Genomic DNA, 54,745 nt, shown 5'->3' with positions numbered 1-54,745 from the left:
TTCTCGCCAGGTGGCTTGGAGGCCGGCCGAGAGGTTGCTGTTGCGGTGGAGGATCGGGAGGGGCCAGTCGGTGGGGCTGACCTTGTCCCAGGAGGCGAGCAGCGTCGTGACGGCCTGGGTGAGGTGGGTGCGGAGGTCGGCGGCGGAGCGGTCGGCGCCGGCCTCGATGGCTGCTTCGCGGGCCGGGCGGCCGCCGTCGTACACCTCGATGAGCCGGCCGGCGAGAGCCTCGTCGACCTGACGGGTCATCGCCTCGGAGAAGTTCGCGATGTGCGTGATGACGTGACCGCGGGACCATCCGGGGAGGTTCGAATCGCCGCGTGCGGTCGCGTCGTCCAGGTCCGCGACGAGCGCGAGCAGTTGCTCGGCGGTGGCGCGTACTTCGTTCAGGGCCACAACAGCTCCTTTGTCCAGTGGTCTTCCAGCCGGTACCGCAGGCGGGTGTGCCGGCGATCCGGGTCGGCCTGCCAGAACTCGACCTCTTCCGCACGCAACGTGTACAGCGTCCAGTTCGGCGCAACCAGGCCGGGGTCGGCGGCGATCCGCTCAGCCTGCTCCTTCACCGCCACGTCGATATCGGCGGGATCCGCGAGTACGGCGCTCTGCCGCCCGACCAGCGCCTCCGCGCGCGCTGCCTCCGGCCTGCGCAGGAAGTCGTCCGCCGACTCACCCGCCTCCGCGGCCGCGACCGTGCCGAGGATGCGGACCTGCCGTCCCAGCGGGATCCAGTAGAACGTGAGAGCGGCGTACGGCGAGGTTGCCAGCTCGTCGCCCTTGCGGCTGGTCGACGTCGACGCGAACTGCCAGCCGTCATCGGTCACGTTCTTGAGGATCAGGACGCGTCCGTTCGGCCGGCCGTCGGCGCGGACCGTGGACAGGGTCATCGCGCACGGCTCGGGCGCCTGCGCGTCGATCGCGGTCAGCAGCCAGTCGACGAACAGCTCGTGCGGCGTCTCGGGAGCAAGTGCGGGATCCCAGGCGGGTGGGGTGCCGGTCAGCGTCGGTACGGCGCGCAGCCGGGTGCGGAGGTCGGTCACGCTTCGAGACCCTAGGCGATGTATTCACATGGCAGCAACGGAATATCCCATTAGAATCGCCGGATGAGCACGCTGGCCTTCGCCCTCGCCGCGACCATCAAGCACGACGGTCACGGCGGCATCGCGGACCTCCTCGCGACACCTGCGGAGGCGGCCACGTGGTTGGAACAACACCAGAAGCAACTCATCGAGATCCTCGGCCAACCCCTGGCCAACCAAGCCCGGCACCCCGCGCCGCTGTCGCCCGCCGCGGCGGCCGACCCTTCCGGCCGAGTGACGGCGGCGGCGGCCCACTCCTCCGTCCTTCGTGTCGGGGGTGACGGCGAGTGGGACGGGCGCGTGCGCGACGAGCTTGTGGGGATTCGGCGGGCGGTGCGGGCGTTGTTTGCGAGGGCGGTTGCGCCTGGAGCGCCCAGTAAGGCTGATGCTGATCGCTTGATGGATGTGGACGCGGCGCTCCGGATGGTCAATCGGGCTGCCGGTCGGCTGGGGGAGCGGAGGTTGGTGTGGGAGGAGGCCGAGGAGCCGCGAGTGGAGTGGGCCGGCGTGACGGCGGATGCGGAGGGGTTGTTGGTGGGTGCCGTCGGGCGATCGGCGATCGAGTTCTTGACCGGGCCGGATCGGGGGCGGTTGCGGGCGTGTCCGGCGGCTCGGTGCGTCAAGTACTTCCTGCAGGAGGATCCGCGGCAGCTGTGGTGTTCGGCGTCCTGCGGTAACCGGGAGCGGGTGAACCGTCACTACCGGAAGCGGCACTCCGGATAGCCTGTCGGGCATGACCATCGCGCGTTTCAAGGACTTGTGTGTCGACGTGTCGTCGCCGAGTGAGATGGCCGCGTTCTGGGGGCGGGTGATCGGCCTGACCGCGCCCGCCGACAACCCGAACGTGCTGGTCGGTGACGCCCCGGAGAAGACGATCTGGATGTGCAAGGTCCCGGAGACGAAGACGGTCAAGAACCGGGTCCACCTCGACGTGATCACCGGCTCGATCGAGCACCTGGAGCGGGAGGGCGCGAAGGTCCTGACGCCGGAGTCCGAGGAACAGCCGTGGACGGTGATGACGGATCCCGAGGGCGGCGAGTTCTGCGGATTCGTCCGCGAGACGGTTCCGGCGTACCGGCTGATGGAGTTGATCGTCGACTCGGCCGAGCCGGAGAAGCAGGCGCGGTGGTGGGCGGACGTGGTCGGCGGCGACTTCATGAGTCGGCCCGGTACGCCGTACTTCTGGCTCGAGAACGTGCCCGGCCTGCCGTTCCGGTACTGGGTCTTCGTGCCGGTGCCCGAGCCCAAGACCGCGAAGAACCGCGTGCACTGGGACGTCACCGCGCCCGCGCTGCAGCCGGTGCTCGACGCGGGTGCGACACTGCTGCGGCCCAAGGACGACGAGATCGGCTGGCACGTCTGCGCCGACCCCGAGGGCAACGAGTTCTGCGTGTTCCTGCCGCCAAAGGAGTCCGAATGACCAAGCTCGATCTCACCGCATCCGGTCCGGACCTGACCGAGGCCCTGGTGAACGTCTCGTCGGTCAGTGGGACCGAGGAGAAGCTTGCGGACAAGGTCGAGAAGGCGCTCTCGGCGTACGGGCATCTGAAGGTGTTCCGGCACGGGAACACCGTGGTCGCGCGGACGGATCTCGGCCGGGACGAGCGGGTCGTGATCGCCGGGCACCTCGACACCGTCCCGCTCAACGACAACCTCCCGGCCCGCCGCGCCGACGGCCTGATCCACGGGCTCGGCGCCTGCGACATGAAGGGCGGTGTCGCGGTCGCGCTCCGGCTCGCGGCGACGCTGGACGAGCCGAACCGGGACGTCACCTACGTCTTCTACGACTGCGAAGAGATCGAGGCCGAGCGCAACGGCCTGTTCAAGCTGACCCGGTCGAACCCGGAGCTGCTCGAGGGCGTGTTCGCGGTCGTGATGGAGCCGTCGAACGCCGTCGTCGAGGCCGGCTGCCAGGGCACGATGCGGATCGAGGTCACCACCCGTGGCGAGCGCGCGCACTCGGCCCGGTCGTGGATGGGGTCGAACGCGATCCACGCCGCGGGCGAGGTGCTGGCCCGGCTGACGGCGTACGAACCGCGACGGGTGCCGATCGACGGGCTTGAGTACCGCGAGGGGCTGAACGCGGTCGCGATCACGGGTGGCGTCGCCGGGAACGTCGTACCGGATCTGTGCACGGTGACGATCAACTACCGCTTCGCGCCCAACCGGTCCGAGGCTGAGGCCGAGGCGCACCTGCGTGAGGTGTTCCAGGGGTACGACGTCGTCGTGAGGGACTCGGCCCCGGGCGGGCTGCCGGGGCTGGAGCGGCCGGCCGCGGCGGCGTTCCTGCAGGTGGTCGGGGGAGAGCCGCAGCCGAAGTTCGGGTGGACGGACGTGGCGCGGTTCACGCTGCTCGGCGTACCGGCGGTGAACTACGGTCCTGGTGACCCGCTGTACGCGCACAAGCAGGACGAATTCGTGCCCGAGGCCGAGATCGAGCTGTGTGAACAGCGGTTGAGGAGTTGGTTGACGGGCCGCGCCTGAGCCGTCGGCGTTACCGGTCAGGCCATAATCTGGACGTATGTCAGAACCATCGATCCACCCCGACCGTCCCGTCGGCCAGCAGCAGCGCGGGCCGATCGTGATGCGGCGCAAGCAGGTGCAGCACTCCACCTCCGAGCAGCGGCTGCTGGACAGCCGCGGACCGTCGGACTGGGTGCACACCGACCCGTGGCGGGTGCTGCGGATCCAGTCGGAGTTCATCGAGGGTTTCGGCATGCTGGCCGAGCTCGGGTCCGCTATCAGCGTGTTCGGCTCGGCGCGGACGAAGCCTGACGATCCGATGTACGCCGCGGCCGAGGAGTGCGGGCGGAAGCTCGTCGCGGCCGGGTACGCCGTCATCACCGGCGGCGGACCGGGCGTGATGGAGGCCGCGAACAAGGGTGCGTCCGAGGCCGGCGGCGTGTCGGTCGGGCTCGGCATCGAGCTGCCCTTCGAGAACGGGCTGAACGAGTGGGTCGATATCGGGATGAACTTCCGGTACTTCTTCACCCGCAAGACGATGTTCGTGAAGTACGCCCAGGGGTTCGTGGTGATGCCGGGCGGGTTCGGCACGCTGGACGAGCTGTTCGAGGCGCTCACGCTGGCGCAGACGCGCAAGGTCACGTCGTTCCCGGTCGTGCTGTTCGGTACGGCGTACTGGGGCGGCCTGGTCGACTGGCTGCGGAGCACGATGCTCGCGGACGGCAAGATCTCGGCCGCCGATCTGGACATGTTCACGGTCACCGACGACGTCGACGAGGCGATCAGCTACATCATGAAGGCGGGCGAGCTCGCCGACGCCGCGGCCCAGGAAGCCGCCGAGGTGGCTGCGGAGGACGTCGACAGCACCTCCGCGAAGGCGCGCCGGCTGGGGTCCGACGGGAGCTGAAATCCCGGGTGATGGTTCGGTTGACTCGGACGGCATGGCACGATCGGACCCGTGATGTGGTTCTTCGGGCTGATCGTCGTGGTGTTGATCGGGGCTGTCGCGGTAGTGGCCTCGGGTCGTTGGGGTGCCATGAGCACGGCGTACGACGACCGGCCCGACATGACCGTGCCCGCACGGCAGGTGCTGACGTCGACGGATATCGAGTCGGCGCGGTTCGCGGTCGGGGTGCGCGGCTACCGGATGGACGAGGTCGACACGCTGCTCGAACGGGTCGCGAAAGAGGTCGCTGAGCGGGACCGCCGGATCGCGGATCTCGAGCGAGCGGTGGCGCCGATCGTGGATGCGCCGGAGGGCGCCGGGTTCACGTCCAAGTCGCGGTACGACGCGTCCGAGTTCGAGGACACCGGGCCGCATCAGCCGATCATGGTCGGCGGGGACTTTCCGGCCGGTGAGCCGTCGAAGGAGGAACCGAAGGACTCGACCGCGGAGGTGCCGCAGGTCGCTGTCCCGGTGGCTCCTGCCGAGCCGCCGACTGAGTCTGCGGTGGCGGACGATGACGAGCCGGAGACGTCCGAGCTGCCGCGGACGAGGCATGAAGCGGCCGCCGACGAGTACGAACGGCTCCAGGCCGAGGCCCGAGCCGTCCTGGAAGCTCAGTCCCAACCGGTCACTCCACGCCGGACGCCCGCTACACCTCAGTTCCCCCAGCAGCCGGAGGAGCAGCAGCCGCCGCAAGCCGCCGCCCAGCAGTCACCGCAGGAGCAGACGCCGCCAGCCGGCGCGCAGGAGTCAGCCCAGCAGCAGTCGCCGCCGCAGTCGCCGCCGCAGCAGTCGCCCCAGCAGTCAGCCGACCTGCAGCCAGCCGCCCCGCAGTCAGCTGACGCGCAGCCGGTGCCGGCCGAGCAGGCCGGTCCGGCGCAGCACTGGACGCAGATGCCGCCGCCGGAGTCGGCTGACGTGGAGCACGAGCCGGCCGCTCCCGCACAGCACTGGACGCAACAGGAGCAGTACGTCGTCCGGGAGCAGCAGGCCCCAGCTCAGCAGCCCGCTGCCCAGCAACAGGCCCAGCAGCAGGCGCCCGCTCCGCAGGAGCAGCCCGACTCGTGGCAGTCCTCACAGCGGCAGTCCTCGCAGCAGCAGTCCGCCCATCCGCAGCCCGGCCCGCAGCAGTCCGCCCATCCGCAGTCCGGCACGCAGCAGTCCGGCACGCAGCAGTCCGGCACGCAGCAGGGTGGGCAGCACGGGGAGGGGGAGGGGTGGCAGTTCTGGCCGCCGGCGGATCAAGAAGGGGAAGGCGCTTATCAGCGGCCGAGCTGATGAACGGGACGGGGAGTTGTCACGCGGAGGCGTCGGTCGTGCTGCGGCTGTCGCCGGAGGCCGCCTGGGACGTCGTGATGGACTGGGACCGGCAGTCGCGCTGGATGTTGCTGACCCGCGTCTGGGGAACTGAGAACGACGGCATCGGTGTCGGCGGTGGGGTCGCCGCGCGGACTTCTGTCGGTGGCATCGGGTTCACTGACGACATGGTCATCACACACTGGGATCCGCCGCGCGAGTGCACGGTGAAGCATCTCGGCAAGATCGTCCGGGGCACCGGCACGTTCACGATCGCGCCGGTCTCCTCCGGCAGCGTCTTCACCTGGGAAGAGGACGTCGACCCGCCGCTCGGCCGACTCGGCTGGACCGTGGCCCGACCAGCCTTCGAGCTGATGATGCGGGTCTCCCTCCACCGCCTGACCCGCGAGGTCGGCGCATGACCGTGATCGGCCCGGACAGGCAGCCGCGCTGCGGTTGGGCGACCTCCGCACCGGAGTACATCGAGTATCACGACACCGAGTGGGGCAAGGAGATCCGCACCGATGTCGGCCTGTTCGAGCGGATGACGCTCGAAGGGTTCCAGTCCGGGCTGTCGTGGATCACGATCCTCCGCAAACGCGAGAACTTCCGTACTGCGTTCGCCCACTTCGACCCGGAGGCGATCGCGAAGTACGACCAGGCCGACTTCGACCGGCTGATGGCCGATCCCGGCATCGTCCGCAACCGGCTCAAGATCAACGCGACGATCAACAACGCCCGCGCACTGCTGGAGCTGGACGACGGCGAGTTCACCGAGCTGCTCTGGTCGTTCAGGCCGGCCAAGCACAAGGCACCCAGGACGTTCGCCGACGTACCGGCCACCACACCCGAGTCCGTGGCGATGTCGAAGGCCCTGAAGAAGAAGGGATTCGTCTTCGTCGGACCGACCACGGCGTACGCGTTGATGCAGGCCACCGGCATCGTGAACGACCACTTGAAGACCTGTATAGCCCGGTAAATCTCGTGCACGTGCAGCTGCCTTCTGCATCTGCAAAAGGCTCTTTGGCGAAACGCAAACACAAACGGCTGAACGAGTTGTGCACCGGGCACTGAACGTGATGAGGTGTTCAACGGGCTCCCCGACTGTCAGGTGGTTGTCCGGCCGTGACTCGCCCGGCCGGAACGCGGTCTGGGAGCCCACCAAACGTTCTACGGCAGGTTGTTCGAGCCGTCTGAAGTGAAGGCTGTCCGGAACACATCCGTTCCGGTCAGCCCACTCAGTTGGGTGCCCGTCGGGGTAGCGATGAGGTAGAGATTCGCTTCGGCGAAGGCGTCCGCCGCGTCGTCGTCCGCAGTACCGAACTGGCGGGTCCAACTGCGTGTGTGCTCAGGCGAGTACTTCGTCAGCACGCCGTCGAACTTGCCGAGCGGCGTCTCCAACGCGCCGTCGGTGAAGCCTGCGACATAGAGGTTGCCGGCGGGGTCGACTGCCACAGCGGCGGCCTTGTCGTTGGTGGACGTGCCGAGCTGGTCGCGCCAGGTCAGGTTGCCGTCGGAATCGGCGCGGGCGACCAGGAAATCCTTGTCGCCGTTGAGCGTTCCGGCGAAGTCACCTGCCGTGTAGCCGGCGAGATACACACCACCGGCAGGGTCCGCGGCCAGCGCCCACACCTCGTCCGCCGCAGACGTGCCGACCTGCTTCACCCACATCGGAGTGCCGTCCGTCGAATAGCGGGCGAGCAGACCGTCCACACCGCCGTCGCCGGCGATCATTCCACCCAGATACACCGAACCATCCGAGACAGCGACCGCCATCCCCTTGTCCTCGCCCGCTCCTCCGGTCTGCCGCAACCACACCAGCCGCCCGTCACCGTCAAGCCGAGCGACGAACACATCCTTGTCGCCCTGGTTCGCCCCGTCCAACGCGCCCTTCGTGTAGCCGCCGACATAGACATCGGTCCCGGACACACTCACCGAGTAGCTGCGATCCGCCACCCCCGGTACGCCGAACTGCGTCAGCCACCGCCGATTCCCGTCGGCGTCGTACTGCGCCACAAACCCATCGTCCGTAGCGTTTCCGGCATGCTTGCCGTCCAGATCGCCGTTCGTGTACCCGGTCACCACGACGCGCCCGTCCGCGTCGACAGCAACGCCGTACGCCCGTTCCGTGCCACTCGTCCCGAGCGAGCGCGTCCACTCCCGCGAGCCGTCCGCCCGGTACTTGACCAGAGCGACGTCCGTCCCGCCCGCGTACGGCTGACCGTCCAGCGCACCCGCCGCCGCGACCGCCTGATAAACGTTGCCCGAGGCATCAGTCGCGATCCCGCCGGCGCGGTCGTCGCCCGCCGTACCGGTGATCGCGGCCTGCATCGGGACGGCCGGCGGCTTGCCGATGTACTGGAAGATGTACTTCGCGCCTTCGGCGAACGTCGGCCCCCACACGTCCCAGTCGTGTCCGCCGTTGACGACGCGGAACTCCGACGTCAGGTTCGGCACCCGGGACGCCTGGTTGAACACGACATGCGCCTCGAAGTCGAGGTCGTGGGTCGCGTCGATCGGCTTCGGGTTCTTGTACTCGTCGTCGCCGACCGCGATGTACAGGTGCGACTTCAGCCCGGTCGCCGAGAACGACTTCAGCGTCGCCGGCCAGTTCAGCTTCAGGTACGTCGACTCGACGAACGGATCCTTACCCTTGCCGAAGGCACCGAAATCGCGGGTGCTCGAATCGGCCGGCGGCAACGGGAAGTACACCGCCGGGCTCAACGCGATCGCCGCACCGAAGACCTCGGGGTGCGCCAGCGAGTACCGCAGCGCACCCGCGCCGCCCATCGAGTAGCCGGCGATCGCCCGCCCGCTCCGGTCCGCGATCGTCCGGTACGTCGCGTCGATCTTCGGCACGAAGTCGCGGAAGAACGCCGTCTCCACCGGCCGCCCGGGGTCGGCGCCTTTGTACGCCGAGTCGACGTACCAGCTCGCCCGGCTGCTCCACGGCGCGTCGGGCATGATCGCGATCGTCGGCGGGATCTGACCGGTCCCGATCAACTCGTCGAGCCGGCTCTTCACCTGCGTCCAGGCGCTCATCGAGTCCCCGCGCCCGTGCAGCAGGTAGACGACCGGGTAGCGGCGGGTGGACGCGTCGTACCCGGCCGGCAGGTAGACGTTGTAGTTGATGTCCTCGCCGAGCGTTGCGGACCGCGCGGCGGCGGACTTGATCACTCCTGGCTCAATAGCAGGCGCAGCAGGCGCGGCGTTGGACCCAGGCACGACGAAGCTCCCGATCAGCGTGGCGGCGGTCAGGGCAGGCAGCAGCAGTTTCCTCACAGCTCACGTTGTAATCGCTTACGTAAACGATTACAAGACCCTGCTCATCGGCCGTTGAAGGTGGGCTTCTCCTTCGCGACGAACGACGCGACCGCGTTGTGGTGGTCCTCGGTCCCGCCGGTCAGCTGCATCTGACCCGCCTCGAACGCCAGCGACTCGGCCAGCGTGTGGGTGGCCGAGTAGTTCACCGACTGACGGACGGCGCCGTAGGCAACCGTCGGCCCCTTGGCGAGCTTCCCGGCGAGCGCGGCGACGGTGGTCTCCAGCTCCAAGGCAGGGACGACCGAGGTCGCCAGGCCGAGGTCAAGCGATTCGGCCGCGGGGATGGTGCGCGGGAAGTACAGCAACTCCAGAGCCTTCGCCCGCCCGATGAGCCGGGGGAGCGTCCAGGAGATGCCCGTGTCGCAGGACAGCGCGATGCCGGTGAAGGCGAGGTTGAACCCCGCGGTGTCGGCCACCACGCGGAAGTCGCAGGCGAACGCCATCGACGCGCCGGCGCCGGCCGCCACACCGTTGACCGCCGCGATCACCGGTTTCGGCATCTCGGTGAGGGCGAGCGCGATCGGCGCGTAGTGGTCCGGCACTGTGCTCCACAGCGCGGCCTCGTCGTTGGCCTGCAGCAGCCCGATGTGCTCCTTCAGGTCCTGCCCGACGCAGAACGCCCGCCCGGTCCCGGTCAGTACGACGACGCGTACGGCGGGGTCGTCGGCGGCCGTCTGGATGGTGTCCCGGAGCAGGACCTTCGTCGGCGTGTCGAGCGAGTTCATCGCGTCCGGCCGGTTCAGGGTGATGGTGGCCACGCCGTCCGAGACGGCGTACACAACGGAGTCACTCATCGTGGTCAGCTCCTTGACTGTCGGTGAAAATTTCAGTGCAGTGTCAGGCAGTTGTCGACGAAACGCCCGGCCGCGGGGCCCAGTCGTTCGGCGTGGAAATCGAAGAACTCGGCCGCCCTGGTGCCGGCCCAGTCATCGGGCAGCAGCTCGTCCGGCAGCCCCGGGTCGCGGAACAGGAACTTGCGCCACTCGTGCACCAGCTCCGACCGGACCGCAAAGGCCTGCTCGTCACCCCCGCCGTCGCCGGCCTCGTCGACCAGCGACTTCGCCTCGATCAGCCAGGCGTCGTACGACGCGCCGAGCTCGTCCAGTTTCCAGACCCGCCGGGCGAACTCCACGGCGCCGTCGTCGACCGGCGCGCGGAACCGGTCCGCGGCGATCCCTTCCATGCCGAGAATCTGGTCGACCTCAGTGTCGTTGCGCAGCCCGACCCAGGCGCCGTCGGACAGCGGAGCCCAACCCAGGAAGGCGAGTTGGCTCGCGAGCTGCTCGCGGCGACGCGCGTTCGGCACCTCGCGCAGGATGCCCAGATGCCAGTGCCGGTCCCAGTCGCCCGGCCCCTCGGAACCGGTGACCACCGGCGTGCCGTCCGGGGCGGTCCGGTAGATCCGGGCGGCGGCGTCGTCGAGCCGGCGACGCGCCCGGGACGTCAACGCGTACCCGGGTTGTCCCTCGATCCGGACCGGCTCCAGCCAGCCCTGCCGGACCATCCGCGACACGGCGGTCCGCACCGCCGGCGGATGGACGCCGAGCGGCGCGAGCAGCTGGACCAGGGCCGCGACCGGGGCGCGCGCGCCACGCGCGCGCAGGTGGTCGCCGTACAGGTCGAAGAGGGCTGAACGGGCGTGCACAAGACTCGAGTCTGCCGTATGGTGCACGGCTCTGGCCTGGGATCGGGAATAATGGGGTCTGATACACACTGCGATACGCGCCGACGGCGCATCACCGCAACGGCGCCGGCGACGGTTCCCCGCGCGGTGTCGTCGCTCAACACCGACACTGGGAAGGGGTGCGCGCATGGCGGCGATGAAGCCGCGGACGGGCGATGGTCCGCTCGAGGTCACCAAGGAGGGCCGCGGGATCGTGATGCGGGTTCCGCTCGAGGGCGGCGGCCGGCTCGTCGTCGAGCTCAACGCGGACGAAGCGACCGAGCTCGGGAACGCGCTCAAGGCTGTCGTCGGCTGACCAGGTTCTCCCCGGGGTGCCGGGACATGGCCTCGCACTCCTCTGACAATCCTGCGACCCCGGTGGGTGCTGTTTCCGGCACCGGCCGGGGTCGTTACGGTTGCACCCTATTGTGATCAAACTTCAGTGAGGTCCTCCTAGTGGCTCGCCGCAGCAGCAGTTCGTCCCCCTTTCCCAGCCTCCCGGGCGTCGCCTGGCAGCCCGGTCTGCCGGTGCACGGTTCCCCGACCTGGGTGATCGTCGTCGGTGACGAGAGCGGTCTGCCGGCCGCCGCGAAGGAGGCCGGCGAGCGACTCGGCGTCGACCTCGACCGATTGCTCGAAGTACAGCAGGAGACCGGCTTCAGCCCGTCCGCCGGCGCGGTCGCGGCGTACCCGCTGCTGGCCGGCGAGGTGGCCGAGATCGTGCTGGTCGGCGCCGGCGACGGCAGCGCCAAGGACCTGCGACACGCCGGTGCGGCGGTCGCCCGGTTCGGTCGCGGCAAGGATGAGCTCACCACAGTCGTTGCCGAGGGCATCGATGACGCGGCGCTGCAGGCGTTCGCCGAGGGCGTCGTTCTCGGCTCGTTCTCGTACACCCAGAAGACGGTCGACCCGGGCAAGCCCGCGGTCGGCAAGGTCACGCTGACCGACGGTACGCCGGAAGCCCGCCAGCCGGTCGTCGACCGCGGCGTCGTCGTCGGCCGGACCGGTTGGCTCGCGCGGCAGCTCGCGATCACGCCGTCGAACGAGAAGGACCCGGCGTGGATGGCCGCGCGGGCCATCGAGGTGGCCGGAGCGACCGGCCTCGAGGTGGAGGTCTGGGACGAGAAGCGGCTTGCCGAGGAAGGTTTCGGCGGCATCCTCGCGGTCGGTCAGGGCTCCACCCGGCCGCCGCGGTTCATCCGCCTCGACTACGTGCCCGCCGGTGCGACGAAGAAGACGCCGTACGTCGTGCTGGTCGGCAAGGGCATCACGTACGACACCGGCGGCCTGTCGCTGAAGCCGCGCGAGGGCATGGTGTCGATGAAGCGCGACATGACCGGTGGCGGTTCGGTGATCGCGACGATGTCGGCGCTGCGTGAGCTCGGCGCGAACGTCCGGGTGACGGGGCTCGTCTGCTCCGCGGAGAACATGCCGTCCGGTTCGTCGTACCGTCCGGACGACGTGATCCGCCACTACGGCGGCCGGACCACCGAGGTGAAGAACACCGACGCCGAGGGCCGGCTGGTGATGGCGGACGGTCTCGCGTACGCCGTCAAGGAGCTGAAGCCGGACGTCCTGGTCGACGTCGCCACGCTGACCGGCGCGATCAAGGTGTCGCTCGGCGCGATGCTGTACGGCGGGATGTTCTCGACCGACGACGCGCTGGCGGACAACCTCGCCGACGCCGGCCGGATCTCCGGCGAAGAGGTCTGGCGGATGCCGCTGCCGCCGGAGTACGAGGACCTGATCTCCACCCCGATCGCCGACTCGGTGAACAGCTCGAAGGGGCCGGGCTCGATCACCGCAGCCCTGTTCCTGAAGGCGTTCGCGGGTGACATCCCGTGGGCGCACCTCGACCTCTCGTCGATCGCCGAGTCCCCGGCCGACCGGTTCGAGTACTCCGTGGGCGCGACCGGCGCGGGCGCCCGCCTGCTCACGACCTGGCTGACCGGCGACCAGCCAACCGCTGGGATCGGCTGAGCTAGCTCCGGCCGATGGCGTCGAGTTCCGCGACGGCGTCGGCCGGCAGGGTCAGGTCGCGGGCCGCGATGTTCTCGCGCAGGTGGTCGAGTGACGACGTACCGGGGATGACGACGCTGGTCGACGAGCGCTGCAGCAGCCACGCGAGAGCGACCTGCTGCGGCGTCGCGCGCAACCGCGAGGCGACCTTCGCGAGGGTCTCGGACTGGAGCGGCGTGAATCCGCCCAGCGGGAAGAACGAGGCGAACGCGATGGTGTGTTCGGCCGTGTAGTCGACCACATCGTCGTCATCGCGGCGGACCAGGTTGTACAGGTTCTGGACCGTGACGATCGGCGCGATCGCCTGGGCCTCGCGGATCTGGGTGATCGTGACGCCGCTCAGCCCTAGGTGCTTGATCAGCCCTTCCTGCTGTAGTTCGACCAGAGCTGTGAACGCCTTCGCGATCGGCTCCTCGCTGCCGCCGTCATGGGCGGGCGTGCGGAGGTTGACCACGTCGAGTACGTCGAGGCCCAGGTGCTCGAGGTTCTCGTGGACCTGCGCCTTCAGGTCGTCCGGATCCTGCGAGATGTTCCACGAGCCGTCGTCGCCGCGCCGGGCGCCGACCTTGGTCACCAGGTGCAGGCCGGCCGGGTACGGATACAGCGCCTCCTTGATCAGCTCGTTCACGACGACCGGGCCGTAGAAGTCGCTGGTGTCGATATGCGTGACGCCGAGGTCGACCGCTTCCCGCAGTACGGCGATGGCCTGGTCGCGATCCTTCGGCGGGCCGAAGACGCCCGGGCCTGCGAGCTGCATGGCGCCGTACCCCATCCGGGTGATGGTGAGGTCGTCGGCGAGGGTGATGGTTGAGTTGGTCATGTCTCTACTGTTGCCCGGCGCATCTAGAACAGGGAGTGCCCCGCTGTTCCTGGTAGTGACAGGACCCAGGCACGCGAGTGGGGTCCGGTCTACCGTGGGAGCCATGGAGAGTACGAACGCGCTGGGCGACTACCTCCGGGCGAGGCGCGAGCAGGTCAAGCCCGAGGACGTCGGCATCCGGAGCATCGGCCTGCGCCGCGTGCCCGGGCTGCGGCGCGAGGAGGTCGCGATGCTGGCCGGCATCAGCTCGGACTACTACCTCCGGCTGGAGCAGGGCCGCGACCGCAACCCGTCGATGCAGGTCCTCGACGCGCTCGCCGAGGTACTGCGGCTGGACGCCGACGCGACCGCCTACCTGCGCGGTCTCGCCCAGGAACGGCCGGCTGCACGACGGACCGGCGAGAAGGTCCCGGACAGCATCGTCGAGCTGATCGACGGCCTGCCGAACCACCCGGCGTACGTGCAGAACAAGTACACGGACTGCCTCGCGGTCAACCCGCTCTGCGCCGCACTCTCCCCGAACTACGTCGTCGGCGTGAACCTGCTCTCCGCGGTCCTGCTCGACCCTCGCGAACGTGAGCTGCGCCGCGACTGGGACGACCTGACCGAGGAAGGTGTCGCGATCCTCCGCACCGAACTCGGCCCGAACGTCAACGACCCGCGGCTGAAGGAGCTGGTCGGCGACCTGTCCGTGCGGAGCGAACGCTTCCGGCAACTGTGGGCACGGCACGACGTCCGCCCGCGCAAGGGCCGGCTCAGCCAGCTGACCCATCCCGAGGTCGGCGACCTCGATCTCCGCTCCGACAAGCTGACGATCGGCGGGACCGACGGCATGACCCTCGTCGTCTTCCACGCCGTACCGGGATCGCGCGATGTCGAGTCGCTGGCCCTGCTCGGCAGCCTCATCGCACCCAACCACGAGCTGCCGCAGCCCAGCCCGAAGGACTAAGAGCCCTTCCGGGCCCGGTACGCCGCAACCGTCGTACGGCTCGCGCACGCGTTGGAGCAGAACCGGCGCGTCCGGTTCCGCGACTGGTCCACGAAGTAGTTGCCGCATCCGGCCGCTGCGCAGCGCCCGAGCGTCACCGACGGATCCCCGGCCGCGATCAGGGCGAGCTTGGCGGCGATCAGTTGGCCGACCCAACGCTTGGCGGGAGTCCCGTTGCGGCCGAAGTGGACGTGCCAGCCGAGACCGTCGTGGTCGGACAGGTGCATGTCCGGCGGGTATTCGCGCAGCAGCCGATGTACGGCGTCGGGCGCGTCGCCGTCGACCGTCTGCGCCAGCGCCGTACGCACGAGGTCCGGCAGGTCGCTGAAATCCCCGTCGGCCGGCGGAGCGATCTCGTGCTCGGCGAAGAACGCGGCGACCAGCTCACCGTCCTGATCGAGCGTGCCGGTGTTGGCCAGCTCAACGGCCAGCCGCGTCACGTTGCCAATGTAGTCACCGTATTCCACTTGACCACCTACATCGTCGGAATCTAGCGTAGGCGTCATGATAGCTGATGACACCTACACAGCTCGCCGCCTGTTCGTGCTGGGGGAGTGGGATGCCGCGCTCGCCGTACTGGGCCCGGACGGCGATCCCGAGCTGCGGGCCGAGATCGCGGTTGACGGCTGGTTCTTCCGGATCGAGGGGCACGACGAGGCCGAGAAGGCGGTCGCGGCGCTCGATCCCGCGTCGTGGACCGCGCAGTTGCTCACCGGACGGCTCGCCTACAGCCGGCTGCTGTTCCAGCGCGATCCCCGGCCCGACGACCGCGCTGTGTCCGAGGCGGCGTACCGCGCGGCGACACAGAGCGGCGACGAGTTGCAGCGCGGCTGGGCGGAGTACCACTGGGGTGTCTTGCTCGACAACATCGACGAGGACTCGGCCGGCGCCGTTGCGCGGTACGAGACGGCGCTCGAGATCGCGACGAAGTACGGCGACGGCTTCTTCGAGTCCTACATCATCCGGCACCTCGCGCACCTGAAGGAGCCGGCCGAGGGGATCGCGATGCTGCGTCGCTCCCTCCACCTGCGCGCCGCGCTCGGTGCCCGCCCGCAGACCGTCGCCGCGCAGGCCGCTCTCGCAAACGACCTGCCCGATGACGATCCCGAGCGCGCCGAGCTCATCCGGATCTACCGTCCGGCCGCGGACGAACTACGCATCGGCTGGCTCAAGCCCACCGGCTGAACGCGCGGATGATCCTCGGGTACGCCGCGTACGCCGTACCGGTGTGATCGACGGGACCCATGCTGTGGACGGTCACGTCGGCGCCGTGGGCTCGCAGTGAAGCGGCGCATGCGTCGGCGTTGGCGGCCACCACGTCGGTGTCCTTCGTGCCGCTGTAGAGGTGCACCGGCACCCGCGGCGTCCAGTCGCAGACCTGGTCGGCCGCACGAAGAGCCCGGAGCAGCCGGCCGGTCGGGTGCTGCAGCTGCTTGATGAACGCCGGCGTGAACAGCTTCTCCGGCGAGTCCGGGAGCGCGGCAACGATCTCCTCATCGGAGTGCGTGCCGTCGAAGAGGCCCTCGACTGTCGCGGCGTACGGCGCCCGGAACACCTCGCGCGGATCGTCGTACAGTCCGACGGTCCGGTTCCACGCGGTCACGAGGTAGCCGAGGTAGAACGTCGCTGTCGGCGGCAGGACGCCGCCGGTGAAGACCGCCGGGAGCTCGCTGCCGAGCAGGTCGTACGGTCCCGCGACGGCCTGGATCGCGCCGAGGCGGAACGAGCCGAACTCACCGCGGCTCAGCGCGTGGCCGAGCGCGACCGACGCACGGCCGCCCTGCGAGAAGCCCGTGAGCAGCACGTCCCGCTTCAGTGCGACGCCGTGCTTGGCCGCGAAGGTCCGTGCGGCGAGCAACAAATCGCCCGATGAGCTCGTTTCGGTCTTGGTGTCGACGTACGGCGGCTTGCCCGGCCCGAGCCCGAGACCGAGGTAGTCCGGAGCAACGCCGACCAGCCCTTGCCCCGCGAACAGAGCCGTGACGAGGCGATCGGTCGAGGTGTCGTCCACTGACGCAGCAGCGGCCTTCGTGGGATTGGTCCCGTGCAGGTACTCCGCGACGGTCAGCGCACCCCGACGTCCGTCCGGCAGTACGACGATGCCGCTCGCGGTCGTCGGCCGCCCGTTGTGGTCGACCGTCCGATAGATCAAGCGGTACGCCGTGACGCCGTACGTCGCAGCTGGTGTGCCGGGGAAGTCGGCGGATGCAGCGTTCAGCTGAGCCGCGGTCAACTGCGCGACCGGTACCGCCGAGACCAGCGAACCACGAGGAGCGTGGACGCTGGAGACGGCAGCTTCGGACAGCGTCGGCTGACTGACGGCGCCGAACGCCGACAACGGGAACGTGAGCAGAGCAGCGGTCGCCAGCGTCGCGGCGACGGTCTTTGTCAGGCGAGAAGTCATACCTCAACCCAACTCCCGCCGCGGCAGCCGAAGAATGGTGCGAAGCCCCGTACCGGGGTGGGGTTTCTCCTACCCGAGCAGGCTCGTGTACAGCTGCACGGTCCGGTCCGCGACGGCGTCCCAGCCGAACTGCGACACCGCCCGCTCCCGGCCGGCCTTACCCATCTCGTCCGCGCGCGCCGGGTTGTCGACGAGCGCGTTGATCCCGTCGGCGAGGCCGCGTTCGAAGGCGTCGGTGTCGTTCTCGTCGTACGGGACGAGCGTGCCGGTCACGCCGTCGTCGACGACCTCGGGGATGCCGCCGACCGCGCTCGCGACCACGGCGGTCTCGCAGGCCATCGCCTCCAGGTTCACGATGCCGAGCGGCTCGTAGATCGACGGGCAGCAGAACGCCAGCGCATGCGTGAGGACCTGCCGAACCTCTTCCCGCGGCAGCATCTCGGAGACCACGAACACGCCGTCCCGCGCCAGCTTGAGGTCGTCGATCAGCGCGTCGGTCTCCGCCTTCAGTTCGACCGTGTCGGCTGCGCCGGCCAGCAGGACGAGCTGCACAGACGGGTCGAGGCGCAGGCCGGCGCGAAGCAGGTGCGGTACGCCCTTCTGCCGGGTGATCCGGCCGACGAACGTCACGTACGGACGGTTCAGGTCGACACCCAGTCGCTCGAGGACATGCGTCGACGGGTCCGGGTGGTAGAAGTCGGCGTCGATCCCGTTCGAGATCACGTGCACCTTCGCCGGGTCGATCGAGGGATAGCAGTCGAGTACGTCGTCCCGCATCCCGCGGCTCACCGCGACAACCGCGTCGGCCGCCTCGTACGCCGTCTTCTCGGCCCAACTCGACAGCCGGTACCCGCCGCCGAGCTGCTCGGCCTTCCACGGGCGGCGCGGCTCGAGCGAATGCGCGGTCACCACATGCGGTACGCCGTACAGCAGCTTGGCCCAGTGGCCGGCCATGTTCGCGTACCAGGTGTGGGAGTGCACGAGCTGGGCGTCGCCGACCGCGGCCGTCATCGTGAGGTCCGTGGACAGGATGCGCAGCGCGGCGTTCGCGCCCGGCATCCGCGGGTCGTCCTCGGAGTGCGCGGTCGCGCCCGGCCGGGGCTCGCCCATGCACTGCACGTCCACGTCGACCAGCCGACGGAGCTCGCGGACCAGGAAGTCCACGTGCACCCCCGCCCCGCCGTACACGTCCGGTGGGTACTCACGCGTCAGGATGGCGACCTTCATGCGCCCGACGATAGGTCATCAATCCAGGTGTGTCGGCACCCAGAACCGCAGCTTTCCGTGTCGTTCGTCTTCCAATTCGCCGCCGGCCGCCTCGATCACCTTGCGCGAGCCGACGTTGCCGGTGTCGCAGGTGACCAGGGCCGGCTCGATGTCGAGGGCGGCCGCGATCGGGAGCGACTGGGTCAGCATCTGGGTCGCGTATCCGTGCCGGCGCGCGGACGGGCGGACGCAGTACCCGATGTGGCCGGCCACCTCGAGCAGGGCCGGAGTGAGCCAGTGCCGGATCGACAGCCGGCCGAGGAACTCGATCCCGTCGACGAACCACAGCACGGTCTGGTGCACGAGCCCCGGCGGCAGCTCGGTCGCCGGATCCGCCTCGGCCTTGATCGCCTCGACCAGCCGGTGGAACTCCGCCGGGTCGGCCGCCTGCTGCCGGTTCCACTCCTCGTCGTCGGCCGCGATCGACTTCGCACCCATCCAGCGCTCATGATCCGGACCGAGCTCGTCCCAGGCCGCGAGAAACGATCGGTGAACGGCAGTGGTCGGTACGACGAGGATCGGCATCTTTACAGTGTCGCGACACTCGCAAGCGCTTATGCACGAGGGTTCTCGGAGCTAAGGTGCGGACATGGCAAAGGCGCCCAGAGTTCTCGGAATCGTGCTGGCCGGTGGTGAGGGCAAGCGGTTGATGCCGCTGACGGCGGACCGGGCCAAACCGGCCGTGCCGTTCGGCGGGAGTTATCGCCTGATCGACTTCGTGCTTTCGAATTTGGTCAATGCCGGCTATCGAAATCTCTGTGTGCTCACCCAGTACAAATCGCATTCGCTCGACCGGCACGTCACGCTGACCTGGCGGATGTCGACGCTGCTCGGCAACTACGTGACCTGCGTCCCGGCCCAGCAGCGGCTCGGCCCGCAGTGGTACCAGGGCAGCGCGGACGCGATCTACCAGTCGATGAACCTGATCAAGGACGCGGACCCGGAGTACATCGTGGTCTTCGGCGCCGACCACGTGTACCGGATGGACGCGTCGCAGATGGTCGCCGCGCATATCGAGCGCGGGAACGGCGTGACCGTGGCCGGGATCCGGGTGCCGCGGGCCGAGGCCACCGAGTTCGGCGTGATCAAGACCGGTGCGGACGGGCACGCCATCGACGAGTTCCTGGAGAAGCCGGCCGATCCGCCCGGGCTGCCCGACTCGCCGGACGAGACCTTTGCCTCGATGGGCAACTACGTATTCAGCCGGGACGTCCTGGTCGAGGCGCTGCGCAAGGACGCCGCCAATCCGGCCTCCCGGCACGACATGGGCGGCGACATCGTCCCGATGCTCGTTGCCGAGGGCAAGGCAGGTGTGTACGACTTCCAGGAGAACGACGTACCGGGCGCCCTCGACCGCGACCGGTCGTACTGGCGCGACGTCGGGTCGCTGGACTCGTACCACGAGGCGCATATGGACCTGGTCTCGATCCAGCCGGTGTTCAACCTGTACAACTCCGACTGGCCGATCTTCACCTCGCACCCGCAGCTGCCGGGTGCGAAGTTCACCGACGACGCGACCGTCGGCGAGTCGATCGTCTGCCAGGGCTCGATCGTGTCCGGCGCGCATGTCGACCACTCGGTGCTCGGCTCGAACGTGATCGTCAGCTCGGGTGCGGACATCCAGCGCTGCGTGATCATGGACAACTGCAAGATCGGCAAGGACGTCGTACTCAAGAACGTCATCCTGGACAAGAACATCGTGGTCCCGGACGGGGTCGAGATCGGCGTCGACCCGGACTACGACCGGGAGCGTGGGTTCATCGTGTCCAAGGGCGGCGTGACCGTGCTCGGCAAGGGCCAGGTGATCGAGGCGCCGAAGGCTGCCGCTGTCGACGAGGTTGCCGAGGGGTGACGGCCGAGACCGAGGCGCTTTCCCTCGATGCCGCGGACGCAGGGCACCGGGACCTGTTCGACGTGCCACCGGCGCAGGGCGGTGACTACCCGGAGGTGGCGTACTTCGCCGGCAACTCGCTCGGGTTGCGGCCGACGGCGACCCGCGCCGAGCTGCTCGAGGACCTGGACGCGTGGGCCGCGCTCGGGGTCGAGGGCCATCTGGACGCGGCCAGACCCTGGTTGCCGTACCACGAGCTGCTGACCGGTCCCGCGTCCCGCCTGGTCGGGGCGTTGCCGAGCGAGACCGTCGTGATGAACTCGCTAACGGTCAACCTGCATCTGCTGATGGTGTCGTTCTACCGACCGACGCGATCGCGGCATCGGATCGTGATCGAGGACGCAGCGTTTCCCTCGGACAGTTACGCCGTACGGTCGCAGGTCGCTTTCCACGGGTACGACGCCGAGGACGCGGTCATCCGGCTGCGTCCGCGACCGGGCGAGGACAGTCTGCGTACGGCGGATGTCGTCGAGCAGCTCGGCGGCGACGTCGCGCTCGTACTGCTCGGCGGCGTGAACTACCTGACCGGCGAGTTGATGGACATCCCCACGATCACCAAGGCCGGTCATGCGGCCGGTGCGGTCGTCGGGTGGGATCTCGCGCATGCGGCCGGGAATGTGCCGTTGGCCTTGCACGACTGGGATGTGGACTTCGCGGCGTGGTGCTCGTACAAGTACCTGAACTCGGGGCCGGGCGGGCTGGCCGGGGTGTTCGTCCATGAACGTCACCTCGGCACGGACCTGCCGCGGTTCGAGGGCTGGTGGAGCACGGAGGCGGCGACGCGGTTCGAGATGACACCGGAGTCGCGGCCGCCCGCGAGCGCCGACGCGTGGCAGGTGTCGAACCCACCGATCTTCTCGATGAGTCCGGTCCGGACGTCGCTGGAGATCTTCGACAAGATCGGCATCGAAGTACTGCGGGAGCGGAGTGTGCGATTGACGGCGTACCTGGAGAAGCTGCTGGCATCTTTGCCGTTGCAGGTGATCACGCCGACGGATCCCGCGCGGCGGGGTGCCCAGTTGTCGTTGCGGGTCACGGGGATGCGGGCCGGCGAGCTGTCGCGGCGGCTGCGGTTCGGGTACGGCGTGATCGCGGACGCGCGGGAGCCCGACGTACTGCGGTTGGCGCCGGTGCCGCTGTACTCGACGTACCACGACTGCTGGCGGGCGGCGACGGCGTTGGCTGAGGTGATGGGATGAAGGTCGCGATCGTCGGTGCCGGGCTGACGGGGTCGTTGCTCGCGTGTTTCCTGGCGCGGCGTGGGTTGACGGTGACGCTGTACGAACGGCGGCCGGACCCGCGGGTTGCGCAGGTCGAGCGTGGGCGGTCGATCAACCTGGCGATCTCCGAGCGCGGGCTGAACGCGCTGCGGAAGATCGGGCTGGTCGACGAGGTGATGGCGGATGCGCTGCCGATGAAGGGCCGGATGATTCATCCGGTCACCGGGGCGCTGGACTTCCAGGCGTACTCGGCGTCAGGAGATCGGGCGATCAACTCGATCAGCCGGGGTGCGTTGAACAACGCGCTGCTGACGGCGGCGGTCGCTGCTGATGGTGTGTCGGTGGAGTTCGAGCATCGGTTGGTGGAGCTGGATTCCGCCGTCGGGCGGATGGTGTTCGCTACGCCTGCCGGGAAGGTGTCGGTTGAGGCCGACGTCGTACTCGGGGCGGACGGGGCCGGGTCCGCGGTGCGGGAGCAGTTGCTTGCCGAGGGCATCGTTGCGGAGAACGTCGACTTCCTGGACTACGGCTACAAGGAGCTGTCGATCCCGGCTGTTGACGGCGAGTTCGCGCTGGACCCGGGTGCGTTGCACATCTGGCCGCGCGGTACGTCGATGATGATCGCGCTGCCGAACCCGGACAAGTCGTTCACCTGCACGCTGTTCTGGCCGGCCGGGTCGTTCGACGCGCTCACGTCGGCGTCCGGGATCGAGGACCATTTCCGGATCAACTACCCGGATCTGTTGCCGCTGGCACCGAACTTGGTCGACGACTATCTGAACAATCCCGTCGGCGTGCTCGGCACGGTCCACACGCTGCCGTGGCAGGCGCACGGTCGTACTGCGTTGCTCGGGGATGCGGCGCATGCGATCGTGCCGTTCTACGGGCAGGGCGCGAACTGCGCGTTCGAAGATGTTGTCGAGCTGGACCGCTGCCTGGACGACACCGGCGGCTCGTGGGCCCGCGCGCTACCCCTCTTCGAAGCCCGGCGCCGCGAGAACACCGAAGCAATCGCCGAAATGGCGTTAGCCAACTTCGTCGAGATGCGCGACAAGGTCGCCTCCCCGGTCTTCCGCCTGCAAAAACAGATAGAACACACCCTCGAACGCCTCCTCCCCGGCACCTACGTCTCCCGCTACGAACTCGTCTCCTTCTCCACCACCCCCTACGCCGAAGTCCAACACCGAGTCCACCGCCAACACCAACTACTCGGCGCAGCAGCCGTGGCCGCCGCGGGCGTGCTGTTCGCCGTCACCCGATCACGAGCCCGCCGATGAACGACCTCTGGTCCTCCCAGCTGTTGACCGGGCAGCCCTCGTCGGTGGGGTTGTTGCGGCACTTCGTTGGTGGGGAGTTTGTCGAGAGCGCTGGGCGGTTCGCGAAGGTTTCGCCGGTGACGGGGGAGCAGATCTTCGACGTGTGTGAGGCGGATGAGGCGACTGTTGACGCGGCGGTTGCTGCTGCTCGGGCCGCGTTGCGGGGGCCGTGGGGGCGGATGAGTGAGCAGGAGCGGGCCGTCGTACTCCGGCGGGTTGCGGACGAGTTGGAGCGGCGGTTCGAGGACCTGGTTGCGGCTGAGGTGGGTGACACCGGGAAGTCGATCAGCCAGGCCCGGACCCTCGACATCCCGCGCGGCGCGGCCAACTTCCGCGCCTTCGCCGACTTCGCGACCACGATCCCGACCGAGTCGTACACAACCGTCCTCCCCGACGGACGCCGAGCGCTGAACTACGCCGTACGCAAACCCGTCGGCGTAGTCGCGATCGTCGTACCGTGGAACCTTCCCCTGCTCCTCCTGACCTGGAAGGTCGCACCGGCGCTTGCCTGTGGCAACGCGGTGGTGGTGAAGCCGTCCGAGGAGACACCGTCATCAGCGACCGTGCTGGCCGAGGTCATGGCCGACGCCGGCGTACCCCCAGGCGTCTTCAACCTGATCCACGGCTTCGGCCCGTCGTCAGCGGGGGAGTACCTGACCCGCCACCCCGGCGTGGACGCCATCACCTTCACCGGCGAATCCGCCACCGGTACGTCGATCGCCAAGGTCGCCGCCGACCGGGTGAAGGCAGTCTCCTTCGAGTTGGGCGGGAAGAACGCCGGCCTGATCTTCGCCGACTGCGACCTCGACGCGGCCGTCGAGGGATCGGTCCGCTCCGTCTTCACCAACGGCGGCCAGGTGTGTCTCTGCACCGAACGCCTGTATGTCGAACGCCCGATCTTCAACGAGTTCACTGAGCGACTGGCTGCCCGCGCCGCCGAGCTGACCTACGGCTGGCCCGCCGACGAGGCCACGATGAACATGCCCCTCATCTCCAAACAACACCGCGACAAGGTCCTCTCGTACTACGCCCTCGCCCGGGCCGAAGGCGCCGAGGTCCTCACCGGCGGCGGCGTGCCCACCTTCGGCGACGCCCGCGACGGTGGTTGCTACGTACAACCAACCGTGGTCACCGGCCTCCCGCCTGACGCGCGCACCAATCGCGAGGAGATCTTCGGCCCGATCTGCCACGTCGCACCCTTCGACACCGACGAGGAAGCGTTCGCCCTCGCCAACGACAGCGACTACGGGCTCGCGGCAACCGTCTGGACCCGCGACGTAGGCCGCGCCCACTGCGCCGGCGCCGCCCTCGACGTGGGCCTGTGCTGGGTCAACACCTGGTTCCTCCGCGACCTCCGCACGCCCTTCGGCGGGGTCAAGTTGTCAGGCGTCGGCCGCGAGGGCGGCCGGCACTCGGTGGACTTCTACACCGAGACGACCAACGTGTGCGTGGAGCTGTCATGACCGTCGTGCCCGGGAAAGCCACGCCGCGCGGCCGCTTCCCGCATGTGAAGGTGGCGAACGGGTTCGCGTACGTGTCCGGTACGTCGAGCAGACGGCCGGACAACTCGATCGCCGGCGCGTCGGTGGACCCGATGGGGACCGTCGAGCTGGACATTCGGGTGCAGACGCGGGCGGTGCTGGAGAACATCCGGGACGTGCTCGCCGCGGTCGGGGCCGGGCTCGAGGATCTGGTCGGCGTGACGACGTACCTGGTGTCGATGAACGACTTCGGCGGGTACAACGAGGTCTATGGTGAGTTCTTCGACGAGTCGGGGCCGGCGCGGACGACGGTCGCAGTACATCAATTGCCACATCCGCAGCTGTTGATCGAGATCTCTTGCGTGGCGGCGATCCCGCAGAAAGGGTGAAGACATGGCGAACCTGGAGTCGACGAACTTTCCGGAGTGGATCGAGGAGAACAAGCATCTGCTGAAGCCGCCGGTCGGCAACAAGCAGATGTTCCCGACCGGGGACGACTTCATCACGATGGTCGTCGGCGGCCCGAACCAGCGCACCGACTTCCACGTCGACCCGTACGAGGAGTTCTTCTACCAGATCAAGGGCACGATGCACGTCGACGTGATGACGGACGACGGCCCGGGCCGGGTGGACATCAACGAGGGTGAGATGTGGGTGCTGCCGCGCAGCATGCCGCACTCGCCGCAGCGCGACGCGGACTCGATCGGCCTGGTGATCGAGCGGGTCCGGGAGCCCGGCACGCTGGAGAAGTTCCGCTGGTACTGCGCGAACTGCAACGGGGTCGTGCACGAGGTCGAGCTGCAGGTGACCGATATCGTCGCCGACCTGCCGCCGGTGTTCAAGGCGTTCTACGAGAGCGAGGACGCGCGCACCTGCCCGAACTGCGGCACGCTGCACCCCGGTAAATGACGGTCGACGTCCACACCCATCTGGTCCCGCACGGGTGGCCGGATCTCGCGGTGGCGTGTGGCGGCGACGGCTGGCCGTGGTTGCGGATCGACTCCGAGCGGGCCGCGATGATCATGATCGGCTCGTCGGAGTTCCGGCCGATCGGAGCGCAGGCTTGGGATCCGGGCACACGCGCAGAGGATATGGATGCCGACGGCATCGATCTCCAGGTGGTCTCGCCGACGCCGGTGTTCTTCGGGTACGAGCGGCCCGCCGCGCAGGCCGTCAAGCTGGCCGAGATCTTCAACGACCTCACGCTGGAGACGCTGGCGGGCGACGAGCGGTTCGTGCCGTTCTGCCAGGTGCCGTTGCAGGATCCGGACCTCGCCTGCGCCGAGTTGGACCGCGCCCGCGCGGCCGGTCACGTCGGCGTAGAGATCGGGAACCACGTCGGCGACAAGGACCTCGACGATGCCGGGATCGTTGCCTTCCTCAACCATTGCGCCGAGACCGGTACGCCGGTGCTGGTGCATCCGTGGGACATGCCGGGCGGCCCGCGGCTGGACCGGTGGATGGCGCGCTGGCTGACCGGGATGCCCGCCGAGACGCATCTGTCGTTGCTGGCGATGATCCTGGGCGGGGCGTTCGACCGGTTGCCGCCGTACCTGAAGATCTGTTTCGCCCACGGGGGCGGCAGTTTCGCGTTCTGGCTCGGGCGGCTGGAGAACGCCTGGCACCGGCGCGGCGACATTGTCCGTGGTTGCTCGGAGCATCCACCGTCGATGTATCTGGACCGCATCCTGGTCGACACGGTCGTGTTTGAATCAGCGCCTTTACGGCTACTTGTCGATACCTTGGGGGAAGACCGCGTTCTGGTCGGCAGTGACTATCCCTATCCATTGGGCGAACGGCCGGTCGGGGAGGTGGTACGGAAGTCCGGCTTCCTGACCGCGGAGCAGCAGCACAAGCTGCTGACGGCGAACGCCCTGCGCTATCTCGGGAGGTCGGAATGACCGAGGACCGATCGGTACTGACTCGCGAAGCCCGCGAGCCGGACGAACAGCTGCGGTACGGCGACCACGCGGACCAGGTCATCGACTACTGGCACGCGAAGGAGTACCGCCCGCTGATCGTCTTCATCCACGGCGGTTTCTGGCGCCCCGACTACGACCGCAAACACGCGCGCCCCCTCGGTGAAGCCCTCTCCGACATGGGCTGGCCGGTCGTCTCCCTCGAGTACCGCCGCGTCCCGGGCGACCCCGACGCGACCACCTCAGACATCCGTACGGCGCTGGACGCCCTACCCGACCTGGTCGACGTCCACGCCGGCTACATCCTCATAGGCCACTCAGCCGGCGGCCAACTGGCACTCTGGCTGGCCGCCACCACCAACCCGGTCCGCCTCCGCGGCCTGATCGCTCTGGCCCCCGTAGCCGACCTCTTGATGGCAGACCGCCTCAACCTCGACGAGGGCGCCGTACAAGCCTTCATAGGCAGCGGCGTCCGCAACGACCTGGACCCGGTCCACCTCCCGGCCCCCATCGCCCCAGTAACCCTCATCCACGGCACAGACGACACCAGAGTCCCCCTCAGCATCACCGAGTCCTACTTCGCCGCCCACCCCACCGCCCGCCTGGTCCGCGTCCAGCACTGCGGCCACTACGAACTGATAGACCCGCTCTCCACCGCCTGGCACGAAATAACCACCGAACTAACCCGCCTGAACGGCTAAGTCAGCTGATGCGTTTGGCGGCGGTGAGGAGGCCTTCGGAGGTGGGGAGGAGGGCTGAGACGAGGTCGTCGTCGTCGCGGACGGCTCGGATCAGGTCTCGGAGGGCCATGGTGTCGGGGTCGCGGTGGGCGGGGTCGGCTACCCGGCCGCCGGTGAGGACGCCGGCGAAGGCGACGACGCCGCCGGGGCGGAGCAGGCGGAGGGCTTCGTGCAGGTACGCCGTGTTCTCGCGCCGGTCCGCGTCGCAGAAGACCAGGTCGTAGTGCCCGTCGGTGAGGCGGGTGACCACGTCCAGCCCGGCGCCGGCGATCAGCCGGAAGCGGTTGGAGGCCACACCGGCGTCCAGGAAGGTCTTGCGGGCCAGCCGCTGGTTCTCCGCGTCGATGTCGACCGTGGTCAGCGTGCCGTCCGCGCGCATCCCGCGCAGCAGGGCGAGCCCGGAGACGCCCGTCCCGGTGCCGATCTCGACGACCGCCTTCGCACCCGCGCCGGCGGCGAGCATGCTCAGCGCGGCCGCGGCGCCAGGGCCGATCGGGGCGACACCGCTGTCCGCGGCGCTCGCCCGTGCACCGGTGACGACTTCGTCCTCGCCGGTGTAGTCCTCGGCGTACGCCCAGGACGTCGGGTCGATGCCGGTGGCGATGGCGTCCTCCCAGTGGTCGGCGGAGTGTTCTGCGGCTGCGGTACCCATGCTGAACCAGAGCCTAGCGGTTGGAAGTCCGCTTTCCGTGCTGCACGCGCGGAGGTTGCGCACTCTTGCTCATAACAGCCGGCCCCCAATCAGATATGATCGTCCTCTGGAGACGTGAGGGAGGTGGTGAGGAGTGCGGTCAGGCGCGAATGACGTCGATACCGGCTTCCTTGAAGACGGTCAGCTGGCTCTCGTCGGCCTGGGCGTCGGTGACCAGGGTGTCGATCTCGCTCAGCTCGCAGATCCGGGCGAAGGCGCGCTGCCCGAGCTTGGACGAGTCGGCCACCACGACCACCTTCGCGGCCCGGCTGACGATCAGCTGGTTGATGTTCGCCTCACCCTCGTGATGCGCGGTGGCGCCGGTCTCGTCGATCCCGTCGACGCCGATGAAGGCGATGTCCAGCGACAGGTCGGACAGGATCCGGTGCGACAGCGGGCCGATCATCTCGTAGGACTGCGGCCGGGCCACGCCGCCGGTCAGCACCATCTTCACGTGCGGTCGGACGATCAGCTCGTTGGCGATGTTCAGCGCGTTGGTGACGAGCGTGAACGCGGGCTCGCCGTGCTCCGCGGACAGCTCCGGCCGGGTCGCCAGCGTGCGCGCAACCTCGGAGATCGTCGTCCCGCCGTTCATCCCGATCACCATGCCGCGGCGCACCAATGTGGCCGCCGCTTGCGCGATCCGCTGCTTCTCGGACGCGAAACGCGCAGTCTTGTAGCGCAGCGGCAGGTCGTACGACACCGCGTTGGCCACGGCGCCGCCGCGGGTCCGGGTGAGGAGCTGCTGCTTGCCGAGATGGTCCAGGTCGCGCCTGATCGTGGCCGCCGAGACGTGCAACTGCTCGGCGAGCTCGTCGACGTCGATGGCGCCCTTCTCGGCGAGCGACTCGAGCAAGGTGTTCAGGCGTTCATAACGCTTCACCCGGGGCTCCTCCTTCACACAATCGGTCAGCCGGGTGGCGGCTGGTTGGCACCATTCGATCACGTTCGAGCAGTTTCGACCATGACAAGCGCGGAGACGACATGACGCAGACGCCTTTTGTGAGCACTGAGATCGCCACTCAGCCAGACCTCTGGCGACAGGTCGCGGACGGTTTCGCGCAGTACGGCGGTGCACTTCCGACGGCCGGTCAGCGGGTCGCCGCGGTCGGCTGCGGCACCTCCTGGTTCATGGCGATGGCGTACGCCGCGCTGCGCGAGGACCTCGGCCAGGGGGAGACCGACGCGTTCGCCGGCTCCGAGTTCCCGGCCGGCCGCGCGTACGACGCCGTCGTGGTGATCAGCCGCTCCGGTACGACGACCGAGGTGCTCGACCTGATCCGGGAGACCGACCTGCCGACCATCGCGATCACGGCGACGCCCGGCTCGCCGATCGTCGAGCTGGCCGATCACACGATCATGCTGGACTTCGCGGATGAGCAGTCCGTTGTGCAGACCCGGTTCGCCACCACCACACTGGCGTTGCTGCGCGCATCGCTCGGTCAGGATCTGACCCAGGCCGCTGCGGACGCTCAGACCGCATTGACCATCGACGTGGACGACCTGGCCAAGCTCGAGCAGGTCACGTACCTCGGTACGCGCTGGACGGTCGGCCTGGCGCACGAGGCCGCGCTCAAGCAGCGCGAGGCCGCATCGGCGTGGACCGAGGCGTACCCGGCGATGGACTACCGGCACGGTCCGATCGCGATCGCGCAGCCCGGGCGTGGCGTGTGGATCTTCGGCGAGCCGCCGGCGGGTCTGCTCGACGACGTGGCCGCGACCGGCGCCACCGTCGTACACCACGACCTGGACCCGCTTGCGTCGCTCATCGTGGCCCAGCGGGTGGCGGTGGCCAAGTCGCTCGCTCTCGGCCTCAACCCCGACCAGCCTCGCAGCCTTTCGCGCTCGGTCATCCTCGGCTGACCTACGCCGCGCGGCCTGGGCGTGCGGTGAGGGCGAGGCGGCCGAGAGCGGCCGCTGCCAGCAGGCCCAGGGCGGTGGTGGTGAGTGCGGCGGCGGTACCGAGGTGTGGGACGAGGATGCCGCCGGTGGCCTGGCCGACGGCGGAGGCGCCGACGCGGAGACTCGCGGCGCTGGTGCTCACGCGGCCCTGGAGCTCCGGCGGGCTGTACTGCTGCCGGGCCGCGAACATGGCCGGCAGCGCAGGTCCCTCGGCCAGCCCCGCCGCGACCGCCAGCAGCACGAGTACGGCGAACGTCGCGGCCAGCGACCAGGTGGCCAGCATCAGGCCGTAGACGGCGACCGACACCATCACGACGTACTCCGGACGCCAGCGCGACTGCAGGCGACTCAGCAGCAGTGCTGTGGTGACGCTGCCGATCTCGACAGCGGTCCACAGGTAGCCCGCCGCGGACTTCGGCATGCCGAGTGACGGCATGTGCAGCGGCAGTGCGATCAGCAGGATGCCGGTGAAGCCCATCAGCAGCGTTGTGGTGACAGTCGACGCCCGCAGTCGCGGCGTACGTGCCAGGTGAACCAGGCCGCCGACGACCGAGCTGAAGAACGGCTCTCCGCCCGCACCGACCGGTGGGAGCGCTGGAAGGCGGCTGATGGCCAGGATGCTGAGCGTTGCCGCGATCACGATCACCACCGCAGCCGCATCGACTGAGACCACTGCGGCGACGGTTGCCGCGGTTGATGGTCCCGCGATGGTCGCACTGCTGAAGCTGACCGACTCGAACGCGTTAGCCCGAGCCAGCCGCTCCGGCCGGAACAGACTCGGCAGCATGCTGGTGAACCCGCCACTCACCATCGGCAACGTCGCACCCGCCACCGCCGCGAGTACCGGCGGCATCCAGCCTGGGCCGTGTCCGACGACCATCAGCAGCGCGAGCATGACCGCACCCAGCGTCGCCTGGTTGACCGCGAGCGCGCTGCGCCGGTACGCGGTCCGATCGAGCCATGCTCCGAGCAACGGGCCGGTGACGATGGCCGGGAGCGCGTAGGCGGCGCCGGTGATGCCGGCGAGCGTCGGGCTGTCGGTCCGGTCCAGCACCAGCAGTACGAGCGTGAACGCCACCATCTCGTCGGCGAACCGCGCCAGCGTCGCCGCGAGGTAGTAGCTGGGCACGCCGGACCTCCTGTAACGCCATCTAGCATGTTACGCGTTACCCTAACAAAGGCGTTACGGGAGGAGTCCAGTGGAAATCCAGTCACCGGATCGACTGATCCGGCTCGCGGTCGACCTGGTGAACACGCGAACGCGTGAGCCCGAGCAGCTGACCTCGCCGGGCGCGCTGCGGGCGTTCCTGCTCGAGCACGGCGAGTCCGAACCGATCGAGCTGACCGAGGACGACCTGACCGCGGTCCGCGCTGTCCGCGAGCGGGTGCGGCCGGTCTTCCACGACGGTGGGGCCGAGGTGGTCAACGGGCTGCTCGCGGAGTACGCCGTACGGCCGTATCTCTCGGACCACGATGGCTCGCCGTGGCATCTGCATGTCGCGGAGCCGGATGCGTCGTGGGCCGAATGGCTGGCGGCGACGACCGCGCTGGGGCTGGCGACGTTCGCGGCCGGCCACGGCTTCGAGGCGCTGGGTGTCTGCGCCGCCGTGGACTGTGAGCGCGTCTTCGCGAACCCGGCAGAGCGGCGGCCGCGGCGATTCTGTACGCCGAAATGCTCGACCCGGACCCGCGTCGCGTCGTACCGGGCCCGGCAGAGCTAACAGCTGCGAAACCACTTTCGCTGAGGTCTAGTATTTGCGAAAGCGCTTGCGCTACTCTGCGGAACGGTCGGCTCGCCGATCGCCATCCCCGCAGAGGAGCTTCGATGAACAGATTCGCAATCCGTTGTGCGGCAGGGCTTTCAGTGCCGTTCTTGCTGGTGGCCTGCTCCAGTGCGCCGTCCGCGACCGGTGATTCCGGCTCCGGTGGACAGGTGACGATCACGGTCGGTGACCGTCCCACCAGCTCCGATCCCGCCAACCGGGCGTCGTACGACAAGCGGGTCGCCGACTTCGAGAAGGCGAACCCGGACATCAAGCTGAACCCGGTCGAGACGCTCTGGGACCCGACCACCTTCCAGGCGCAGGCGGCCGGCGGTCAGCTGCCGGACGTGCTCAACGTGCCGTTCACCGAGCCGCAGGGCCTGATCGCCCGCAAGCAGGTCGCCGACCTGACCAAGGTGCTCAAGGACGACGGCCTGATGAGTCAGCTGAACCCGAACGTGCTCAAGATCGCCCAGGACCAGGCCGGCAACGTGTTCGCCGTCCCGACCGCGGCGTACTCCGTCGGGCTCGTCTACAACCGTGAGCTGTTCACCAAGGCCGGGCTCGACCCGGACAAGCCGCCGACGACCTGGGACGAGGTCCGGCAGGACGCGAAGCAGATCGCGCAGAAGACCGGGCAGGCCGGCTACGCGCAGATGACCACGAACAACACCGGCGGCTGGATGTTCACCACCCAGAGCTACGCGTTCGGCGGTTCGATCGAGAACGAGGACGGCAGCCAGGCCTCGTTCGACGACGCGCCGTCGAAGGCCGCGCTGCAGCTGCTGCACGACATGAAGTGGGTCGACAAGTCCATGGGGCAGGCCGTGCTGTACGACATCGACGGCATCTCGAAGGCGTTCGCGGCCGGCAAGATCGGCATGTTCATGTCCGCGCCGGACGCGTACCGCACGCTGGTCAACGTCAACGGCCTGAAGTCGTCGGCCTTCGGTATCGGCCCGATGCCGCAGCAGGGCGGCGACCACGGCACGCTCAGCGGTGGCAGCGTCCAGATCGTCAGCCCGAACGCGACCGACGCCGAGAAGACGGCCGCGATCAAGTGGATCAAGTTCAACTACCTGAACAAGTACGTCAACCAGGACGCCGCGGTGACGGCCGCCAAGGCCGGTGTGGCCGGGAAGCTGCCGGTCGGAACCCCGGGTCTTCCGGTGGTCGCGGCGGACCAATGGGCGACGTACCAGAGCTGGATCAAGCCGTACGTCAACGTGCCGCTGGACCAGTTCGCGCCGTACACCAAGGTGGCGGCGGACCAGAAGATCATTCCTGAGCCGCCGGTGAAGGCTCAGGAGGTGTACGCCGCGCTCGACCCGGTCGTGCAGACCGTGCTGGGTAACGCGAAGGCCGACATCCCGGCGCTGCTGACCAAGGCGGCCGGCACTGTGAATGCCAAGCTCGGGCGCTGACTTGCTCCGCCGCCTGCGCAACGGAGTACCGGCAGTGCTGTTCGCGCTGCCGGTGCTCCTGGTCTTCGTGGTGTTCTCGTGGGGCCCGATCGTCAAGGGTCTGGTGATGAGCGTCCAGCAGACCAACCTGATCGATCCGGTCAAGTGGGTCGGGCTGGAGAACTTCCGCTACGTGTTGTCGGACCCTGGTGTCGGGCAGGCGGCGCTGAACACGCTCTGGTTCACCTTGCTGGCTTTGCTGTTCGGCTTCCCGGTGCCGGTGCTGCTGGCGATGTTCCTGTCCGAGTTGCGGGGCAAGTCCTGGCTGTACTCGACACTGGCGTACCTGCCGGTGATCACGCCGCCGGTGGTCGCCATCCTGCTCTGGCGGTTCTTCTACGACCCGTCACCGAGCGGGATGTTCAACACGATCCTCGGCACCGTCGGGCTCGGACCGTACCCCTGGCTGGACAGTCCGTCGTCCGCGATGCCGTCGATCGTGCTGGAAGCGACCTGGGCCGGTGCGGGCAACGCAGTGATCATCTATCTGGCCGCACTGACCTCAGTACGCGCGGACCTGTACGAGGCGGCCGAGCTGGACGGAGCAGGCGTCGTACGGCGGGTGTGGCACGTGATGCTGCCGCACCTGCGCGGCGTACTGCTGCTGATGCTGCTTCTGCAGGTGATCGGCACGATGCAACTGTTCACCGAGCCGCTGCTGTTCACGGGCGGCGGACCGCAGGGGTCGACCATGACGATTCTGCTGCTCATCTACAACTACGCCTTCGTCAACGGTGACTACGGCGCTGCTACGGCGCTGAGTGTGCTGCTGGCGCTGGCCCTCGCCGTACTGTCGGCGGTCTTCCAGTTGGCGACGCGTGGCTGGAGTACGGAGTGAGCGGGGATCGGGGTGCGCTGTCGGATTCGGACCGGCAGCAGACCCGGGTTCGAGTGCCGTTCGTCATCGGACAGGTCGTCGTACTGATCGGACTGCTGATCGCCGGGCTCGGTCCGCTGCTTTGGTTGCTCAAGGCAGCGATCTCGCCGACCCAGGACAGCATCCGTTCACCATTGGCCTGGTTCCCGTCCGGCCAGGTGCAGTGGGGCAACCTCGCGACAGCCTGGCAACAGGGCCACATCGGCTACTACCTCGGCAACACCGCCATGATCGCGGCCGGTACGGCGTTTGCGTCACTGATCGTCTGTACGACGGCCGGCTACGTACTGAGCGTGCTCCGGCCGCGGTGGGGCGCAGTGCTGTCCGCAGGGATCCTGGCCACGCTCTTCGTACCGCACATCGTCTCGCTCGTACCGCTGTACCTGACCGTGCTGAAAGTGCCTGTGGTGCACGCGAATCTGACCAACACGTTCTGGGCGGTCTGGCTGCCACCCGCGGCCAGTGCGTTCAACGTGCTGATCGTGAAGCGGTTCTTCGACGGCATCCCACGCGAGTACTTCGAAGCGGCCCGTATCGACGGCGCCGGGTCGATCCGCGTGTTCACCTCGCTCGTGCTCCCGCTGTCGCGGCCGATCCTCGGTGTGGTCGTGCTGCTCAGCATCATCTCCTCCTGGAAGGACTACCTGTGGCCTCTGCTGGTGCTGACGAATCCGGATCTGCAGCCGGTCTCGGTGGCGTTGCCCAAGATCGCCAAGGTGACGGAGCTCAACATCCAGTTGGCGGGTCTGTTCCTGGCCCTGCTGATCCCGGTGCTGCTGTTCCTGGTTTTCCAGCGAGCATTTCTACGTGGTGTGGGCCTGTCTGGGGGAATCAAGGCGTGAAACGGGTTCTGGTCACCGGTGCGGACGGATCGATCGGCCGTGCCGCTGTAGACGGCCTGCAAGCTGCCGGGTACGACGTGACCGGTCTGTCGCTGCGCTACGACCACAGCAGTACGGCGGACCGTCCACTGGTCGGCGATGCGCGGTCGGCCGAGGACGTGACCGCAGCACTCGACGGCGTGGACGCCGTACTGCACCTGGCTGCGATTCCGCATCCCAGTCTGGGTACGCCGGAGGAGGTGTTCGAGAACAACGTTGCGGCGACGTTCAACGTGCTGGCACAGGCTGGGCAGCAGCGGATCGAGCGGGTGGTGATTGCCAGCAGCATCAACGCGTTCGGCGTACCGATGAACGTGAACGACGTGGAGCCGGCGTACTACCCGCTGGACGAGGAGGTGGAGGCGGATATCGCCGATGCGTACTCGTTGTCCAAAAGTGTGGACGAGCAGAGCGCACGGATGGCCTGGCGTCGTTGGGGAATCAACGTGATCGCACTGCGCTTCCCGCTGGTGAAGAATCGCGAGGAGCTGTTCAAGTTCGCGGCGCGGGCGGAGAACGACCCGTCGGTGATGGCTCGCGAAGGTTGGGCGTACCTCGACCTGCGGGACGGTGTGCGGGCGATCATCGCCGCGCTCGAGTCAACGGCTGCTGGCGCGCATGTGCTCGGTCTGGCGGCCGATGACATCCTCATCGACCGGAAGACCGACGAACTGCTCCGCGAGTACGCGCCGACCGTCCCGCTGCGGCGAGCTGTCCAAGGACGTGACTCGTTGGTCGACACCACGCGGGCACGAGAACTGCTGGGCTTCCGGCCGCGGTACTCGATCCACGATCAGGCGGTGTCGGCGATCACCACGTGAGGCTCGACGTACTCGACACCGGGCCGGAGGTCACCCTCGAGGAGGCGGTTGGCGACCACGCGACCGATCTCCTCGAGACCGACGTCGATCGTGGTCAGGTGCCGGGTGCCGCGCTGGTCGTGCATCAGGCTCTCCCAGTTGTCGACGCCGATCAGCGCGACATCGCCGGGCACCTGCCGGCCGGTGGCCCGGACGACCCGCTCCACACCACGGCCGATCGCGTCGCTGCCGCAGAAGATCGCGTCGATGTCGGGCGCCTCGGTGAGCAACTCGGTCGCGGCCTGCTCGCCCCACTCCTCGCGCCAGCGCCCGAAGCGGACCGGTGCCGCCCAGTCGAGCCCGGCCTCGGCGAGGAGCTGACCGGCGCCCTCGGCCCGTCGTTGCGCTGCCATGTCGTGGGGCTCCGCGGTGAGGTGCGCGATCCGGCGCCGGCCGATCGACAGCAGGTGGCTGATCGCGAGCCGCCCGATCGCGAAGTCGTCGGCGGTGATCGTGGTGTCCTCCGGATCCTCGGGGACCGTGAACGCATTGATCACCGGGACGTCGAACCGGCCGGTGAACGACGGGGTCCGGAACGACGTGCTGGTGCCGATCACGATCACGCCGTCGATCCGGCGGGCCCGGAGCTGCAGGACACTCTCGGTCACGTCGTGCTGCTCGTCCATCCGGGCGTCGTAGAGCAGGATGGCCTGCTCCTTGGCGCCGAGCTCGGTGGCGGCGGTGGCGAGCACCACGCGGGTGAACGGGTTCGACGCGCGGTGCGTGAGTACGCCGATGGTCTGGCTGCGGCCGCGGGCGAACGAGCGGGCCAGTGCGTTGTGGCGGAAGCCCAGCCGGTCCGCAGTGACGCGGACGTGTTCCCGGGTGGCTTCGGAGATCCGGTCGGTGCCGTTCAGCGCCTTGGAGGCCGTCGAGAGCGACACCCCAGCCGCGGCGGCCACATCGGACAGGGTGATCACTGAATCGGCCATGTGCACATCGTAGTCAGCTTCGAGCCGTTGACAGTCGCGTCGCGGCGTATGAAGGTGTGATTTGCGAAACCGCTTTCGCTTCCCCTGGGAGGAGCACTTCATGACCCGTCGCCGCTCCGGCGCAGTCAGTCTTCTCACGGCCGGTTTGCTGCTGGCCGCCGTACTCCAGTCACCTGCGCACGCGGCGACCACCGCTGCGCCGACCCTGACCATCACGCCGACCACGGTCGGCAACACCTTCACCGTCGGGCAGCAGGTGAAGCTGGGCTTCAGCACCGACGCCACCACCGTCAACTGGACGGTCCGCGACGCCGGCGGCACCGAAGTCGCCAAGGGCTCCGCATCGGCCGCCTCGCTCAGCGGACAACTCCCGCTGTCGATCAGTACGCCGGGCTGGTACCAGACCGATCTCACAGCGGTCGGATCCGACGGCACGACCACGCTGGGCGGCACGGACTTCGCCGTACTGACTCCGCATGACTTCTCCACCTCCACGGACACCCGGATCGGCGTCGCGGGTGCACTGGGATTCAGCAGCGCGAGCAATCCGGGTCTGGAAGCCGTGCCGCTGATGGCGCAGGGTGGAATCTCCACCGACCGCGACGAGGCGTTCTGGGCTGCGGCTGAGACCACCAAGGACGTCATCCAGTTCCCGCAGAAGGTCAAGGACTACAAGGCCGCGCTGGACGCGAACAACGTCGACTTCCTGAACATCCTCGACTACGGCAACACTCTGTACTACCCGGACGAGGCACCGTCGACCGACGAGCAGCGCGCAGCGTTCACGCGGTACGCCGTTGCCGCGGTCGACGAGTTCGGCACCGAGCACACGACGTACGAGCTGTGGAACGAGTGGAACCTGCGCGACCCGAACGGCGCCGCGAAGGCCAGCCCGGAGAACTACGTCGCACTGCTCAAGATGGTGAGCGCGGCGGTCCGGGCGAAGCACCCGGACGTGAAGCTGACCGGTCCGTCGCTGGCGGTCATCAACGACTGGCAGGGCTGGTTCACCAAGTTCGCCGACCTCGGCGGGCTGGACTACGTGGACGCGGTGACGATCCACCCGTACGTGCAGCCGCTGGACCCGGAGGCCTCGGTCACCTACGTCAACACCATCCGCAGCATCATGGCGGCGCACGGCTCGACCAAGCCGATCTACATCAGCGAGCAGGGCTGGGCCACCGGTACCAACCCCAGCGCGGTGTCGGAGCCGGCGCAGGCGCGTGACCTGGTACGCGGCAACCTGCTTGCCTACGGCAACGGCGTGGCCCGGTACAGCTCGTACAACTTCATGGACTCGGGCACCGACCCGTCGAACGTCGAGAACCGGTTCGGCCTGGTGCGCAACCGGCTCGACACCCGCGGCGCGCTCGTACCCAAGCCGTCGTACGTCGCTACGGCTGTCCTGGCACGTCAGATCGACCAGCTTCCGCTGACCGGCCAGACCCGCTTCGGCACCAACGGGTACGACGTCGCCTTCGACGCCGGTGGTGGGCAATCGGTGCACGCGGTCTGGTCGACCACGCCAGGAGTCGTCGCGGCCACCGCGCCCGCGGGGTCGACCGTCCAGGTCACCAACATGTACGGCGTCGCGACCGACCTGACTGCGGACGCCGGCGGGCATGTGTGGGTGACTGCTGGGCCGGACCCGGTGTACCTGCGTGGTGCGATCACTGGGCCGATGCTTCCGTCGAGCCGGTTCGCGCTGTCGGTGGCACCGGAGATCGCGGGCGACCCGGCTACGGGCACGCTGACATTCACGAACCCGGACGCGGTCACTCACGCGTACACCGTGTCGGCAGGCGGTGCTGACACCACCGGCTCCGTGGCCGCGGGTGCTACCGCAACCACTGCGGTCAGCTACCCGGCGCAGGACTCGACTGGAGCGCGTACCTACTCGGCCAAGGTCACTGTGGACGGCCAAGCGGTCGCACTCGTGTCAGCTACTGGCACCGCGACCCCACCGCTGTCCGTGACCGGCTCGCACGTGCTCAACGGAAGCGGGAAGGACCTGCTGCGCTTCCGCATCACCAACGCGTCGGCGCACGCGCAGACCGTGGCGGGACTGGACTGGGTGTCTGGCAGCAAGTCCGGAACCCTCCTCGCAGGCTGCACCGTCGCCGCTCACTCCACACGTGAGGTGGACGTGCCTCTGACCCTCACAGCAGCTTCCACGTGGTCCGCGAGCCTTCGGAGAACGGGGGAGACGAACATCACCGCCTCAGGCACGCTGGTGCCGGTTACCGCGCCGACGCTTGCCAAGCGGCACACAGTGAAGCTGGACGGTGTGATCGATCCAGCGGTGGCCAAGCAGCCGGCGATCGCGCTGGAAGGGACCGGTACGCCGCCGGTGACCGGGTGGGGTGGGCCGAGTGACCTGTCCGGTTCGCTGTGGCTCACGCACGACGACCAGAACCTGTACCTGTCTGCCAAGGTCACCGACGACGTGTTCTCGCAGCCGAACCGCGCGGGCAACATCTGGGGCGGTGACGGTCTGCAGCTCGGGATGACGGCAGGCGCACCGGGCGAGACCACCCAGACGCAGGAGATCGGCGCTGCTCTCACCGACGCCGGTCCGGTGGACACCTGGCGGTGGACACCGACGACGCAGGCCGGTGTGCCGCCGGGCGTGCAGGCCAAGGTGGTGCGCGACGAGACGGCGCACACCACGACGTACGAGATCGCGATCCCGTGGAGCACGCTCGGGTTCAAGGCCTTGGACAGGCTGCTGTCGACGACTGTGGTGATCAACGAGAACGACGGCACCGGGCGGCGTGGCTGGCTGACCTGGGGCAAGGGCGTCGCGGAGACGAAGAACCCGGCGCTGTTCAACGCGATCCGGCTCGCACCGGAGGCTGCCCACTAGCGGCCCGCTAGCGGCTCGGTAGCCGCTCACCGACTCGGCGTAGGTGCCCTGGTCTGCTGCCCGAGGGGCGCCTACGCCGAACCCTTGCGCCCCGCCTAGGATCGGGGGCATGAGTCACACCGTGCTGGCCGAGCTGGTGGCCAACGTGCTGAAGGTCACTGCCAAGGCCGGGGACACGGTGAGTCCGGATGACACCCTGGTCATCCTGGAGTCGATGAAGATGGAGATCCCGGTGCTCGCCGAGGTGGCCGGGACCATCACCGAGCTGAAGGTCACCGAGGGCGAGGTCGTCCGCGACGGTGACCCGATCGCCGTGATCGAGGAGAACTGATTCAACCGAAATGGCCGTCTGCGCGTCTTTACCGGTGAGGGCACCGGCCGGGAACTTCCGGCCGGAGCGCCGCGTTGAGCCGTCGTACGAACAAACCAGGGTCCGGCCCGGGTTTTCCCGACGTGCGCAGAGGACGGTGACCGCGGCACCATGGCCTTCACGCTTATTGCCGAGAGGACCCAGGGAGGCGTCGCGGTGAAGCCCGCCGACACCAGGACCGCACCCGCGCCGGTGGCGCCCGAGGTGCTGCCCTCGTGGGACGAGATCGTCCGCACCCACTCCGCCCGGGTCTACCGGCTCGCCTACCGCCTGACCGGTAACAAGCACGACGCCGAGGACCTGACCCAGGAAGTGTTCGTCCGGGTCTTCCGCTCGCTGTCGTCGTACACGCCGGGCACCTTCGAGGGCTGGCTGTACCGGATCACCACGAACCTGTTCCTCGACGGCGCCCGCCGCAAGCAGCGGATCCGTTTCGACGGCCTGCCCGAGGACGCCCACGACCGGTTGCCGGCCAAGGGCGAGGGCCCGGCCGAGAAGCTGGACTCAGACCTGTTCGACCACGACGTGCAGGACGCGCTCGACGCGCTGCCCGAGGACTTCCGCGCCGCCGTCGTGCTCTGCGACATCGAGGGCATGACGTACGACGAGATCGCGGACGTCCTGGACGTCAAGCTCGGCACCGTCCGCAGCCGCATCCACCGCGGCCGCTCGATGCTGCGCAAGCACCTGGAGCACCGGGCCCCGCGGTCCGGCCAGACCCGCGTCGGCGGTCCACCGGCAGACGGTGGCCTGTTCAGCGACGGAGGCGACCTCCGATGAGCCTGCAACACCCGCTCGACAAGCTGAGCGCCGTGGTCGACGGAGAGCTCGACCACGACTCCCGCGACAAGGTCCTGAGCCACCTGGTCGGCTGCGACACCTGCCGCGCCGAGGTGGACGCGCAGCGCCGGCTGAAGGCGCGGATGGCCGGCCTGGACTCGCAGGACCCGTCCACCGACCTCATGCAGCGTCTGATGGGCGTCTCGTCGTTCTCGACCGAGCCACGCGAAGAGGTCCGCCCGGTGCTCACGCCGGCCGTGAGCCTGTTCCCGCAGCGCTCTGCGTTCCCGGCCGGGCGCACAGGTGGCACCCGTCCGGGCTCCGCCCGCGGCACCAGATCCCGCCGCCGTACCGGTGTGCTGGGCGCAGCCGGCTCGGCCGCCGCCGTCGCCTCCCTGCTCGGTACTGCGTTCGTCGTCGGCGACCCGTCCCGGTCGGAGCAGCCGCCCGCGTTGCAGCCGCCGGTCGCGAGCTTCACGTCCGATCACGCGACCACGAGCGGCGGAGCGCCGTTCGCCGACCCGGTCGCCGTGCTCAACTCCTACAACGGTTCTGGGTACGCCGGGCTGACCTCGACGCTCCAGCCGGTGGCCCTGACCGGGCGCTGACCGGTGAGCCTCTCACGGCTCGCCGTCCTGGTCAGCACAGCCCTGATCGGTTTCGGCCTGCCCACGTCCGCGGCCGCCGTACCGGCGCTCTCGAAGGCGGACTCGCCGACCGCGGTGAGCTGGCTGCAGCGGGCAGCCGCCGCACCGAACCGGGTCTCGTACCACGGCACGCAGATCATCACCGCCTGGGGACCGCAGGGCGCCAGTTCCGCGATGTTCGACATCACCCATGCGGCGTCGCAGGGCTCCGAGATCAGCGTGCTCGGTTCGTCGTCCGCTCCGGGCGCAAAGGCGTTCGTGCAGCGTGCCACGACCACGGATGCCGCGATCGACGGCGGACCGCTGTCGCTGCTGCAGGCGACGTACCAACTGGTCGACAAGTGCTGCACGGACCTCATCGGACGGACCGCAGTGCTCGTGGAGGCGCTCCGGGACGACAAGACGCTGGCTGCCCGGTTCTGGATCGACAAGGCGACCGGACTGCTCCTGCAGCGTCAGCTGTTCAGCGAGGACGGCAAGACGATGGTCCGGGCCACAGTGTTCACCGAGCTGGAGATCGAGAACTCCGAGTTCCTCGGCCACCTGCCGCCGATGCTGCCGAGCGGTGTCGAAGCGGTCGGCATGGGCAAGGTCGACAACCTGCGGTCCCAGGGTTGGGTGTGCGCCCCGGAGCTGCCCGCGTCGCTCAAGCTGTACGACGTCCACCGGGACACCGCCAACGGCTCGCTGCAGTTCTCGTACTCCGACGGGCTGTTCAACGTCTCGGTGTTCGAGCAGCGCGGCACGCTGGACCCGGCTGCGGTCGCAGGCTTCAGCAGCACCGACAGCCCGGGCGTCTACCAGCGGTACGGAATGCCGTCGTACGTCGTCTGGTCGTCCGGCGGGATCGTCTACACGCTGATCGGGGACCTGCCCCCGGACCAGCTCGGACAGGTGGTCCGGGCGTTCGGGCACGACGTCCCGATCAAGCTGACGGCGATCGAGCGGCTGGGCACCGGGCTGGCCAAAATCGCGACCTGGCTCACTCCGATGGGTGCACTCTCGCCGAAGCTGGGATAATCGAATCTGGAAGGGCCTCCGGTTACCCCCGGAGGGGCTTCCGACCGACGACCACGACGACGACGTGAGGCGGGGACCGTGACAAGCGACGACGCCGAGCCGACAGTTCCGAATCCGGCGACCGCGGATCCCAGCGCGGCCACGCCCACCACCTCCGAGCCGTCCGCCGGTCCTCCTCCCGCAGCTTCTGCTTCGCCCCAGCCGTCGCCCGTCGGTTCGTCGCCGTTGAGCGGGTTGACCCCGCCGCAGCTCTGCGCCGGGGCGATGCCGCTGCGGACGCCCGGCTCCGACGCGGCGTACCGGCAGACGAACGGCGGCCGGCCGTCGAACGGTGGCCCGCTGACCAACGGTGGCCCACCGACCAACGGCCGGTCCACCACCCAGCGCAGCTTCGGCCAGCCCGAGCCGCAGGATCCCCGGTTCAAGCCGCTGTACCCGGGCCAGGCCTGGCCGACCGAGCAGCCGCAGTACCGGCCGACGTACGTCCCGCCGCCACCGGCCGACTGGCATGTGCAGCAGGCCCGCTCGTACACGGCCGAGCCGCCGAAGGTGAACCGCATCGTCGCGATCGCGGGTCTGATCGCGCTGATCATCGGCGTCATCGCCGGAGCCGGGGCGGCCACGGCCGTGGTCGCGCTCGGCAACCGCGGCAGCGCCCCGATCGCCGATCAGCCCAACCCGCCGGTCGGCACCGGCACCGACCCGAAGATCCGCACCGGCTCGGTCTCGGCCGTTGCCGCGACCCTGCTGCCGAGTGTGGTCCAGCTGAAGGTCGACGGCTCGGACAACTCCGAGGCGACCGGATCTGGCTTCGTGATCGACAACGTCGGGCACATCCTGACCAACAACCACGTGGTCGCGGCCGCGGCCAACGGCGGCTCGATCCAGGTCTCGACGAACGGCAACAAGACCGCGACCGCGCGGCTCGTCGGCCGCTCCCCGGCGTACGACCTGGCTGTCGTGCAGGTGGTCGGTCTGGATGCTCCGTCGGTGCAGTTCGGCCAGTCGGACCAGGCGGTCGTCGGGCAGGACGTGGTCGCGATCGGCTCGCCGCTCGGCCTGGCCGGCACGGTCACCTCCGGCATCATCTCGGCCAAGAACCGGCCGGTGACCACGGGCGACGACACCGGCCAGGCGTCGTCGTACATCAGCGCGCTGCAGACCGACGCGGCGATCAACCCGGGCAACTCCGGCGGCCCGCTCGTCGACATGAACGCGCGGGTGATCGGCGTGAACTCCGCGATCGCGACCGTTCCGGGCTCCGGCGAGGGGCAGAGCGGGAGCATCGGGCTCGGGTTCGCGATCCCGATCGACCAGGCCCGGCGTACCGCGCAGCAGTTGATCGCGAACGGCAAGGCGTCGTACCCCGTGATCGGGGCGAGTGTGGACATGTCGTTCGAGGGCGGCGGCCGGGTCAGCGCGGTGACCGCCAATTCGCCGGCGGCGCGGGCCGGGTTGCGGGTCGGTGACGTGATCACCGCGATCAACAACGAGCCGGTGGACAGCGCCGAGGTGCTGATCGTCGCGATCCGTACCCACCAGCCGGGGGAGAGCGTGCTGCTCGCGTACGAGCGCGGCGGACGGTCCCGCACGGTCAACCTGAAGCTCGCCCAGCAGATCGGCTGATCACCCATGACCGGACCCGATATAGGCTGGTCGACGTCCGTGGACAGAAGTGAGGTGGGGACATGTTCGGCATCGGGCCACTCGAGCTGGTCGTGATCGCGATCGTCGCCGTGCTCGTCTTCGGACCGGATCGGTTGCCGGAGTTCGCGCGGACGGCGGGACGCCTGCTGCGGCAGGTCCGTCAGATGGTGAACAACGCGCAGAACGACCTGCGCAGCGAGCTCGGCCCGGAGTTCGCCGACCTCGAGCTCCAGGACCTGAACCCGAAGAACTTCGTCCGCAAGCACCTGCTCGATCCCATGGACGAGGACGAGAAGCCGGTCACCGACTTCACCGACTCGGTCCCGGAGCGCCTCCCGGCCGGCCAGCGCCCGCCGTACGACCCCGAATCCACCTGAGGGTTACTTCCGCCGGAAGAGCAGGGCGGTCGCGACAGCACCGGCTGCCGCGGGCAGTAGCGCGAGCACTCCCCAGAGCGGCGTGTACGGGTGTACGCCGTACTCCGACGCGAGCATGAGCGTCAGGCCGAGGGACGCCGTGAGCAGCGTGACGACGACGCCCAGGACGGCCGCGGCCAGGCGGTGTGAGCGGGCCAGGCCGGCGACCGCCAGCCAGAGCAGGACATCGAGGACGGCAACGCCGTACAGCAGGCCGTAGAGCGCCCCTTCGGACGCTTCCTTGCCGTGCGCGGCGTACGCCGACGTGGCGTGGTCGAACAGGCTGCGGCTGCCTGCCTGATCGACGATCGCGATCACCGCGAGGAGGACCGAAAGTCCTACCGCGATCAGCGCGGTGCGTTTTTCAGAAAGTGACTGTCTCATGCGAGTGACTGTATCAGACGGTGACTTGCTGAAGCGTGTTACTGTCTCACCATGGCTACCGGTCTGCGGGAACGATGGCGCGTCAAGGCGCGACGGACGATCCAGGAGCGCGCGCTCGACCTGTTCGACGAGCGCGGGTTCGACGCGGTGACGATCGAGGAGATCGCCGCCGCGGCCGAGGTCTCGCCGTCGTCGGTCTACCGGTACTTCGGCACCAAGGAAGGCCTGATCGTCGCCGACGAGTTCGACACGATGAGCCAGGAGGCGCTCGAGGAGCTCCTCGATCTCGACGACCCGGTCGGCAGCATGGTCCAGATCGTCCGCACCTACGAGACGGCGCCGGAGGGCTCGGAGCCGATCCCGTGGCGGCGGATCCGGTACTTCTTCAAAGAGCCGTCGGTCCGGACGGCGTTCTGCGCCTCACTCGACCGCGCGAGCCAGCGCATCGCCCCGATGATGGCCCGCGGACACCTCACCGAGACCCAGTCCCGCGTCGCCGCGAACGCCCTGGTCTTCGGCTACTTCTCCGCGCTGGAGCAGTGGTACCTCGACGGCGGAGAGCGCCCGATCGCGCAGTACGTCGAGGAAGGCCTCGAGCCGCTCCGCCCGATCTGGTCGGATCACTCCAGCGCACGGGCGTAGCGGGCGGCCAGTTTGCGCACCTCGTCCACGAGTTCCGGCGCCTCGGCGACGGAGAAGTCGAGGTCGAGCATGCTCAGGTACCTCAGCAACATCCCGGGATCGTCGGAGCCGGCGTCGAGGTAGCACGAGGTCTCGTCGATCTCGGTCAGCACACCGGCCGTCGCCGGCAGCCGGGCCGCCACGACCGACAGCGGCGCGAACACCCGGATCCGCGCGCGAAACTCCCACATCGCCGTCGAAACACCCTGATCGACGTACGACGCGACGCCCTCGGGCGGCAACTCCCGCGGCACGAAGCGCGGCCCGGTCGGGATCCTGGGCGTCAGCCGGTCGACTCGGAACGTCCGCCAGTCGGCGCGGTGCAGATCGAACGCGACCAGGTACCAGCGTCCCCGCAGGTAGGCGAGGCGGTACGGCTCGACCTCCCGGACCGACGACGTACCCGAATGTGAGTTGTAGTCGAAGCGCAGTCGCTCGTGGTCGCGGCAGACGGCGGCCAATGTCGCCAGCACCGACGGATCCACCACCGGACCTGAACCCGGCACTGGCACGGTGTAGCTGTGCAGCGTGTTGACTCGACGCCGCAACCGGGACGGCAGCACCTGCTCCAGCTTGGCCAACGCCCGTACGGACGTCTCTTCCATGCCCGCGACCGAGCCGCTGGCTGCTGTCCGCAGGCCGACCGCTACAGCGACGGCCTCCTCGTCGTCGAGCAGCAGTGGAGGCAGTGCGGCACCGGCGCCCAGCCGATAGCCGCCGGCGACTCCGGGAGTCGCGTCGACCGGGTAGCCGAGGGATCGCAGGCGTTCGACGTCGTTGCGTACGGTCCGCGTCGTCACACCCAGCCGCGTGGCCAGCTCCGGGCCGCTCCAGTGCCGATGCAGCTGCAGCAAGGAGAGTAATCGCAGCAGTCGTGCCGAGGTCTCCAACATATCTTCAGCATCCTCTCGAACGCGGAACCGTCCTTTCCGCAATCGTTCCTAGTGTCGTACTCATGACGACCAACGAGATTCACCCCTTCCGCATCGAGGTTCCGCAGGCCGAGCTCGACGACCTGCACGCACGGCTCGCGAACACCCGGTGGCCGCGGGAGCTCCCCGGTCTCGGCTGGACCCGCGGAGTCCCGACCAGCTACCTGCGGCGGATCGCGGAGTACTGGCAGAACACCTACGACTGGCGCAGGGCCGAGGCCGAGCTGAACGAGCTGCCGCAGTTCGTCACCGAGGTCGACGGCCAGCCGATCCACTTCGTCCACATCCGGTCGAACGAGCCGGCCGCCCGGCCGATGCTGATGGTCCACGGCTGGCCGAGCTCGTTCACCGAGTTCCTCCGGGTCATCGGGCCGCTGACCGACCCGGTGGCGCACGGCGGCAAGGCGGAGGACGCCGTACATCTGGTGCTGCCGTCGATCCCCGGCTACGGTTTCTCGCCGGTTGCCGAGCCCGGTTGGGGCAACCTGTTCCGGGTGGCCAGCGCGTTCGCCGAGATCATGACCCGGCTCGGGTATGACCGGTTCCTTGCCCAAGGCACCGATGTCGGCTCCGGTGTGGTCGGGATGCTCGGCATGGTCGCGGCCGATCGCGTGATCGCCGCGCACATCAACGGTCCGGCGCCGTTCCCGTTCGGTCCGGAGCTGTCGCTGGACGGGCTCGAGGGAAGCCAGCGCGAGCGGGCCGAGCGGTTCAACGCGTGGCGCGAGGACGGGATCGGCTACCTGTCGATCCAGGCGACACGTCCGCAGACCCTCGCCTATGGGCTCACGGACTCGCCGGTTGCCCAGCTCGCCTGGATCGTGGAGAAGTTCAAGGAGTGGACGGACGCTGACCGTGAGCTGCCGGAGGACGCCGTCGATCTCGAGCAGTTGCTGACGAACGTGAGCATCTACTGGTTCACCGAGGGCGGGGCGTCGGCTGCCCACTCGGTGTACGAAGGCATGCAGGCCTACCGCGAGTTCGCGACCAAGTCGGCGGAGCCGACCGAGGGCTGGGAGGCTCCGACTCCGCCGCCGGTCGCCGTGGCGGTGTTCGCCACCGACATGTCGGTCCGACGCGAGGTCGACCCGTACGGCATGTACACCTCATGGAACGAGTACGACGCCGGCGGTCACTTCCCGGCGATGGAGGTGCCGGAGCTGCTCGTCGGCGACATCCGGACCTTCTTCCGTGGTTACAAGTAGTCGGTGGCGAGAAGGTCGTAGGTGACCTTGTCGTCAACGTGGCTGGAGATGTGGAAGGCCGCGCGTTCGGTGCCGACGTGGCGGAAGCCGGCCTTCTCGGCGGTACGGCGGGCCGAGGTGTTGGTGCCCGCCGTACGGATGAAGAGCCGGCGGCCGCCGAAGCCCTCGTCGTCGAAGTACCACTGGGCGACTCGCTGGATCGCCTCTGCCATCACGCCACGGCCCTGCGCGTCGGGGTGCATCCAGTAGCCGAGCTCGGCATCGCGGACCTCGCCGTGGTGGATGCCGAACATGGTGAGATTCCCCAGCCCCTGGTCGGTCTCGGCATCCGCGACGCACCAGTTGAACCGCCGTCCGGCGGCGGCCTGCTCGGCCATGTCCTTCAGCCAGAAGCGGGCGTCCTCCGCGGTGAACGGCTGCGGGATGAACGGCAGGAAGTGCGCGGTCGTCTGGTTGGTCCGGGCCGTGGTGATCCGCGGGATCTCGTCCTCGCGCCACGTCCGCAGGCGCAGCCGCGGCGTCTCCAGGATCGGGTGCTCGAACCACGGGTACCGCGGCGCCCGCTTGTCGTCCGGCCCGATCCACCCGGTCCACGCGTCGACCCGCTCGCCGCCTTCTTCCGCCATGTCCGGGATCGTCTCACCCAGCCGGAAGCCGGTCGCCCACGCGACCCGCCGCGACGGCCAGTTCCCGACGCGGGCCCACCAGCGGATGACGTGGAATCCGCAGGTGGAGAAGCCGAACTCCAGGATCAGCCGCACCGCGCGGCTCATCACTCCGGCACCGCGAGCCCACGCCGAGAGGCCGTAGTGCACGCGGGCGTTGTCGTCCACATCGGGCTCCAGGGCGACGGTTCCGGCGTACCGGCCCTGGTACTCGATCACGAACATCAGCCGCTCGCGTTGCTTCCAGGCGTCGGTGATGCCAAAGGTGATCCAGCGTCGGGCGTCCTCGGCGGTGCGGTACCGGCCGCCTTCGGCGTTGCGCTCGGCCTGTCCTTCGATGTCGTCGGGTCGGGGCGCGCGAAGCGTCACCACCCCGTCGGTCAGGACCGGATGCTCAGCAGGAATCGGCACCCGGCCAAGTCAACACCAACCGACGGCCACCTTCAGCCGGAATTACCGCGCGGGCTATCGTCCCGCGGGGGAGAGGCCCAGCTGACGGCCGAGCAACCCGCGGGGCTTGCCGCCGAGGGTGCCGGCGATCTTGTCGAGGACCTGGGCGGCCGCGGTCTCGGGGTCGGCCGCGACGAGCGGCTGGCCGAGGTCACCGCCGGCGCGAAGGCGCTCGTCGAGCGGGATCTCGCCCAGGAGCGGAATGTTGTACCCGAGCCGCGCGGACAGCGTCTCGGCGACGCGGGTACCGCCGCCGGAGCCGAAGATCTCGATCCGGTGCTCAGGACCGCAGTGCGGGCAGGGCAGGTACGACATGTTCTCGACCACGCCGGCGACCCGCTGGTGGACCATCTGCGCCATCGTCCCGGCGCGCTCGGCGACCTCCGCGGCAGCTTCCTGCGGCGTCGTCACCACGATGACCTCGGCGCTGGTCAGCCGCTGACCGACCGAGATCGCGATGTCACCGGTGCCGGGCGGGAGGTCCAGGAGCAGTACGTCGAGATCGCCCCAGTACACGTCCGCCAGCATCTGCACGAGCGCCCGGTCCAGGATCGGACCGCGCCACGCGACCACCTGATCGCGCTTCGGCTTCAGCATGCCGATCGAGATCACCTTCACGCCGTGTGCGGGCACCGGCATGATCATGTCGTCCACCGCGGTCGGCCGCTCGTCCGCGACGCCGAGCATCGCCGGCACCGAGTGCCCGTAGATGTCCGCATCCAGTACGCCGACCGACAGGCCCTGCCGTGCCATCGCGACCGCCAGGTTGACCGTCACCGACGACTTGCCGACGCCGCCCTTGCCGGACGCGATCGCGAACACCTTCGTCAGCGAGTCGGGCCGCGAGAACGGGATCTCCTTCTCGGCCACGCCACCGCGCAGTTGCGTCTGCAGAGCCGCCCGCTGCTCGGCCGACATCACGCCCAGGTCGATCTCGACCCCGGCGACGCCGTCGAGTTTGCTGACCGCGGCGGTGATGTCGCGGCGCAGCGTGTCCTTCATCGGACAGCCGGCGACGGTCAGCAGAATGCGTACGGCGACCACGCCGTCCTCACGGACGACGACGGACTCGACCATGCCCAGGTCCGTGATCGGTTTCTTGATCTCCGGATCCAGCACGCCACCGAGCGCCGCGGTCACCTGATCAGCAGTGGGAGCCATGCCCCAAGGCTACGTGCTCACCCACAACCGACCGACCACGGTCCATGTGACCTACCTCCGGCAAGGCAACCCTTACTTCACAGGCCCGGGGCGCCGTAGATCGGGAACCAGCGGGAGAGGTCCGGCTCGAAGTTGAGGTCGGCGCCGATGACGGACTTGATCTGGAGTTCGGTGGCGTTGTCGCGGCGGTCGGTGCCGGCCGGGACGAACGGGTACCAGGTGCCGCGCTTGTAGAGGTACACCAGGCCGACCGACTGTGTCCCGTTGCTGAACGCGACCAACGTGCACAGCAACGAAGAGCCGAAGCCTGCGTCCACAAGTGACGAGTTGACGGCGTGCAGGTCGGTGACCAGGGTCTCCAGGTCGTCCGGAGCCGTCTGCCGGACCAGCCAGGTGAAGCCGTACGAGTCCGTCGTACTGGTGAACTTGCCGTTGTCGAGCGCGAGCAGCTTGTCGACCTCCTCGCGCAGCGTGGAGAACCCGCCGCCTTCGGCTGCCTTGAAGCAGACCGAGCCGCTGCCGGTCGGACGGTAGCCGGCCGCGGTCTCCAAGGTGATCGCGGCCGACGGAACGGAGAACAGCTGGTCGAGGTTCGGCGGGACGGCTTTGCTCCGGCCGAGCAAGATATCGAGAAGACCCATGTGCCTAAGCTTGCTCGCCCAGCTCGCGGGACAGCACACCGAGGCGGTCGAGGCGCTTCTCGAGCGACGGGTGGGTCGAGAACAGCGACGACAGGCTGGCGCCGGCCTTGCCGGAGATCGCCGGGGCGAAGAAGAACGCGTTGAACGCCTCCGCCTGGCGCAGGTCGCGCGACGGTATCCGCGCGATGTCCCCGCTGATCTTCGTCAACGCCGACGCGAGTGCGGACGGTCTGCCGGTCAGCATCGCGCCGGCACGGTCGGCCGCCAGTTCGCGGTACCGCGAGAGCGCGCGGGTCAGCAGGAACGAGATCGCGTACACGGCGATCGATACCGCGATGATCGTCAGCACGATGACGGCGGTGTTCTGGTCGCGGTTGCGGCCCAGTCCGCCGTACAGCCCGAAGCGGGTGATCAGGCCGGCCAGTACGCCGAGGAACGACGCGATCGTCATCACGGCGACGTCGCGGTGTGCGACGTGGGAGAGCTCGTGGGACAGCACGCCCTCGAGCTCGTCCTGGTCCAGGCGGCGCATGATGCCGGTGGTCACACAGACCACCGCGTTCTTCGGGTTGCGGCCGGTCGCGAACGCGTTCGGCAGGTCGACGTCGGCGATCGCGACCCGCGGCTTCGGCATGTCGGCCAGCGCGCACAGCCGGTCGATCGTGCCGTGCAGCTCCGGAGCCTGCTCCGGCGTGACGATCCGTCCGTGCATCGCGTACAACGCGATCTTGTCGGAGAACCAGTACTGCACGAACAGCGCACCGCCCGCGATGACGACCGCCAGCACGGCGCTCTTCGTCAGCGCGATCAGCAGTGCGACGAAACCGACGTACAGCAGACCGAGCAGGAAACTGGTGATCAGCATCCGGCTGGAAAGCCCTCGGTCAGGCGCAAATCGAGTCTTCATCCCACGTCCTTTTCCTCACCTGATAGTGAGGGTAGCTCGGGCTCAAACCCGGTCGTCCTCGCGGCTCTTCAGGTCCAGGTCGGCGAGCAGCGAGCGCAGCTCGGAGCGGAGGAAGTCGCGGGTGGCGACCTCGCCGACGGCCATCCGCAGCGAGGCCATCTCGCGGGCCAGGAACTCCATGTCCGCACGGGTCCGGGCGTCGACGTCGCGGTCGCGCTCGTACTGCACCCGGTCGCGGGCCTCCTGCCGGTTCTGCGCGAGCAGGATCAGCGGAGCGGCGTACGACGCCTGCAGGCTGAGCGCCAGCGTGAGGAAGATGAACGGGTACTGGTCGAAGCGCAGGCTCTCCGGCGCGAAGATGTTCCAGCCGACCCAGAACAGGATCGTCGCGGTCATGTAGACCAGGAACTGCCCGGTGCCGAGGAAGCGCGCGATCCGCTCGGACAGCCGCCCGAACGCGTCCGCGTCGTACGCCGAGCGCAGTGCGATCGTCCGGCGCAGCTCGCGCGGGATGTCCAGCCGGTTGGTACTGCGCATCAGCCGGCGTTCCTCGGCCGCGCTGCTGCTGCCACGCTGGCGACGATCGTCGGTCTTGCGGTCGTCACGAGGCATCGTGGTCCCCCTCCTGGGCCGGGTGCTCCGTGTGGTCGTGTTCCCGCCAGTCGTCCGGCAGCAGGTGATCCAGTACGTCGTCAACGGTCACCGCACCGAGCAGTCTGCCGTCCTCGTCGAGCACCGGCGCCGCGACCAGGTTGTACGTCGCCAGGTACTTGCTGACCGTCTGCAGACTGTCGTCGGGCCGCAGCCCGTCCAGGTCCGTGTCCAGTACGGCGGACACCAGCTCGGACGGTCGCTCGCGCAACAGCCGCTGGATATGGCCGATCCCGATGAAGCGTCCGGTCGGAGTCTCCAGCGGCGGACGGCAGACGTAGATCATCGCGGCCAGTGCCGGACTGAGATCGGCGTTGCGTACCTGGGCCAGCGCATCGGCCACCGTGGCGTCCACCGGCAGGATGACCGGCTCGGACGTCATCAGACCGCCGGCAGTGTGCTCCTCGTACGTCAGCAGCCGCCGTACGTCCTCTGCCTCTTCCGGCTCCATCAGCGTCAGCAGGCGCTCGGCGGTGTCCGTCGGCAGCTCGGCGATCAGGTCGGCCGCGTCGTCCGGGGACATCTCCTCCAGTACGTCGGCGGCCCGCTCGGTGTCCAGGCCGGCGAGGATCTCGACCTGGATGTCCTCCGGCAGCTCCTCGAGCACATCGGCCAGTCGCTCGTCGTCCAGCGCGACTGCTATCTCCTTGCGGCGCTTGGGCGACAGATCATGCAGGACGCCGGCCAGGTCCGCGGCACGCATCGACTCGAACGCGGCCAGGATGTGTGTAGCGCCCTGACCCTCCTCGTCCTGGGTGAACCCGGTCACGTCGCTCCAGTCGAGCACATGCGTCTGTCCGCGCCGCCGGAACCGTCTCGAGCCCTCCCGGACCGCCACCTTGGTCAGCACCCAATCCCTGGTCCGCCACTGCTCCATCGCCATGTCGAACACCACTGCGGACGTACCCGTGTCCGTGATCGTGACAGTGCGGTCCAGCAGCTCGCCCAGCACGAGTACTTCGGTCGGGCGCTGCTCGAAACGCCGCATGTTGAGCAGACCGGTCGTGACCACATGGCCGACGTCGACAGAGGTGACCCGGGTCATCGGCAGGAAGATGCGGCGCCGGGTGAACACCTCGACGACCAGGCCGAGCACCCGGGGCGGCTGGTTGCCCTGGCGCATCATGGCGACCACGTCGCGGACCTTGCCGACCTGGTCCCCGTTCGGGTCGTACACCGGCAATCCCGCCAACCGGGCGACGTACACGCGCGACGGTGATCCGGTCATGTCCGAAGGCTAACCCGCGGAGCCGGAGTCTCAGCTGAGGACGCTTCGTAGACTTCTTACCTCGGGCGACGGCGAAGTGGGGACTGACATGCAGGGATCGACCGGGCTCGGAGCCGAGAACGAGGCCGCGTACCTGGACCTGATCCGGTGGGGCGCTGCGTCACTGACGGATCTGGCTGCGCGGCTCGGCCGGCCGGTGGAGGAGGTGCAGCGCGCGATCGACGTACTGCAGGCCGAAGGTTTCGTGCACCGTACGCCGGCGCCGGGCGAGCTGATCGTCCCTGTGCCGCCGGAGCTTGCCGTGGAGCAGCTCGTCCAGCGACAGGAGGAGGAGTTCGAGCGGATCCGTAAGGCGGCGTACCGGCTGGCTGCCGAGGCGACCAGGCAGGGCGGCGCGCGGCGGACCGAGGAGCTCATCGAGATCGTCACCGGGGAGACAGCCGTCGGTATGGCGTTCGACCGTGTGCAGCGGACGGCTCGGGTCGAGATGCGTGAGCTGGTTGCACCGCCGTACGTCGCGTCGGCCGAGGTGAACAGCACGCAGCTGGCGCGGCAGGGCGCTGGTGTGGCGTATCGGGTGGTCTACGACAGCTCAGCGCTCGGTGATGCCGTACTCGCGGCCAGTGCGGTCAGTCACGTCCGGGCGGGGGAGCAGGCACGCATCGCGGACCTCCTGCCGACCAAGCTCGCCGTAGCGGACCGGGAGCTCGCGTTGCTTCCGTTGGACTGGGCTACGCCGGCGCAGGACGCGGCGCTGCTCGTCCACCCGTGCAGTCTGCTCGACGCGCTCGTCGCACTGTTCGAGACCGTGTGGCATCGGGCCAGCCCGCTCTCGGTGACCGAGTCGAACAGTCTGGAGGCCGAGGAGGCGATGTCCGCCGAGGACCGGCACCTGCTGTCGCTACTGGTCGCTGGACTGACCGACGACGCGGCCGGTGCGAGGCTCGGGATCAGTCGCCGTACCGTGGCGCGCCGCGTGCAGCAGCTGATGGAGCAGACGCACTCCCGCTCGCGCCTGCAGCTCGGCTGGCACGCACGGGACCGCGGTTGGCTGTAGTCAGCTCAGCTTGGGACGACGCCGGATCGCGCGGTGCAGGGTGATGGGCGCCTTGCCTCGCGTGGTCGCACCGGTCGGGATCGGGGCCTCGGCGCGTGGAGTGGCGTCGTACCGTCCCGGTGTCTCGGTGATCTCGCCGGTCGGCTCCAGGACGAGGATGTCGGCCTCGGTCTGCCACCGGTCGAGCTGCGTGTCCAGTCCGGCCGCGTTGAGGCGCTCGGTCCGCAGTACCTGGGCTGCTGCCGTCCACTCGTCGGTCCCGGGCTCCAGCCGCCGTACCGTCGCCGTCCAGCTGGCCAGCCTGTTGGTTGCCGGTTTGGCCGGTACGACGACCTGTGCCGCGCCCGCCGTGGCGAGTCCGGGGAGCGGCTGCTCGGCGCTGTCGCGGGCGTCAGCGAGTACGACGTACTGCCCGTCCACGGTCGCGAACCATGCCGGGGCCGGGCGTCCGCCGTTCCAGGACAGCCAGACGAGGCCGGCCTTCTTCATCACGCCGGCGATCTCCGTCACAGCGTCGTCGATCTCCACGGGCCAAGAGTGTCACAGTGAGCGATGTCACCGGGCAGGTCGCGTGCGTTTCGCCGTACGCTGCCGGTGACCGGTGGGTAACCGAGTGGAGGTCACATGTCGGAACAGGTTTTGCGCAGTCGGCGGTCTTGTCTGGCCACCCCGGGGTCGAACCCGCGGTTCCTGGCCAAGGCGAAGGGGCTGGACGCCGACCAGGTGTTCCTGGACCTCGAGGACTCGGTCGCGCCGATCGCGAAGGCCGACGCCCGGAAGAACATCGTCGCCGCGCTGAACGAGGGCGGCTGGGGTACGAAGCTCCGCGTCGTCCG

59 protein-coding genes (2 of these 59 cut by a window edge) are annotated in these 54,745 nt (G+C 68.8%); 36 read left to right on the top strand and 23 right to left on the bottom strand.

The features are described from left to right. Together FDA38_RS34210 and FDA38_RS34205 are read right to left on the bottom strand one after the other, a co-directional pair. Nucleotides 1-396: the 5' portion of a maleylpyruvate isomerase family mycothiol-dependent enzyme gene (locus FDA38_RS34210; protein ID WP_202877971.1), read on the bottom strand. Its footprint begins 270 nt before the window's first position; only the first 396 of its 666 coding nucleotides appear in the window; it begins with the start codon at nt 394-396; its stop codon lies beyond the left edge, outside the window. Further along, nucleotides 387-1,037, bottom strand: a complete 651-nt coding sequence (locus tag FDA38_RS34205) for a pyridoxine/pyridoxamine 5'-phosphate oxidase (protein ID WP_137258308.1) — start codon at nt 1,035-1,037, stop codon at nt 387-389. The genes FDA38_RS34210 and FDA38_RS34205 overlap by 10 nt, the downstream gene beginning before the upstream one ends. A gap of 63 nt (nt 1,038-1,100) precedes the next feature. On the opposite strand from FDA38_RS34205, the gene FDA38_RS34200 reads away from it, so the two are divergent. From FDA38_RS34200 to FDA38_RS34170, 7 genes are read left to right on the top strand one after another with little or no spacing between them, the layout of a single operon-like run. Next, on the top strand, nt 1,101-1,799 hold the full coding sequence (locus FDA38_RS34200; protein WP_137258307.1) for a CGNR zinc finger domain-containing protein: 699 nt from the start codon (nt 1,101-1,103) through the stop codon (nt 1,797-1,799). Between the two features lie 10 nt (nt 1,800-1,809). Next, a complete protein-coding gene (locus tag FDA38_RS34195) occupies nt 1,810-2,496 on the top strand; it encodes a VOC family protein (protein ID WP_137258306.1) in 687 nt (228 codons plus the stop codon). Beyond that, complete coding sequence (gene dapE / locus FDA38_RS34190; RefSeq protein WP_137258305.1) at nt 2,493-3,560, top strand: succinyl-diaminopimelate desuccinylase; 1,068 nt, start codon at nt 2,493-2,495, stop codon at nt 3,558-3,560. The genes FDA38_RS34195 and dapE overlap by 4 nt, the downstream gene beginning before the upstream one ends. Before the next feature lie 37 nt (nt 3,561-3,597). Continuing rightward, nucleotides 3,598-4,446: an LOG family protein gene (locus tag FDA38_RS34185; protein WP_137258304.1), complete on the top strand. Its 849-nt coding sequence runs from the start codon at nt 3,598-3,600 to the stop codon at nt 4,444-4,446. Between the two features lie 54 nt (nt 4,447-4,500). Continuing rightward, on the top strand, nt 4,501-5,763 hold the full coding sequence (locus FDA38_RS34180; protein ID WP_267901777.1) for a DivIVA domain-containing protein: 1,263 nt from the start codon (nt 4,501-4,503) through the stop codon (nt 5,761-5,763). After that, entirely contained in the window at nt 5,763-6,203 is a 441-nt protein-coding gene (locus FDA38_RS34175) for an SRPBCC family protein (RefSeq protein ID WP_137258302.1), read from the top strand. The genes FDA38_RS34180 and FDA38_RS34175 overlap by 1 nt, the downstream gene beginning before the upstream one ends. Next, a complete protein-coding gene (locus FDA38_RS34170; RefSeq protein WP_137258301.1) occupies nt 6,200-6,760 on the top strand; it encodes a DNA-3-methyladenine glycosylase I in 561 nt (186 codons plus the stop codon). The genes FDA38_RS34175 and FDA38_RS34170 overlap by 4 nt, the downstream gene beginning before the upstream one ends. Before the next feature lie 191 nt (nt 6,761-6,951). Here FDA38_RS34170 and FDA38_RS34165 read toward each other — a convergent pair whose 3' ends face one another. The 3 genes from FDA38_RS34165 to FDA38_RS34155 are packed head-to-tail and all read right to left on the bottom strand — an operon-like array spanning nt 6,952 to nt 10,750. Next, nucleotides 6,952-9,063, bottom strand: a complete 2,112-nt coding sequence (locus FDA38_RS34165; protein WP_137258300.1) for an alpha/beta hydrolase-fold protein — start codon at nt 9,061-9,063, stop codon at nt 6,952-6,954. A gap of 44 nt (nt 9,064-9,107) precedes the next feature. Continuing rightward, nucleotides 9,108-9,899, bottom strand: coding sequence for an enoyl-CoA hydratase/isomerase family protein (locus tag FDA38_RS34160; RefSeq protein WP_137258299.1), 792 nt, complete (start codon nt 9,897-9,899; stop codon nt 9,108-9,110). A 32-nt stretch (nt 9,900-9,931) separates the two neighbouring features. Beyond that, nucleotides 9,932-10,750: a PaaX family transcriptional regulator gene (locus tag FDA38_RS34155; protein ID WP_137258298.1), complete on the bottom strand. Its 819-nt coding sequence runs from the start codon at nt 10,748-10,750 to the stop codon at nt 9,932-9,934. Between the two features lie 166 nt (nt 10,751-10,916). On the opposite strand from FDA38_RS34155, the gene FDA38_RS34150 reads away from it, so the two are divergent. Further along, nucleotides 10,917-11,084 (top strand): DUF3117 domain-containing protein, encoded by a 168-nt coding sequence (locus FDA38_RS34150; RefSeq protein ID WP_012923066.1) that lies wholly within the window; start codon nt 10,917-10,919, stop codon nt 11,082-11,084. A 140-nt stretch (nt 11,085-11,224) separates the two neighbouring features. Beyond that, nucleotides 11,225-12,748, top strand: coding sequence for a leucyl aminopeptidase family protein (locus tag FDA38_RS34145; protein ID WP_137258297.1), 1,524 nt, complete (start codon nt 11,225-11,227; stop codon nt 12,746-12,748). Nucleotide 12,749: 1 nt separating this feature from the next. Here the strand turns inward: FDA38_RS34145 and FDA38_RS34140 are convergent, their stop codons facing one another. After that, complete coding sequence (locus tag FDA38_RS34140; RefSeq protein WP_137258296.1) at nt 12,750-13,607, bottom strand: oxidoreductase; 858 nt, start codon at nt 13,605-13,607, stop codon at nt 12,750-12,752. A gap of 103 nt (nt 13,608-13,710) precedes the next feature. Between FDA38_RS34140 and FDA38_RS34135 the strand changes: the two genes are divergently transcribed. After that, nucleotides 13,711-14,556 (top strand): helix-turn-helix domain-containing protein, encoded by an 846-nt coding sequence (locus tag FDA38_RS34135; protein ID WP_137258295.1) that lies wholly within the window; start codon nt 13,711-13,713, stop codon nt 14,554-14,556. Here the strand turns inward: FDA38_RS34135 and FDA38_RS43280 are convergent. Next, entirely contained in the window at nt 14,553-15,035 is a 483-nt protein-coding gene (locus FDA38_RS43280; protein ID WP_233715096.1) for a CGNR zinc finger domain-containing protein, read from the bottom strand. The two genes, FDA38_RS34135 and FDA38_RS43280, sit on opposite strands and share 4 nt — an antisense overlap. Before the next feature lie 64 nt (nt 15,036-15,099). On the opposite strand from FDA38_RS43280, the gene FDA38_RS34125 reads away from it, so the two are divergent. Next, nucleotides 15,100-15,780: a hypothetical protein gene (locus tag FDA38_RS34125; RefSeq protein ID WP_170989966.1), complete on the top strand. Its 681-nt coding sequence runs from the start codon at nt 15,100-15,102 to the stop codon at nt 15,778-15,780. Here FDA38_RS34125 and FDA38_RS34120 read toward each other — a convergent pair. The 3 genes from FDA38_RS34120 to FDA38_RS34110 all read right to left on the bottom strand — a co-directional run bounded on the left by FDA38_RS34120 (nt 15,764) and on the right by FDA38_RS34110 (nt 18,790). Beyond that, a complete protein-coding gene (locus FDA38_RS34120; RefSeq protein ID WP_137258293.1) occupies nt 15,764-16,999 on the bottom strand; it encodes an alpha/beta hydrolase in 1,236 nt (411 codons plus the stop codon). The two genes, FDA38_RS34125 and FDA38_RS34120, sit on opposite strands and share 17 nt — an antisense overlap. Nucleotides 17,000-17,068: 69 nt before the next feature. Continuing rightward, complete coding sequence (gene glgA, locus FDA38_RS34115; RefSeq protein WP_137258292.1) at nt 17,069-18,226, bottom strand: glycogen synthase; 1,158 nt, start codon at nt 18,224-18,226, stop codon at nt 17,069-17,071. 18 nt (nt 18,227-18,244) lie between these two features. Then, a complete protein-coding gene (locus tag FDA38_RS34110) occupies nt 18,245-18,790 on the bottom strand; it encodes a GNAT family N-acetyltransferase (RefSeq protein WP_137258291.1) in 546 nt (181 codons plus the stop codon). A gap of 64 nt (nt 18,791-18,854) precedes the next feature. On the opposite strand from FDA38_RS34110, the gene glgC reads away from it, so the two are divergent. The 8 genes from glgC to FDA38_RS34070 are packed head-to-tail and all read left to right on the top strand — an operon-like array spanning nt 18,855 to nt 26,793. Continuing rightward, on the top strand, nt 18,855-20,117 hold the full coding sequence (gene glgC / locus FDA38_RS34105) for a glucose-1-phosphate adenylyltransferase (RefSeq protein ID WP_137258290.1): 1,263 nt from the start codon (nt 18,855-18,857) through the stop codon (nt 20,115-20,117). Beyond that, on the top strand, nt 20,114-21,355 hold the full coding sequence (kynU, locus tag FDA38_RS34100; protein ID WP_137258289.1) for a kynureninase: 1,242 nt from the start codon (nt 20,114-20,116) through the stop codon (nt 21,353-21,355). The genes glgC and kynU overlap by 4 nt, the downstream gene beginning before the upstream one ends. Further along, nucleotides 21,352-22,653 (top strand): FAD-dependent oxidoreductase, encoded by a 1,302-nt coding sequence (locus FDA38_RS34095; RefSeq protein ID WP_137258288.1) that lies wholly within the window; start codon nt 21,352-21,354, stop codon nt 22,651-22,653. Before kynU ends, FDA38_RS34095 begins: the two co-directional genes overlap by 4 nt. Next, entirely contained in the window at nt 22,650-24,155 is a 1,506-nt protein-coding gene (locus FDA38_RS34090; protein WP_137258287.1) for a 2-hydroxymuconic semialdehyde dehydrogenase, read from the top strand. The genes FDA38_RS34095 and FDA38_RS34090 overlap by 4 nt, the downstream gene beginning before the upstream one ends. Continuing rightward, on the top strand, nt 24,152-24,562 hold the full coding sequence (locus tag FDA38_RS34085; RefSeq protein WP_137258286.1) for a RidA family protein: 411 nt from the start codon (nt 24,152-24,154) through the stop codon (nt 24,560-24,562). Before FDA38_RS34090 ends, FDA38_RS34085 begins: the two co-directional genes overlap by 4 nt. Before the next feature lie 4 nt (nt 24,563-24,566). Beyond that, nucleotides 24,567-25,082 carry a 3-hydroxyanthranilate 3,4-dioxygenase gene (locus FDA38_RS34080; protein ID WP_137258285.1) on the top strand — a complete coding sequence of 172 codons (516 nt, stop codon included), beginning with the start codon at nt 24,567-24,569 and terminating at the stop codon, nt 25,080-25,082. Then, a complete protein-coding gene (locus tag FDA38_RS34075) occupies nt 25,079-26,074 on the top strand; it encodes an amidohydrolase family protein (RefSeq protein ID WP_137258284.1) in 996 nt (331 codons plus the stop codon). Before FDA38_RS34080 ends, FDA38_RS34075 begins: the two co-directional genes overlap by 4 nt. Then, the gene (locus tag FDA38_RS34070; protein ID WP_137258283.1) at nt 26,071-26,793 is read left to right on the top strand and encodes an alpha/beta hydrolase family protein; all 723 of its coding nucleotides are present in this window, start codon (nt 26,071-26,073) and stop codon (nt 26,791-26,793) included. The genes FDA38_RS34075 and FDA38_RS34070 overlap by 4 nt, the downstream gene beginning before the upstream one ends. 1 nt (nt 26,794) lies before the next feature. Here FDA38_RS34070 and FDA38_RS34065 read toward each other — a convergent pair whose 3' ends face one another. Together FDA38_RS34065 and FDA38_RS34060 are read right to left on the bottom strand one after the other, a co-directional pair. Continuing rightward, nucleotides 26,795-27,484 (bottom strand): O-methyltransferase, encoded by a 690-nt coding sequence (locus tag FDA38_RS34065; RefSeq protein WP_137258282.1) that lies wholly within the window; start codon nt 27,482-27,484, stop codon nt 26,795-26,797. 139 nt (nt 27,485-27,623) lie between these two features. Then, nucleotides 27,624-28,406, bottom strand: a complete 783-nt coding sequence (locus FDA38_RS34060; protein ID WP_134108530.1) for a DeoR/GlpR family DNA-binding transcription regulator — start codon at nt 28,404-28,406, stop codon at nt 27,624-27,626. Nucleotides 28,407-28,525: 119 nt separating this feature from the next. Here FDA38_RS34060 and FDA38_RS34055 point away from each other — a divergent pair, with 119 nt between their 5' ends. Next, on the top strand, nt 28,526-29,386 hold the full coding sequence (locus FDA38_RS34055; RefSeq protein ID WP_233715095.1) for an SIS domain-containing protein: 861 nt from the start codon (nt 28,526-28,528) through the stop codon (nt 29,384-29,386). Between the two features lies 1 nt (nt 29,387). On the opposite strand, the gene FDA38_RS34050 is transcribed toward FDA38_RS34055, so the two are convergent. Then, entirely contained in the window at nt 29,388-30,554 is a 1,167-nt protein-coding gene (locus tag FDA38_RS34050; RefSeq protein WP_137258280.1) for an MFS transporter, read from the bottom strand. Nucleotides 30,555-30,624: 70 nt separating this feature from the next. Here FDA38_RS34050 and FDA38_RS34045 point away from each other — a divergent pair, with 70 nt between their 5' ends. The 5 genes from FDA38_RS34045 to FDA38_RS34025 all read left to right on the top strand — a co-directional run bounded on the left by FDA38_RS34045 (nt 30,625) and on the right by FDA38_RS34025 (nt 35,230). Next, on the top strand, nt 30,625-31,146 hold the full coding sequence (locus FDA38_RS34045) for a CGNR zinc finger domain-containing protein (RefSeq protein WP_137258279.1): 522 nt from the start codon (nt 30,625-30,627) through the stop codon (nt 31,144-31,146). A 104-nt stretch (nt 31,147-31,250) separates the two neighbouring features. Continuing rightward, a complete protein-coding gene (locus FDA38_RS34040) occupies nt 31,251-32,612 on the top strand; it encodes an extracellular solute-binding protein (RefSeq protein WP_170989965.1) in 1,362 nt (453 codons plus the stop codon). Nucleotides 32,613-32,646: 34 nt separating this feature from the next. Then, nucleotides 32,647-33,489, top strand: a complete 843-nt coding sequence (locus tag FDA38_RS34035; RefSeq protein WP_233715094.1) for a carbohydrate ABC transporter permease — start codon at nt 32,647-32,649, stop codon at nt 33,487-33,489. Continuing rightward, on the top strand, nt 33,486-34,370 hold the full coding sequence (locus FDA38_RS34030) for a carbohydrate ABC transporter permease (protein ID WP_202877970.1): 885 nt from the start codon (nt 33,486-33,488) through the stop codon (nt 34,368-34,370). The genes FDA38_RS34035 and FDA38_RS34030 overlap by 4 nt, the downstream gene beginning before the upstream one ends. Then, entirely contained in the window at nt 34,367-35,230 is an 864-nt protein-coding gene (locus FDA38_RS34025) for an NAD-dependent epimerase/dehydratase family protein (RefSeq protein ID WP_170989964.1), read from the top strand. The genes FDA38_RS34030 and FDA38_RS34025 overlap by 4 nt, the downstream gene beginning before the upstream one ends. Here FDA38_RS34025 and FDA38_RS34020 read toward each other — a convergent pair. Continuing rightward, nucleotides 35,203-36,201 (bottom strand): LacI family DNA-binding transcriptional regulator, encoded by a 999-nt coding sequence (locus FDA38_RS34020; protein ID WP_137258275.1) that lies wholly within the window; start codon nt 36,199-36,201, stop codon nt 35,203-35,205. The two genes, FDA38_RS34025 and FDA38_RS34020, sit on opposite strands and share 28 nt — an antisense overlap. A 100-nt stretch (nt 36,202-36,301) precedes the next feature. Between FDA38_RS34020 and FDA38_RS34015 the strand changes: the two genes are divergently transcribed. The 7 genes from FDA38_RS34015 (at nt 36,302) to FDA38_RS33985 (ending at nt 43,908) form a co-directional block, all read left to right on the top strand. Further along, nucleotides 36,302-39,067, top strand: a complete 2,766-nt coding sequence (locus FDA38_RS34015; RefSeq protein ID WP_137258274.1) for a sugar-binding protein — start codon at nt 36,302-36,304, stop codon at nt 39,065-39,067. Nucleotides 39,068-39,176: 109 nt separating this feature from the next. Next, nucleotides 39,177-39,398 carry a biotin/lipoyl-binding carrier protein gene (locus tag FDA38_RS34010; protein WP_137258273.1) on the top strand — a complete coding sequence of 74 codons (222 nt, stop codon included), beginning with the start codon at nt 39,177-39,179 and terminating at the stop codon, nt 39,396-39,398. Between the two features lie 150 nt (nt 39,399-39,548). After that, a complete protein-coding gene (sigE, locus tag FDA38_RS34005) occupies nt 39,549-40,217 on the top strand; it encodes an RNA polymerase sigma factor SigE (protein ID WP_137258272.1) in 669 nt (222 codons plus the stop codon). Further along, nucleotides 40,214-40,825, top strand: coding sequence for an anti-sigma factor family protein (locus FDA38_RS34000; protein WP_137258271.1), 612 nt, complete (start codon nt 40,214-40,216; stop codon nt 40,823-40,825). The genes sigE and FDA38_RS34000 overlap by 4 nt, the downstream gene beginning before the upstream one ends. 3 nt (nt 40,826-40,828) lie before the next feature. Further along, the gene (locus FDA38_RS33995) at nt 40,829-41,884 is read left to right on the top strand and encodes a sigma-E factor regulatory protein RseB domain-containing protein (RefSeq protein ID WP_137258270.1); all 1,056 of its coding nucleotides are present in this window, start codon (nt 40,829-40,831) and stop codon (nt 41,882-41,884) included. 78 nt (nt 41,885-41,962) lie between these two features. Then, nucleotides 41,963-43,510, top strand: coding sequence for a S1C family serine protease (locus FDA38_RS33990; RefSeq protein WP_233715093.1), 1,548 nt, complete (start codon nt 41,963-41,965; stop codon nt 43,508-43,510). Nucleotides 43,511-43,572: 62 nt separating this feature from the next. Continuing rightward, on the top strand, nt 43,573-43,908 hold the full coding sequence (locus FDA38_RS33985) for a sec-independent translocase (protein WP_137258269.1): 336 nt from the start codon (nt 43,573-43,575) through the stop codon (nt 43,906-43,908). A 3-nt stretch (nt 43,909-43,911) separates the two neighbouring features. Here the strand turns inward: FDA38_RS33985 and FDA38_RS33980 are convergent, their stop codons facing one another. Further along, nucleotides 43,912-44,331, bottom strand: a complete 420-nt coding sequence (locus tag FDA38_RS33980) for a hypothetical protein (protein ID WP_137258268.1) — start codon at nt 44,329-44,331, stop codon at nt 43,912-43,914. A 51-nt stretch (nt 44,332-44,382) separates the two neighbouring features. Here FDA38_RS33980 and FDA38_RS33975 point away from each other — a divergent pair, with 51 nt between their 5' ends. Continuing rightward, the gene (locus tag FDA38_RS33975; RefSeq protein WP_137258267.1) at nt 44,383-44,973 is read left to right on the top strand and encodes a TetR/AcrR family transcriptional regulator; all 591 of its coding nucleotides are present in this window, start codon (nt 44,383-44,385) and stop codon (nt 44,971-44,973) included. Here the strand turns inward: FDA38_RS33975 and FDA38_RS33970 are convergent. Then, nucleotides 44,952-45,905 carry a helix-turn-helix transcriptional regulator gene (locus FDA38_RS33970; RefSeq protein ID WP_137258266.1) on the bottom strand — a complete coding sequence of 318 codons (954 nt, stop codon included), beginning with the start codon at nt 45,903-45,905 and terminating at the stop codon, nt 44,952-44,954. The two genes, FDA38_RS33975 and FDA38_RS33970, sit on opposite strands and share 22 nt — an antisense overlap. Before the next feature lie 62 nt (nt 45,906-45,967). Here FDA38_RS33970 and FDA38_RS33965 point away from each other — a divergent pair, with 62 nt between their 5' ends. Continuing rightward, nucleotides 45,968-47,149 carry an epoxide hydrolase family protein gene (locus FDA38_RS33965; protein WP_137258265.1) on the top strand — a complete coding sequence of 394 codons (1,182 nt, stop codon included), beginning with the start codon at nt 45,968-45,970 and terminating at the stop codon, nt 47,147-47,149. Here the strand turns inward: FDA38_RS33965 and FDA38_RS33960 are convergent. From FDA38_RS33960 to FDA38_RS33935, 6 genes are all read right to left on the bottom strand, one after another. Then, a complete protein-coding gene (locus tag FDA38_RS33960) occupies nt 47,140-48,225 on the bottom strand; it encodes a GNAT family N-acetyltransferase (RefSeq protein ID WP_233715092.1) in 1,086 nt (361 codons plus the stop codon). The two genes, FDA38_RS33965 and FDA38_RS33960, sit on opposite strands and share 10 nt — an antisense overlap. 54 nt (nt 48,226-48,279) lie before the next feature. Further along, complete coding sequence (locus FDA38_RS33955) at nt 48,280-49,425, bottom strand: Mrp/NBP35 family ATP-binding protein (protein ID WP_137258264.1); 1,146 nt, start codon at nt 49,423-49,425, stop codon at nt 48,280-48,282. Nucleotides 49,426-49,502: 77 nt separating this feature from the next. Next, complete coding sequence (pspAB, locus tag FDA38_RS33950; protein ID WP_137258263.1) at nt 49,503-50,066, bottom strand: PspA-associated protein PspAB; 564 nt, start codon at nt 50,064-50,066, stop codon at nt 49,503-49,505. 4 nt (nt 50,067-50,070) lie between these two features. Beyond that, complete coding sequence (gene htpX, locus FDA38_RS33945) at nt 50,071-50,973, bottom strand: zinc metalloprotease HtpX (RefSeq protein ID WP_137258262.1); 903 nt, start codon at nt 50,971-50,973, stop codon at nt 50,071-50,073. A gap of 42 nt (nt 50,974-51,015) precedes the next feature. Continuing rightward, nucleotides 51,016-51,585 carry a DUF1003 domain-containing protein gene (locus FDA38_RS33940; RefSeq protein WP_137258261.1) on the bottom strand — a complete coding sequence of 190 codons (570 nt, stop codon included), beginning with the start codon at nt 51,583-51,585 and terminating at the stop codon, nt 51,016-51,018. Next, nucleotides 51,575-52,852 carry a magnesium transporter MgtE N-terminal domain-containing protein gene (locus FDA38_RS33935; RefSeq protein ID WP_137258260.1) on the bottom strand — a complete coding sequence of 426 codons (1,278 nt, stop codon included), beginning with the start codon at nt 52,850-52,852 and terminating at the stop codon, nt 51,575-51,577. Before FDA38_RS33935 ends, FDA38_RS33940 begins: the two co-directional genes overlap by 11 nt. Nucleotides 52,853-52,940: 88 nt before the next feature. On the opposite strand from FDA38_RS33935, the gene FDA38_RS33930 reads away from it, so the two are divergent. Next, on the top strand, nt 52,941-53,909 hold the full coding sequence (locus FDA38_RS33930) for a helix-turn-helix domain-containing protein (protein ID WP_137258259.1): 969 nt from the start codon (nt 52,941-52,943) through the stop codon (nt 53,907-53,909). Here the strand turns inward: FDA38_RS33930 and FDA38_RS33925 are convergent, their stop codons facing one another. Further along, complete coding sequence (locus tag FDA38_RS33925) at nt 53,910-54,437, bottom strand: hypothetical protein (protein ID WP_137258258.1); 528 nt, start codon at nt 54,435-54,437, stop codon at nt 53,910-53,912. Between the two features lie 96 nt (nt 54,438-54,533). Between FDA38_RS33925 and FDA38_RS33920 the strand changes: the two genes are divergently transcribed. Then, nucleotides 54,534-54,745, top strand: the 5' portion of a protein-coding gene (locus tag FDA38_RS33920) for an HpcH/HpaI aldolase/citrate lyase family protein (RefSeq protein WP_137258257.1). 751 nt of this gene lie beyond the right edge of the window; 212 of the gene's 963 nt are visible here — the first part of the coding sequence; the start codon lies at nt 54,534-54,536; the stop codon falls past the right edge of the window.

It is taken from the genome of Kribbella jiaozuonensis (assembly GCF_005233875.1).
Classification (GTDB): Bacteria; Actinomycetota; Actinomycetes; order Propionibacteriales; family Kribbellaceae; genus Kribbella; species Kribbella jiaozuonensis.
The sequence above is the reverse complement of the archived record's forward strand: the minus strand, read 5'-3'. Positions and strand labels throughout refer to the sequence as shown.

Excerpts from the sequence above, each read along its gene's own strand:
- FDA38_RS34200 (WP_137258307.1), top strand. The coding sequence starts at position 1,101 with ATGAGCACGCTGGCCTTCGCCCTCGCCGCGACCATCAAGCACGACGGT.
- FDA38_RS34195 (WP_137258306.1), top strand. The coding sequence starts at position 1,810 with ATGACCATCGCGCGTTTCAAGGACTTGTGTGTCGACGTGTCGTCGCCG.
- dapE (WP_137258305.1), top strand. The coding sequence starts at position 2,493 with ATGACCAAGCTCGATCTCACCGCATCCGGTCCGGACCTGACCGAGGCC.
- FDA38_RS34185 (WP_137258304.1), top strand. The coding sequence starts at position 3,598 with ATGTCAGAACCATCGATCCACCCCGACCGTCCCGTCGGCCAGCAGCAG.
- FDA38_RS34180 (WP_267901777.1), top strand. The coding sequence starts at position 4,501 with ATGTGGTTCTTCGGGCTGATCGTCGTGGTGTTGATCGGGGCTGTCGCG.
- FDA38_RS34175 (WP_137258302.1), top strand. The coding sequence starts at position 5,763 with ATGAACGGGACGGGGAGTTGTCACGCGGAGGCGTCGGTCGTGCTGCGG.
- FDA38_RS34170 (WP_137258301.1), top strand. The coding sequence starts at position 6,200 with ATGACCGTGATCGGCCCGGACAGGCAGCCGCGCTGCGGTTGGGCGACC.
- FDA38_RS34160 (WP_137258299.1), bottom strand. The coding sequence starts at position 9,899 with ATGAGTGACTCCGTTGTGTACGCCGTCTCGGACGGCGTGGCCACCATC.
- FDA38_RS34150 (WP_012923066.1), top strand. The coding sequence starts at position 10,917 with ATGGCGGCGATGAAGCCGCGGACGGGCGATGGTCCGCTCGAGGTCACC.
- FDA38_RS34140 (WP_137258296.1), bottom strand. The coding sequence starts at position 13,607 with ATGACCAACTCAACCATCACCCTCGCCGACGACCTCACCATCACCCGG.
- FDA38_RS34135 (WP_137258295.1), top strand. The coding sequence starts at position 13,711 with ATGGAGAGTACGAACGCGCTGGGCGACTACCTCCGGGCGAGGCGCGAG.
- FDA38_RS34125 (WP_170989966.1), top strand. The coding sequence starts at position 15,100 with ATGATAGCTGATGACACCTACACAGCTCGCCGCCTGTTCGTGCTGGGG.
- FDA38_RS34120 (WP_137258293.1), bottom strand. The coding sequence starts at position 16,999 with ATGACTTCTCGCCTGACAAAGACCGTCGCCGCGACGCTGGCGACCGCT.
- glgA (WP_137258292.1), bottom strand. The coding sequence starts at position 18,226 with ATGAAGGTCGCCATCCTGACGCGTGAGTACCCACCGGACGTGTACGGC.
- FDA38_RS34110 (WP_137258291.1), bottom strand. The coding sequence starts at position 18,790 with ATGCCGATCCTCGTCGTACCGACCACTGCCGTTCACCGATCGTTTCTC.
- glgC (WP_137258290.1), top strand. The coding sequence starts at position 18,855 with ATGGCAAAGGCGCCCAGAGTTCTCGGAATCGTGCTGGCCGGTGGTGAG.
- FDA38_RS34095 (WP_137258288.1), top strand. The coding sequence starts at position 21,352 with ATGAAGGTCGCGATCGTCGGTGCCGGGCTGACGGGGTCGTTGCTCGCG.
- FDA38_RS34090 (WP_137258287.1), top strand. The coding sequence starts at position 22,650 with ATGAACGACCTCTGGTCCTCCCAGCTGTTGACCGGGCAGCCCTCGTCG.
- FDA38_RS34085 (WP_137258286.1), top strand. The coding sequence starts at position 24,152 with ATGACCGTCGTGCCCGGGAAAGCCACGCCGCGCGGCCGCTTCCCGCAT.
- FDA38_RS34080 (WP_137258285.1), top strand. The coding sequence starts at position 24,567 with ATGGCGAACCTGGAGTCGACGAACTTTCCGGAGTGGATCGAGGAGAAC.
- FDA38_RS34075 (WP_137258284.1), top strand. The coding sequence starts at position 25,079 with ATGACGGTCGACGTCCACACCCATCTGGTCCCGCACGGGTGGCCGGAT.
- FDA38_RS34070 (WP_137258283.1), top strand. The coding sequence starts at position 26,071 with ATGACCGAGGACCGATCGGTACTGACTCGCGAAGCCCGCGAGCCGGAC.
- FDA38_RS34065 (WP_137258282.1), bottom strand. The coding sequence starts at position 27,484 with ATGGGTACCGCAGCCGCAGAACACTCCGCCGACCACTGGGAGGACGCC.
- FDA38_RS34040 (WP_170989965.1), top strand. The coding sequence starts at position 31,251 with ATGAACAGATTCGCAATCCGTTGTGCGGCAGGGCTTTCAGTGCCGTTC.
- FDA38_RS34020 (WP_137258275.1), bottom strand. The coding sequence starts at position 36,201 with ATGGCCGATTCAGTGATCACCCTGTCCGATGTGGCCGCCGCGGCTGGG.
- FDA38_RS34015 (WP_137258274.1), top strand. The coding sequence starts at position 36,302 with ATGACCCGTCGCCGCTCCGGCGCAGTCAGTCTTCTCACGGCCGGTTTG.
- FDA38_RS34010 (WP_137258273.1), top strand. The coding sequence starts at position 39,177 with ATGAGTCACACCGTGCTGGCCGAGCTGGTGGCCAACGTGCTGAAGGTC.
- sigE (WP_137258272.1), top strand. The coding sequence starts at position 39,549 with ATGGCCTTCACGCTTATTGCCGAGAGGACCCAGGGAGGCGTCGCGGTG.
- FDA38_RS34000 (WP_137258271.1), top strand. The coding sequence starts at position 40,214 with ATGAGCCTGCAACACCCGCTCGACAAGCTGAGCGCCGTGGTCGACGGA.
- FDA38_RS33985 (WP_137258269.1), top strand. The coding sequence starts at position 43,573 with ATGTTCGGCATCGGGCCACTCGAGCTGGTCGTGATCGCGATCGTCGCC.
- FDA38_RS33980 (WP_137258268.1), bottom strand. The coding sequence starts at position 44,331 with ATGAGACAGTCACTTTCTGAAAAACGCACCGCGCTGATCGCGGTAGGA.
- FDA38_RS33975 (WP_137258267.1), top strand. The coding sequence starts at position 44,383 with ATGGCTACCGGTCTGCGGGAACGATGGCGCGTCAAGGCGCGACGGACG.
- FDA38_RS33970 (WP_137258266.1), bottom strand. The coding sequence starts at position 45,905 with ATGTTGGAGACCTCGGCACGACTGCTGCGATTACTCTCCTTGCTGCAG.
- FDA38_RS33965 (WP_137258265.1), top strand. The coding sequence starts at position 45,968 with ATGACGACCAACGAGATTCACCCCTTCCGCATCGAGGTTCCGCAGGCC.
- FDA38_RS33955 (WP_137258264.1), bottom strand. The coding sequence starts at position 49,425 with ATGGCTCCCACTGCTGATCAGGTGACCGCGGCGCTCGGTGGCGTGCTG.
- pspAB (WP_137258263.1), bottom strand. The coding sequence starts at position 50,066 with ATGGGTCTTCTCGATATCTTGCTCGGCCGGAGCAAAGCCGTCCCGCCG.
- htpX (WP_137258262.1), bottom strand. The coding sequence starts at position 50,973 with ATGAAGACTCGATTTGCGCCTGACCGAGGGCTTTCCAGCCGGATGCTG.
- FDA38_RS33940 (WP_137258261.1), bottom strand. The coding sequence starts at position 51,585 with ATGCCTCGTGACGACCGCAAGACCGACGATCGTCGCCAGCGTGGCAGC.
- FDA38_RS33935 (WP_137258260.1), bottom strand. The coding sequence starts at position 52,852 with ATGACCGGATCACCGTCGCGCGTGTACGTCGCCCGGTTGGCGGGATTG.
- FDA38_RS33930 (WP_137258259.1), top strand. The coding sequence starts at position 52,941 with ATGCAGGGATCGACCGGGCTCGGAGCCGAGAACGAGGCCGCGTACCTG.